This window comes from Labrys sp. Lb11 (assembly GCF_057554225.1).
The window spans coordinates 341,924-399,594 of the sequence record NZ_BAAJOT010000007.1; the positions used below are offsets into that span (position 1 = coordinate 341,924).

Annotated in this window: 50 protein-coding genes, 1 tRNA gene and 1 pseudogene (2 of these 52 running past the window's edge); 37 read left to right on the top strand and 15 right to left on the bottom strand. The window is 67.4% G+C overall.

The window, feature by feature from the left end; genetic code table 11:
* On the bottom strand, positions 1–776 hold the 5' portion of the coding sequence (locus AC27L4_RS26565) for a sugar-binding protein (protein ID WP_487145578.1). It extends 166 nt beyond the left edge of the window; the window shows 776 of its 942 coding nt (coding positions 1–776); its start codon is at positions 774–776; its stop codon lies off the left edge, out of view.
* A gap of 39 nt (positions 777–815) precedes the next feature.
* A complete protein-coding gene (locus AC27L4_RS26570; RefSeq protein WP_487145579.1) occupies positions 816–1,811 on the bottom strand; it encodes an ABC transporter permease in 996 nt (331 codons plus the stop codon).
* 836 nt (positions 1,812–2,647) lie between these two features.
* Between AC27L4_RS26570 and AC27L4_RS26575 the strand changes: the two genes are divergently transcribed.
* Both AC27L4_RS26575 and AC27L4_RS26580 read left to right on the top strand, forming a co-directional pair.
* The gene (locus AC27L4_RS26575; protein WP_487145580.1) at positions 2,648–3,649 is read left to right on the top strand and encodes a LacI family DNA-binding transcriptional regulator; all 1,002 of its coding nucleotides are present in this window, start codon (positions 2,648–2,650) and stop codon (positions 3,647–3,649) included.
* Between the two features lie 348 nt (positions 3,650–3,997).
* Positions 3,998–4,969: an ABC transporter transmembrane domain-containing protein gene (locus tag AC27L4_RS26580; RefSeq protein ID WP_487145581.1), complete on the top strand. Its 972-nt coding sequence runs from the start codon at positions 3,998–4,000 to the stop codon at positions 4,967–4,969.
* Between the two features lie 428 nt (positions 4,970–5,397).
* Here AC27L4_RS26580 and AC27L4_RS26585 read toward each other — a convergent pair whose 3' ends face one another.
* The 3 genes from AC27L4_RS26585 to AC27L4_RS26595 all read right to left on the bottom strand — a co-directional run bounded on the left by AC27L4_RS26585 (position 5,398) and on the right by AC27L4_RS26595 (position 8,488).
* The gene (locus AC27L4_RS26585; protein ID WP_487145582.1) at positions 5,398–6,195 is read right to left on the bottom strand and encodes an alpha/beta fold hydrolase; all 798 of its coding nucleotides are present in this window, start codon (positions 6,193–6,195) and stop codon (positions 5,398–5,400) included.
* Between the two features lie 157 nt (positions 6,196–6,352).
* Positions 6,353–7,648, bottom strand: coding sequence for an epoxide hydrolase family protein (locus AC27L4_RS26590; RefSeq protein WP_487145584.1), 1,296 nt, complete (start codon positions 7,646–7,648; stop codon positions 6,353–6,355).
* A 180-nt stretch (positions 7,649–7,828) separates the two neighbouring features.
* A complete protein-coding gene (locus tag AC27L4_RS26595) occupies positions 7,829–8,488 on the bottom strand; it encodes a VOC family protein (protein ID WP_487145585.1) in 660 nt (219 codons plus the stop codon).
* A 473-nt stretch (positions 8,489–8,961) separates the two neighbouring features.
* On the opposite strand from AC27L4_RS26595, the gene AC27L4_RS26600 reads away from it, so the two are divergent.
* The 6 genes from AC27L4_RS26600 (at position 8,962) to AC27L4_RS26625 (ending at position 16,626) form a co-directional block, all read left to right on the top strand.
* Positions 8,962–12,003: a PAS domain S-box protein gene (locus AC27L4_RS26600; protein WP_487145586.1), complete on the top strand. Its 3,042-nt coding sequence runs from the start codon at positions 8,962–8,964 to the stop codon at positions 12,001–12,003.
* Positions 12,000–12,374 carry a response regulator gene (locus AC27L4_RS26605; RefSeq protein WP_487145587.1) on the top strand — a complete coding sequence of 125 codons (375 nt, stop codon included), beginning with the start codon at positions 12,000–12,002 and terminating at the stop codon, positions 12,372–12,374. Before AC27L4_RS26600 ends, AC27L4_RS26605 begins: the two co-directional genes overlap by 4 nt.
* A gap of 95 nt (positions 12,375–12,469) precedes the next feature.
* Positions 12,470–13,126 carry a response regulator transcription factor gene (locus tag AC27L4_RS26610; RefSeq protein WP_487145588.1) on the top strand — a complete coding sequence of 219 codons (657 nt, stop codon included), beginning with the start codon at positions 12,470–12,472 and terminating at the stop codon, positions 13,124–13,126.
* A 210-nt stretch (positions 13,127–13,336) separates the two neighbouring features.
* On the top strand, positions 13,337–13,792 hold the full coding sequence (locus tag AC27L4_RS26615) for a (2Fe-2S)-binding protein (RefSeq protein WP_487145589.1): 456 nt from the start codon (positions 13,337–13,339) through the stop codon (positions 13,790–13,792).
* Positions 13,793–13,805: 13 nt separating this feature from the next.
* Entirely contained in the window at positions 13,806–16,007 is a 2,202-nt protein-coding gene (locus AC27L4_RS26620; RefSeq protein ID WP_487145590.1) for a xanthine dehydrogenase family protein molybdopterin-binding subunit, read from the top strand.
* 22 nt (positions 16,008–16,029) lie between these two features.
* Positions 16,030–16,626: a redoxin domain-containing protein gene (locus tag AC27L4_RS26625; protein WP_487145591.1), complete on the top strand. Its 597-nt coding sequence runs from the start codon at positions 16,030–16,032 to the stop codon at positions 16,624–16,626.
* A 132-nt stretch (positions 16,627–16,758) separates the two neighbouring features.
* On the opposite strand, the gene AC27L4_RS26630 is transcribed toward AC27L4_RS26625, so the two are convergent.
* Both AC27L4_RS26630 and AC27L4_RS26635 read right to left on the bottom strand, forming a co-directional pair.
* A complete protein-coding gene (locus AC27L4_RS26630; RefSeq protein ID WP_487145593.1) occupies positions 16,759–18,300 on the bottom strand; it encodes an FAD-dependent oxidoreductase in 1,542 nt (513 codons plus the stop codon).
* Positions 18,301–18,590: 290 nt separating this feature from the next.
* Positions 18,591–20,054 (bottom strand): FAD-binding oxidoreductase, encoded by a 1,464-nt coding sequence (locus tag AC27L4_RS26635; RefSeq protein WP_487145595.1) that lies wholly within the window; start codon positions 20,052–20,054, stop codon positions 18,591–18,593.
* A 13-nt stretch (positions 20,055–20,067) separates the two neighbouring features.
* Between AC27L4_RS26635 and AC27L4_RS26640 the strand changes: the two genes are divergently transcribed.
* Entirely contained in the window at positions 20,068–20,976 is a 909-nt protein-coding gene (locus AC27L4_RS26640; protein ID WP_487145596.1) for a LysR substrate-binding domain-containing protein, read from the top strand.
* A gap of 302 nt (positions 20,977–21,278) precedes the next feature.
* The gene (locus AC27L4_RS26645; RefSeq protein WP_487145597.1) at positions 21,279–21,548 is read left to right on the top strand and encodes an I78 family peptidase inhibitor; all 270 of its coding nucleotides are present in this window, start codon (positions 21,279–21,281) and stop codon (positions 21,546–21,548) included.
* 375 nt (positions 21,549–21,923) lie between these two features.
* On the opposite strand, the gene AC27L4_RS26650 is transcribed toward AC27L4_RS26645, so the two are convergent.
* Together AC27L4_RS26650 and AC27L4_RS26655 are read right to left on the bottom strand one after the other, a co-directional pair.
* On the bottom strand, positions 21,924–22,697 hold the full coding sequence (locus AC27L4_RS26650; RefSeq protein ID WP_487145598.1) for an SDR family NAD(P)-dependent oxidoreductase: 774 nt from the start codon (positions 22,695–22,697) through the stop codon (positions 21,924–21,926).
* A gap of 74 nt (positions 22,698–22,771) precedes the next feature.
* A complete protein-coding gene (locus AC27L4_RS26655) occupies positions 22,772–23,515 on the bottom strand; it encodes an outer membrane protein (protein ID WP_487145599.1) in 744 nt (247 codons plus the stop codon).
* A gap of 196 nt (positions 23,516–23,711) precedes the next feature.
* Between AC27L4_RS26655 and AC27L4_RS26660 the strand changes: the two genes are divergently transcribed.
* From AC27L4_RS26660 to AC27L4_RS26675, 4 genes and pseudogenes are all read left to right on the top strand, one after another.
* Positions 23,712–24,713, top strand: coding sequence for a GlxA family transcriptional regulator (locus AC27L4_RS26660; protein ID WP_487145600.1), 1,002 nt, complete (start codon positions 23,712–23,714; stop codon positions 24,711–24,713).
* A gap of 206 nt (positions 24,714–24,919) precedes the next feature.
* Complete coding sequence (locus AC27L4_RS26665; RefSeq protein ID WP_487145601.1) at positions 24,920–25,456, top strand: type II toxin-antitoxin system HicA family toxin; 537 nt, start codon at positions 24,920–24,922, stop codon at positions 25,454–25,456.
* Entirely contained in the window at positions 25,453–25,785 is a 333-nt protein-coding gene (locus AC27L4_RS26670; RefSeq protein WP_487145603.1) for a type II toxin-antitoxin system HicB family antitoxin, read from the top strand. The genes AC27L4_RS26665 and AC27L4_RS26670 overlap by 4 nt, the downstream gene beginning before the upstream one ends.
* 72 nt (positions 25,786–25,857) lie before the next feature.
* Positions 25,858–26,694: pseudogene (locus AC27L4_RS26675) on the top strand (recombinase zinc ribbon domain-containing protein); the annotation flags it as partial.
* Here AC27L4_RS26675 and AC27L4_RS26680 read toward each other — a convergent pair.
* Positions 26,665–26,754 (bottom strand) — tRNA-Ser (locus AC27L4_RS26680). The pseudogene AC27L4_RS26675 and the gene AC27L4_RS26680 overlap by 30 nt on opposite strands.
* Before the next feature lie 290 nt (positions 26,755–27,044).
* On the opposite strand from AC27L4_RS26680, the gene AC27L4_RS26685 reads away from it, so the two are divergent.
* Entirely contained in the window at positions 27,045–27,365 is a 321-nt protein-coding gene (locus AC27L4_RS26685; protein ID WP_487145604.1) for a PetM family of cytochrome b6f complex subunit 7, read from the top strand.
* Positions 27,366–27,442: 77 nt separating this feature from the next.
* Positions 27,443–28,099, top strand: a complete 657-nt coding sequence (gene msrA, locus AC27L4_RS26690) for a peptide-methionine (S)-S-oxide reductase MsrA (RefSeq protein WP_487145605.1) — start codon at positions 27,443–27,445, stop codon at positions 28,097–28,099.
* A 298-nt stretch (positions 28,100–28,397) separates the two neighbouring features.
* On the opposite strand, the gene AC27L4_RS26695 is transcribed toward msrA, so the two are convergent.
* Entirely contained in the window at positions 28,398–29,474 is a 1,077-nt protein-coding gene (locus AC27L4_RS26695) for an alkene reductase (protein ID WP_487145606.1), read from the bottom strand.
* 110 nt (positions 29,475–29,584) lie between these two features.
* On the opposite strand from AC27L4_RS26695, the gene AC27L4_RS26700 reads away from it, so the two are divergent.
* The 11 genes from AC27L4_RS26700 to AC27L4_RS26750 all read left to right on the top strand — a co-directional run bounded on the left by AC27L4_RS26700 (position 29,585) and on the right by AC27L4_RS26750 (position 43,403).
* A complete protein-coding gene (locus AC27L4_RS26700; protein WP_487145607.1) occupies positions 29,585–30,493 on the top strand; it encodes a LysR family transcriptional regulator in 909 nt (302 codons plus the stop codon).
* A 102-nt stretch (positions 30,494–30,595) separates the two neighbouring features.
* Positions 30,596–31,372 (top strand): molybdate ABC transporter substrate-binding protein, encoded by a 777-nt coding sequence (gene modA, locus AC27L4_RS26705; protein ID WP_487145608.1) that lies wholly within the window; start codon positions 30,596–30,598, stop codon positions 31,370–31,372.
* A 296-nt stretch (positions 31,373–31,668) separates the two neighbouring features.
* Positions 31,669–32,265 carry a TetR/AcrR family transcriptional regulator gene (locus AC27L4_RS26710; protein ID WP_487145609.1) on the top strand — a complete coding sequence of 199 codons (597 nt, stop codon included), beginning with the start codon at positions 31,669–31,671 and terminating at the stop codon, positions 32,263–32,265.
* Positions 32,262–33,686, top strand: a complete 1,425-nt coding sequence (locus AC27L4_RS26715) for a DHA2 family efflux MFS transporter permease subunit (RefSeq protein WP_487145611.1) — start codon at positions 32,262–32,264, stop codon at positions 33,684–33,686. Before AC27L4_RS26710 ends, AC27L4_RS26715 begins: the two co-directional genes overlap by 4 nt.
* 13 nt (positions 33,687–33,699) lie before the next feature.
* On the top strand, positions 33,700–34,965 hold the full coding sequence (locus AC27L4_RS26720; RefSeq protein WP_487145612.1) for an efflux RND transporter periplasmic adaptor subunit: 1,266 nt from the start codon (positions 33,700–33,702) through the stop codon (positions 34,963–34,965).
* A gap of 9 nt (positions 34,966–34,974) precedes the next feature.
* Positions 34,975–38,121 carry an efflux RND transporter permease subunit gene (locus tag AC27L4_RS26725; protein ID WP_487145613.1) on the top strand — a complete coding sequence of 1,049 codons (3,147 nt, stop codon included), beginning with the start codon at positions 34,975–34,977 and terminating at the stop codon, positions 38,119–38,121.
* Between the two features lie 112 nt (positions 38,122–38,233).
* Positions 38,234–38,620, top strand: coding sequence for a Fur family transcriptional regulator (locus AC27L4_RS26730; RefSeq protein WP_487145677.1), 387 nt, complete (start codon positions 38,234–38,236; stop codon positions 38,618–38,620).
* A 3-nt stretch (positions 38,621–38,623) separates the two neighbouring features.
* Positions 38,624–39,388 (top strand): lyso-ornithine lipid O-acyltransferase, encoded by a 765-nt coding sequence (gene olsA, locus AC27L4_RS26735; RefSeq protein ID WP_487145614.1) that lies wholly within the window; start codon positions 38,624–38,626, stop codon positions 39,386–39,388.
* 129 nt (positions 39,389–39,517) lie between these two features.
* Positions 39,518–40,426: a sulfate adenylyltransferase subunit CysD gene (cysD, locus tag AC27L4_RS26740; protein ID WP_487145615.1), complete on the top strand. Its 909-nt coding sequence runs from the start codon at positions 39,518–39,520 to the stop codon at positions 40,424–40,426.
* A 193-nt stretch (positions 40,427–40,619) separates the two neighbouring features.
* A complete protein-coding gene (gene cysN, locus AC27L4_RS26745) occupies positions 40,620–42,524 on the top strand; it encodes a sulfate adenylyltransferase subunit CysN (RefSeq protein ID WP_487145616.1) in 1,905 nt (634 codons plus the stop codon).
* 468 nt (positions 42,525–42,992) lie between these two features.
* Positions 42,993–43,403 carry a DUF805 domain-containing protein gene (locus AC27L4_RS26750; protein ID WP_487145617.1) on the top strand — a complete coding sequence of 137 codons (411 nt, stop codon included), beginning with the start codon at positions 42,993–42,995 and terminating at the stop codon, positions 43,401–43,403.
* Between the two features lie 12 nt (positions 43,404–43,415).
* Here AC27L4_RS26750 and ubiB read toward each other — a convergent pair whose 3' ends face one another.
* Positions 43,416–44,981, bottom strand: coding sequence for a 2-polyprenylphenol 6-hydroxylase (gene ubiB, locus AC27L4_RS26755; RefSeq protein ID WP_487145618.1), 1,566 nt, complete (start codon positions 44,979–44,981; stop codon positions 43,416–43,418).
* A 290-nt stretch (positions 44,982–45,271) separates the two neighbouring features.
* On the opposite strand from ubiB, the gene AC27L4_RS26760 reads away from it, so the two are divergent.
* The 8 genes from AC27L4_RS26760 to trpS all read left to right on the top strand — a co-directional run bounded on the left by AC27L4_RS26760 (position 45,272) and on the right by trpS (position 54,392).
* Positions 45,272–46,405: a transporter substrate-binding domain-containing protein gene (locus AC27L4_RS26760; protein WP_487145619.1), complete on the top strand. Its 1,134-nt coding sequence runs from the start codon at positions 45,272–45,274 to the stop codon at positions 46,403–46,405.
* The gene (locus AC27L4_RS26765) at positions 46,402–46,983 is read left to right on the top strand and encodes an ANTAR domain-containing response regulator (protein ID WP_487145620.1); all 582 of its coding nucleotides are present in this window, start codon (positions 46,402–46,404) and stop codon (positions 46,981–46,983) included. Before AC27L4_RS26760 ends, AC27L4_RS26765 begins: the two co-directional genes overlap by 4 nt.
* On the top strand, positions 46,983–47,831 hold the full coding sequence (locus AC27L4_RS26770) for an ABC transporter permease (protein ID WP_487145621.1): 849 nt from the start codon (positions 46,983–46,985) through the stop codon (positions 47,829–47,831). The genes AC27L4_RS26765 and AC27L4_RS26770 overlap by 1 nt, the downstream gene beginning before the upstream one ends.
* Positions 47,831–48,751, top strand: coding sequence for an ABC transporter permease (locus AC27L4_RS26775; RefSeq protein ID WP_487145622.1), 921 nt, complete (start codon positions 47,831–47,833; stop codon positions 48,749–48,751). The genes AC27L4_RS26770 and AC27L4_RS26775 overlap by 1 nt, the downstream gene beginning before the upstream one ends.
* A 26-nt stretch (positions 48,752–48,777) precedes the next feature.
* On the top strand, positions 48,778–50,406 hold the full coding sequence (locus tag AC27L4_RS26780; protein ID WP_487145623.1) for an ABC transporter substrate-binding protein: 1,629 nt from the start codon (positions 48,778–48,780) through the stop codon (positions 50,404–50,406).
* A 106-nt stretch (positions 50,407–50,512) separates the two neighbouring features.
* Positions 50,513–51,457, top strand: coding sequence for an acetamidase/formamidase family protein (locus AC27L4_RS26785; RefSeq protein ID WP_487145624.1), 945 nt, complete (start codon positions 50,513–50,515; stop codon positions 51,455–51,457).
* Positions 51,454–53,130, top strand: a complete 1,677-nt coding sequence (locus AC27L4_RS26790; protein ID WP_487145625.1) for an ABC transporter ATP-binding protein — start codon at positions 51,454–51,456, stop codon at positions 53,128–53,130. The genes AC27L4_RS26785 and AC27L4_RS26790 overlap by 4 nt, the downstream gene beginning before the upstream one ends.
* A 230-nt stretch (positions 53,131–53,360) precedes the next feature.
* Entirely contained in the window at positions 53,361–54,392 is a 1,032-nt protein-coding gene (gene trpS, locus AC27L4_RS26795) for a tryptophan--tRNA ligase (RefSeq protein WP_487145626.1), read from the top strand.
* 111 nt (positions 54,393–54,503) lie between these two features.
* Here the strand turns inward: trpS and AC27L4_RS26800 are convergent, their stop codons facing one another.
* Positions 54,504–54,851 (bottom strand): hypothetical protein, encoded by a 348-nt coding sequence (locus tag AC27L4_RS26800; protein ID WP_487145627.1) that lies wholly within the window; start codon positions 54,849–54,851, stop codon positions 54,504–54,506.
* Positions 54,848–55,417 carry a winged helix-turn-helix transcriptional regulator gene (locus AC27L4_RS26805; RefSeq protein ID WP_487145628.1) on the bottom strand — a complete coding sequence of 190 codons (570 nt, stop codon included), beginning with the start codon at positions 55,415–55,417 and terminating at the stop codon, positions 54,848–54,850. Before AC27L4_RS26805 ends, AC27L4_RS26800 begins: the two co-directional genes overlap by 4 nt.
* A gap of 98 nt (positions 55,418–55,515) precedes the next feature.
* Here AC27L4_RS26805 and AC27L4_RS26810 point away from each other — a divergent pair, with 98 nt between their 5' ends.
* Together AC27L4_RS26810 and AC27L4_RS26815 are read left to right on the top strand one after the other, a co-directional pair.
* A complete protein-coding gene (locus AC27L4_RS26810) occupies positions 55,516–56,094 on the top strand; it encodes a dihydrofolate reductase family protein (protein ID WP_487145629.1) in 579 nt (192 codons plus the stop codon).
* A 10-nt stretch (positions 56,095–56,104) separates the two neighbouring features.
* On the top strand, positions 56,105–56,764 hold the full coding sequence (locus AC27L4_RS26815) for a glutathione S-transferase family protein (RefSeq protein WP_487145630.1): 660 nt from the start codon (positions 56,105–56,107) through the stop codon (positions 56,762–56,764).
* 363 nt (positions 56,765–57,127) lie between these two features.
* Here the strand turns inward: AC27L4_RS26815 and AC27L4_RS26820 are convergent, their stop codons facing one another.
* A protein-coding gene (locus AC27L4_RS26820) for a HutD/Ves family protein (protein ID WP_487145631.1) crosses the window boundary here: on the bottom strand, positions 57,128–57,671 show its 3' portion. It continues 23 nt past the right edge of the window; only the last 544 of its 567 coding nucleotides appear in the window; its start codon lies off the right edge, out of view — the gene reads right to left on this strand; it ends in the stop codon at positions 57,128–57,130.

The following is a 57,671-nucleotide window of genomic DNA, read 5'->3' on the forward strand; positions in this document are numbered from 1 at the left end:
TTCAGCAGCTTGATCTGCGTCGGCAGCGTATCGAACGACACCAGGACGAACTTGCCGGACTTGATGTCGTCATGCTTGCCCTTCAGCGCCCGCACATAGGCCTGCGGGGCGAACATCGGCCACCCGCCGGAGAAAAAGATGCCGTTGATATCGGGATTCTTCGCCAGGATATCCTGAATGATCTGCACGGCGGTCGAGGAGTCGTCGTTGCAGGCGAAGGGAGAGCCCGCGATTTCGGTGAACTTGTCGTTGAGCTTCGACTTGAAGCCCTTGATGCGGTCATTGAGGTTGGCGGCGGAAAGGCTGCCGGTCAGGACCGCATACTTGCCGCCGTTCGGCAGCGCCTTGACGAAAGCCTCGCCCGCGGAAACGCCGCCGGCCTCGTTGTTGGTGCCGATGAAGGCGATGCGCTTCGATTTCGGCGCATCCGAATCGAACGTCACGACCGGGATGTTCTTGTCCAGGGCCGCGGCGATGACATTGGCGATCGAGTCCGGATTGTTCGGCGCAATCGAGATGCCGGCGACCTTCTTGGTGATCAGGTCGCGCACGATGCGGCTCTGCTCGGCATCATCGAGCTGGGCCGGGCCGGTGAACAGGCACTTGGCGCCGATCTTGGCGGCGGCTTCCTGGCAACCCTTTTCGGCATCCGCATAGAAGGTCACGCCCAGCGCCTTCGGCACGAGGGCGAAGACCTTCTCGCCCGCGGTGGCCGCGCCGCCCAGGCCGACACTGACGACGGCAGCCGAGACGGCAGCCAGAAGCACTCGTTTCATCCGATCCTCCCAGAGTTGTTTTGTTGAAGCCAAGGACAGTCAGCGCCGCCACACGCCCTTGCGGAGCTGGTCGATGAAGACGGCGAGAACGATGACGGAACCGACGAACACACCCTGCCAATAGGCATCGGTGCCGAGGAGAACCAGGCCGTTGCGGAGGATCTCCAGGATGACGGCTCCGACGAAGACGCCGATGATGGTGCCCTCGCCGCCGCTGAGATTGGTGCCTCCGATGACAGCCGCGGCGATGACGCTCAGTTCCTTGCCGAGGCCCTGGTTCGAGATGGCGGAGGAAAGGTAGCTGACCTCGATGATGCCGGCGACGCCCGCAAGCACGGCCGAGATCACATAGACGCTGACCTTCAGCCGGTCGACGCCAAGTCCCGTGAGCCGGGCCGCACGCTCGTTGCCGCCCACCGCATAGAGCTGGCGGCCGTAGACGGTCTTGTTGAGCACCACCCATGCCACCGCGGTGAGCACGACGAAGATCAGGAACGGGTTGGGCAGGCCGAACGTGTCGCCGCCGCCGAGGGAGAAGAAGGCGTCGTCATAGGGCCGGAATTCGTCGATGGCCTTGCCGCGCGTCACGACGAGCGCAAGGGCGCGGGCGATGCTCATCGTCGCCAGCGTCGGCACGAAGGGCGGCATCTTGAGCTTGGTGACGCAGAACCCGTTGAACAACCCGAAGAGGGCGGCAATCAAAAGCGCGAGAAAGCACGACGGAACGACGCCCAGCCCCGCCGCCATGAATGCGGCCGAGCAGACCGCCGTCAGCCCCCAGACGCTGCCGACCGAGAGGTCGATGCCTCCCGTGATCATGACGAGCGTCTGGCCGAGCACGACGATGCCGACGAACGAGAAGTTGCGGGCGACATTGAGCAGGTTGTCGACGCTGGCGAAGTCGGGCTCCAGGATCGAGAGCGCCACGACCATCAGCGCGAGTGCTCCGATGATCCCGGTTTCGCGTGACCGCAAGAGGCGCGTGACGAAGCCGGGCCGAGACTGCATATGAGTGACGGTGTCAGAAGAACTCATCGGCAACATCCCTCGATTGAAACAACCTGCGCACCCGGACTCTCGAAGGAGCGGGTCCGAGCGGGCGCATTGCTGCGACGAAACCGCCCCCCTGGCGGGCAGGCGAACGCTCGGCGGCCGAACACTCTGAGCACTCCTCCCGGACGGCGATCTTGCGTCGCCAGCTCCAGGGCTAGTTCATTTTTTTGAACCATGCAAGCGCTTGCGCAGACAAGCAAGCGCTTGCATTGGCGAGCTGCGTCCGTTTGCCGGTTGCGACCCGGGGAGGCAGTTGCGGCGATCCGTCAGAAATCAGGTGCTGGACAGGTTGTTCAAATTGGACTGAACCTCCATCTGTGCGACAGGGTTTCTTCCTGGGCAGGATGCGGGGCTGAATCGTGCGTGGCGACGGCAAGCGGCCGGGTGCAATTTTCGACGGCGCCGGTTCCGATACGCAGGGCGGTCGCCAGCAAGTGCTTCGAACGGGCCTTCGTCCGAAGCGCGTTCTTGATACGGTAGGCCAGCGCCTTGTTCCTCGGGACATGAGCGCCGTGGTCCGGCAGCACCTTTGCAGCCGTGCCTCTCTACCTGATGCGTTTGCTACGGCCTGTGGCGGGGCGACATCGGGATGCCGGCAAGCTGCCCGTTCCGTCGGTCGCCGACGGATCGTCAATTCCGGCATTCCCGGGAACAGCCATTTTGATCCTCCGAGGGACTGCGGCGATCGGGATCGCCACCAATGACCATGGCGACGTCACTTTGCAGACGACTAGGGGAAACGACGTCGTCGCCACAATCGGGCCGGAGATTCCTTCAGAAAGCCGACGGGACACTCGCCAACTGATTGGGATGTGGGCATGGCAACGCTTGCAGATGTCGCGCGACGCGCAGGGGTCGCACCTTCGACCGTATCGAGGGTGCTGAATGAAACCTGCTTCGTCAGCGCAGAGACAAAGCAACGTGTCCTGAGCGCCGTTGCCGAACTTGGCTACACCCCCAACAGCCTGGCCCGTTCCCTCGCGCGCTCCAGCACGAATGCCGTCGGCTTGGTGATGTCGTCGACCCGAAATCGCTTCTTCGCGGATATCATCAATGCCATCGAGGAGGAGTGCGACCGGCTCGGCATGATGGTCCTGCTAGCCAATACGAACGACCAACCCGAACGGGAAGCGGACGTGATCGCAGCGCTGCACCAGCGGCGTGTCGACGGCATCATCATCACGCCGACATGCAATCCCGCCAGCATGGGCATGCACTATCTTGCCGACAAGGGCATTCCCGCCGTCATGGTCGATCGCCTGCCGCAGAGCGACTTCGATGGCGTCGGAGTGGAGAACCGCCTGTCTCTCGCGCGCATCGTGGCTCATCTGGTCGGACTTGGTCACCGCAGGATCGGGTTCTTGTCGGGACAGAGCGAGTTCACGACATCCAGGGAGCGGCGGCTGGGCTATATCGACGGACTTCTCGAAGCAGGCATCGCTCCGAACGATAATCTCATCTCCATCGGGAATGTCGATCTCGAAGTAGCCAAGCACGAAGCGGCCCGCATGATGCAGAACCGCGACGTAACGGCTTTCATCGGCGGCAACAACCTGACGACCATCGGCATTATGCTTGCGGCCAGGGAACTGGGACGTTCCGTTCCACGGGATCTCGCCCTGATCGGCTTCGATGACTTCGATTGGGCTGATGCCTTTCACCCTCGCCTCACCGTGATGGCGCAGCCTTGCCGGGAAATTGGCCGCATCGCGGCGTCCCTTCTGCTTGGACGCATTGCGCAACCACAAGCAGAGCGTCGGATCGTGCATCTCGAGCCACGATTCATCATTCGCGATTCATGCGGGGGCGCAATTCGATAGCATCGCGGCCGAGGCGGTTGAATGCCTCAGCGATATATCCGTGACTTGTCATCGTCGATTGGCTGGAAAGCGCGGCAATTCCAGTGCAGGCAAAGCCGCTGGCGACACAGGAACTGCAGACGGCGACGCTGTTTCCATGGTCCCTTCCCTCTGCGAGCAAAATGCTTTCGTTTGGATCAGCGATCGTGCCATCGACGAGAACCTGCTGACCGGCCTCCCTCGAGGCGCAGCCGCATCCGGGTTCGCCGCGGCACCGGGCGACAGCGATCGGGGGTGTTCGCAGCCATCCGGAGAGACATATGGTCCATCGGACGGGTGGCCGTCACCCGGTCGTATTCGGAGGCCCGCTTGCCCCGCACCCTTTTGCGCTTCATCTGGCGCGTGAGCGCCAGGCACCAGATCTGGCTCGTCGCCCTCTCGGCCATCGTCCTGCTGGTCGGCATCGCCCCCCTCGAAATCCAGCGGCGGATCGTCAACGACGCGTTCCGCGGCGGCGACTACCGGCCGATCCTGCTTCTCGTCGGAGCCTATTTCGCGGTCGCCTTCATGGAGGGATCGGTCAAGCTCGTGCTCAACATCTACAGGAACTGGGTCGGCGAGACCGCCGTGCGCTGGCTGCGGACCGCGGTCTTCGCAGCCGCCGGCCAGGTTTCCGCGTCCCACCGGGAGCCACGCACCGAGGGGGTCCAGCTCGCGATCGTCCTGGACGAGGCCGACCCGATCGGCGGATTCGTCGGCGCGAGCATTTCCGAGCCGGTGCTGCAGGCCGGCATGCTCGTCAGCGTCAGCGCCTATCTGCTCTATCTCCAGCCGCTGATGGCCCTGGTCATCGCCGCCGTGTTCCTGCCACAGATCGGCTTCGTGCCGAGGATCCAGGCCGCCATCAACCGGCGGATCCAGACGAGGGTCGGCCTCTATCGCGCGATGAGCACGGGCATCGTCGACGCCGGCGGGGCGCGGGATCCCGACGGGACGCAGCACGCGGGCATCCAGGCCATCTTCGCCACCAACATGGCGATCTACAAGCTCAAGTTCGCCATGAACTTCCTGATGAACCTGATGACCCATGGCGGCGTCGCGGCGATCCTGGCCCTGGGCGGCTACTTCATCGTGGTCGGCCAGACCGAGATCGGCACCGTGGTGGCGTTCCTGTCCGGCCTTTCCAAGATCAACGACCCGTGGGGGGATCTGGTGACGTGGTATCGCGACTTGCGGTCGACCCAGGTCAAGTACACCCTCGTCCGCGACGCCACGAACCTGGACGCGATCATCGGCGATGGGGACGGGATGCTCCAGCAACCGGGCGCAGCGCCGCCGTAGCGGCGTGGAGAGCTCCCCGAGCGGGTATCGTCCAGGATTTCGGATAGGCCCGACGGTCTCGATCGCCACAGCCGGCGATCCTGCACCGGCCGTCGTTTCACGGTTGCGGCTTCGCGTCCCGCCGTGCCGGCGCAGGCTTGATCCGCCGGCCCGCGAGGATATTGCCCGATGACGGCGGTCGAAGCGCGCGCAACGGAGCAGTCCGCCGTATGACCTGCCGCATGCCGTTGATGCAACAGGGCTTTCAAGCAAGAGGGGCGCACCTGGCGATTGTCGACGATTTCGACATCTTCCGGTCCTGCGGCCGTTCACACGAAGCAGATGCGCCGCTGGTCGCCGATGCGGATGGAATGCCGGGGAACATCACACCTGTCACGATCGACAACCGAGGCCGCGAAAGTGTGCGAAATCTTCGCGTCGGCGAGCCGTCATTTGACCGCTTGCGCAGCCTTCACGATGACGGCGGCGACTTCCTTCGGGTGCGACAGCATCGCGACATGGCTGGCTGCGATCACCGTCACGTCGGCCTTCATGGTCTTCGCGCCGTCCGCAAGCAGCTTGGGGTCTATCATCTGGTCGTTCTCGGTCACGATCGCCCAGGTCGGCTTCGATTTCCACGCGGCTTTCGTCACCTTCTCGTCGAAATTGGCGCCGCGCACCGGTCCTTGCGTGACCGCGATCAGGTTCGACTCCGCTTTCGAGACATCGGGAGCGAAGTATCGCGCTATGTCGTCGTGCGACAATGTCAGAAAGCCCGCCGCGTCGATCTGCGGATGGGCGAGGCCCGCCGGGGTCGGATAATTCTTGATCAGATCGGATGTCGCCTGGCCGTCCGCAGGGGAGAAGGCGGCGACATAGACCAGCGCCTTGACGCGATCGTCGTTGCCCGCTTCGGTGATGACGGTTCCCGCCCACGAATGGCCGACCAGGACGACTGGTCCCTTCTGCGCCGCGATTGCGCGCCGGGTCGCGGCGACGTCGTCGCCAAGCGAGGTCAGCGGGTTTTGCACCGCGACCACATTCAAGCCCTTGGCCTGAAGCAGCGGGATGACCTTGGCCCAGGACGAGCCGTCGGCGAACGCGCCGTGCACGAGCACGACTGTCGTTGGAGATTGTTGCGCCGACGCCGGCTCCGGCACGGTCGCGCCCCCCAGGAGCAGAACGGCTCCGAAGAAAGCGGTCTTGATCCGTTGTACCGTCGGATGAGCGGATGATATTCTCGTCATGTGGATTATTTCTCTCGTCTCGAGTTGCTCGCGATCCATTGCGCCGCAGTATCGGGCGGCCGACAACGAAGGTAAGTTCCATCGCACGTTGGTATCGACGACGCCTTGACCGGCTCCCGCCGGCAGCGCACGGGGGCGATGAACTCGCCCGGCGGCCTCAGATCTGCGGGCGCAGCGGTCGAAATGCCGTCCTGAGCTCGGCGGTAAAGGCTGCGGGCTGCTCCCAGGCGGCGAAGTGCCCGCCCTTGGGCGGCCTGTTGTAGTGGATGAGCTTCGGGTACGCTTGCTCCGCCCAGCTTTTCGGCGCCTGGTAGATCTCGTCCGGGAAGGCGCTCACCGCGACCGGGATCTTGATGCCCCTGGGGTCGAAGAAGCCTCCGGTCGGAAAGTGAGCATTGTCCCAGTAGAGGCGGGCCGACGAGACCGCAGTGTTCGTGAGCCAGTAAAGCATGACGTTGTCGAGGATATCGTCACGCGTCAGGCCTTCAGTCTCCCCGTCGAAGACGCGGGCGATAAGCCTGTAGCTGCGAATATCGTGGTCGAGCATCCAGGCTGCAAGTCCGACGGGTGAGTCCGCGATCGCATACAACGTCTGCGGGCGGTTGTTCATCTCGATCGCGTAGCCCAGCCCGTTCTTGTAGAAGTCGCCGAGCTGGTCCCAGGCGCGCGTCTCGTCCGGCGAGAGGCCGGCCGGCGCCGGGCCGCCGGCGGCGAGCGCCTTCGAGACGTCGGCCGGGACGGTTGCCGCCATGTTGGTGTGGATGCCGAGCAATCCCGGCGGCTCCTGCACAGCCATCAGCTCCGACACCGCGTTGCCCCAATCGCCGCCCTGCGCGACGTACTTGGTGTAGCCGAGGCGTTGCATCAGCACCGCCCATGCCTTGGCGATGCGGGCGGGCGTCCAGCCGGGCGCCGTCGGCTTGCCGGAGAAGCCGTAGCCGGGCAGTGACGGAATCACCACGTGGAACGCGTCCGATGCGGTTCCGCCATGTGCAGTCGGGTCGGTGAGTGGCTCGATGATTTTCAGCTGCTCGATGATGGAGCCGGGCCAGCCGTGCGTGACGATCAGCGGCAGAGCGTTCTCATGCGTCGAGCGGACGTGAATGAAGTGGATGTCCAGCCCGTCGATCTCGGTGACGAACTGCGGCAACGCCTTGAGCCGCGCCTCCATCTTTCCCCAGTCATAGTCCGTCGCCCAATATTTCGCGAGCTTCCGGACGGTTGCAAGCTGCACGCCCTGCGTATCGTCCCCGACGGTTTCCCCGTCCGGCCAGCGGGTGGCTGCGACGCGCCGGCTCAGATCGTCGAGATCGGCCCGAGGGAAGCTCGCGGCGTAGGGGCGGATCGCCTCGCCGCCCGCCGTGGCGCGCGACGTGCCCGGAAGCATGCTGACGACGCCGGCCGCGGCGGCGGCAACCACGACGTCGCGTCGCGTAAGCGATGTTGCTGACATGTTTTTCCTCCATATATGCGAAGTATTCGAACGCGAACCAAGAGATCGACTGTCAGAGATCGCAAATCCATTACACGTTGGTATCGTCAATACCTTTGTGTCGGTTTCGTCGGTGAGCAATCCGGTCATTCGTCCATCGGCGACGTCTCGCTGCCGATGGACGTTGTGACAAGCCGCCGGCTACTGCGGCAGTGGCTTGCCGGTCTGTTCCGCGACGATGTATTCGGCATACCAGGCCGGCCAGTCGGCATCATGCAGGCCGCCGTTGCGCTTCTCATGCTCACCATGCGCCGCCGCCGCGCGTTCGAGGGCGGCCTTGAGCTCGGCCGACGAGGTGAAAATCGCCTCGTCCGTGCCCACGCGTCCGGGCAACCGCGCGGTGATTTCCTGGAGAAGCCAGTTGTTGCCGTCCGGATCGCCGAAGGTGGCGAACGAATTGTAGCTGCGCCGCTCCGGGTCGACGCCGCCGACGGTCGGTCCGCCGACGGCGGTGCGGTGGAATATCTCGCTGACATCGGCGCCGCGAGCGATGAGCGCGGCACGGGCCGCCTCGATGTCGGTCACGACGAGATAGAGGCCCGGCGCCGAGCCCGGGGCGGCAGACGTCACGCCCTTGCCGAAGTGGATCGAACTGGGCGACCCCGGAGGCGTGAACTGTACGACCCGGAACGTGTCGCCGACGGCGAAATCGGCGTCGAGCCTCCAGCCCAAGCCGGCATAGAAGTGCTTCGCGCGCTCGACGTCCGAAACCGGGATGACGACGACCTCGAGCTTCAGGTCGACCCCGGGAGCGCTTGCCGGCTCGACTGCGGCTTCGCGGTTTGGTTGCAGCGTGTTCATGTCGATCTCCTTGAGTTCAGTGCCTCGCATTCGCCTTCGACGGCTCGATCGTCGAGCCGGCCGGCGATGCGTCACGAGCAGCGGCGTGGCGTCCTCGATACGCCCTGCGCGACGAGCGAATCCCCCGGGCGGTCGATGCGCGATGGGCGGAGCGAAGCGCCTCCGGGGGGCCGCGCGCGGCGTTCCGGGAAACAGGAGGAGAGCCGCCGCGGAATTGCCGTGGCGAGCAGTTCGCGCCGATTGGGTGACAATACGCTCGCTGACATGACATCTTTTCTGTCTTTTGACCCGATCGAGTACGGCTCAAATCGGCTGACAGCAGCGATAAATCTATTACACGATGGTATCGACAATACCTTCGTATCGCCATGACGGGAGAGGTCTTGGTCCAGAATCGACACCAAGGCACAATGGACGTCTGCGAGGCGCCGGCGCAGGGTCTGCCGGACGCGGGCAGAGGCGAAAGGATGGCAATGGAGATCGATTCCGGCCGCGTTTTCGATGCACTCCCGACAATGGCATGGACCGCGCGGACCGACGGCACCATCGATTGCGTCAACCGGCATTGGTCCGAATACACCGGCCTCGGCGCCGCGGATGGCCGGGCGTGGCGGGCCGTGGTCGCCCCGGACGACCTCCCCGACCTGCTCGAACGCTGGCGGACGATCCTGGCCTCCGGCGAACCCGGCGACATGGAGGCACGCATCCGTCGCCTTGACGGGCAGTATCGTCGGTTCCTCGTCCGATGCAGCCCGGTGCGCGACGATGCCGGACAGATCGTCAAATGGTGTGGCGTGGCCACGGATGTCGACGATCTCCGACGAGCCGGGGAGGCCCTGCAGCGACGCCAGCTCGATTTTCAACTGATGGTCGATAGCATTCCGATTCCTGTCGCCGTGACGACACCGTCCGGCGAGGTGGAAGGCCTCAACAAGCTCACGCTTGATTACTTCGGCAGGACATTCGAGGAGCTGAGGAGCTGGAAAGCCACCGATGTCGTTCATCCGGACGACCTCGAGCACACGGTCGCCGCGCAGCTCGATGCGCACCGACGCGGCGATGCCTACAATGTCGAGAGCCGCCACCGCCGTGCCGATGGTGCCTATCGCTGGCACAACGTCCTTGGCCTGCCGCTTCGCGATCCCCAGGGTGTCATTCTGCGTTGGCTCCACCTGCTGATCGACATCGATGACCGGAAGCTGGCCGAGGACGCGCTGCGTGAAAGCGAGCGCAATTCACGGCTGATCGAGCGCCAGTTGCGCCTGATCGTCGACACGATTCCGGGCCTGGTCGCAGTTTTCGGGCCCAACGGAGAAGTCGAAAGACTGAACCGGCAGTTCCTGGACTATCTCGGACAGACTCAGCGGGAATTCGCAAACTGGGCCGTCAACGGCACGGTCCATCCGGACGATCTTGTCCGCCACATGGATATTTTGAAGCGATCGCTCGACACCGGTCTGCCAATGGACTTCGAGACGCGGCTTCGGCGTTCCGACGGCGTCTATCGATGGTTCCAGATTCGAGGCGCCCCCGCCCGGGATATCGCCGGCAACATCGTTCGCTGGTATTGTCTGATGTCCGATATCGACGAGCGCAAGCACGCGGAGGAGGCTCTCGCGGGGAGCGAGCGCAAGCTGCAGATCACGATCGACACCATACCGGTGCTCGCATGGTCGGCGCGTCCGGACGGCACCGCCGAGTTCTTCAACAAGCACTATCTCGACTATGCAGGTTTTACGGCCGAGCAGGCCCAGGATTGGGGGTGGACGGCGGCTTTGCATCCTGACGACCTGAATGGTCTGGCAGTTGCGTGGCGAACGATCATGGCCTCGGGCAAGCCGGGTGAAACCGAAGCGCGGCTGCGTCGCCACGACGGCAGATATCGATGGTTCCTGTTCCGCGCCAATCCGCTGCGCGACGAGAACGGCGTGATCGTCAAATGGTATGGAGTGAACACCGACATAGAGGATCGCAGGCGCAGTGAAGAAAGCTTCCGCGCGACCGTGGAGACCTCACCCGAATGCGTGAAGGTACTCGCCGACGATGGTGCGGTGCTGCACACGAATGCTGCCGGGGCGGCAATGGCGGGAGTACCCTCGCCGGACGACATCGTCGGCCGCAGCTTCTTTGATTTCGTCGCCCCGGAGCATCGGGCGCGGTATCGCGAATTCCACGAAAAGGTCTGTGCCGGCCAGAAAGGTTTCCTGGAGTTCGACATCATCGGCGTGCAAGGCGCCCGGCGGCATATGGAGACCCACGCGGCGCCCATGCGCGACGGCAAGGGATCGATCGTGCAGCTGGGAGTGACACGCGACATCACGGAACGAAAACAGGCGGAGGAAAGACTGCGGCGCAGCGAGGCCTTCCTCGCGGAGGGGCAGCATCTCGCCCGAGTGGGCAACCTTTCCTGGGATGTCGCCGCCGGCGAGATCATCTGGTCAGAACCGCTCTATCGCATCTTCGGTTTCACGCCGGGCGAACGCGTCACGCTCGATCTGATCGCGACGCGAGTGCATCCCGAGGATGTACCTATGATGGTCGACATGACCGAACGGGCGCAGCGCGGGGAAAGCGAATTCGAATATCAACACCGGATCATCATGCCGGATCAGTCCGTCAAATACCTGCATCTGATTGCGCATCGGACGAGGCACCATACGGACCGGATCGAATACATCGGAGCGGTTCTCGATATCACCGAGCGTCGGCTGTCGGAGGAAGCGCTGAACAGGGCGCGGTCGGACCTTGCCAACGTTACGCGCGTGACGAGCCTGGCGGCGCTGACTGCGTCGATCGCACACGAAGTGAATCAGCCGCTATCCGGCATCATCACCAATGCCAGCACGTGCCTGCGCATGCTCGCGGCCGATCCGCCGCGGATCGACGTGGCGCAAGAAACCGCTCGCCGCACCATCCGCGACGGCAACCGCGCGGCCGACGTGATCTCGCGGCTGCGCGGGCTCTTCACCAATCGCGCAGCCACGATCGAGCCGGTCGACCTCAACGAGACCCTGCGGGAGGTGATCGCCTTGTCGGCCGGCGATCTCCAGCAAAGCAGGGTGGTGCTGCGCACCGAGCTTGCCGAGCGACTTCCGCCCGTCGGCGGCGACCGCGTGCAGCTCCAGCAGGTCATCATGAATCTGTTGCGCAATGCCGCGGATGCGATGGCCGATGTCGATGATCGCGCGCGATCGATATTGATCCGGACAGAGCCGGATGAGGAGAAGCATGTACGCCTCTCCGTGCGGGACGCCGGCGTCGGTTTCGGCCCCCAGGCTGCGGAGCGGATCTTCGAAGCGTTCTATACCACGAAGAGCAACGGCATGGGGATTGGGCTGTATGTCAGCCGCTCCATTATCGCGAACTGCAACGGACGCCTGTGGGCGCAGGCGAACGACGGTCCGGGAGCCACGTTCTCCTTTTCCATCCCCGAATATATCGAGGACGTCATTGCAACAACTCCCATCGGTGCGATGCAGGCGTCGACGCATGGCGGTGACGCGGAGAGTCCATGAGCATCAAGCAACCCCTCGTATCCGTTGTCGATGATGATGAATCGGTGCGCGAGTCACTCCCCGATCTGCTCAAGGCGTTCGACTACGGCGTCCAGGCCTTCTCCTCGGCCGAAGCGTTCCTGGTGTCGGACTGCGTCAGCAGGACCAACTGCCTGATTCTCGACGTCGCCATGCCCGGAATGACCGGGCCTGACCTGCAGCGGGAATTGAAGCGCCTGGGACGCGACATTCCGATCATCTTCATCACGGCGCTCAAGGACGACACGGTCAGGCATCGCCTGCTTCAGCAGGGTGCGGCGGAGTGCCTGTTCAAGCCGTTCAGCGAGGCTGCCCTCCAGGAAGCGCTGAACGCGGCGCTCCGTTCCAGCTGAGCGTCTTTCGCCTTGCCATGCTTGTCCCCGAGGGGATAATCGCGGCGTACTCGGACATGACGACTGCACCGGGCGGAGGGGCGGGGTCGACATCCATGTCGCACGATACACCGGTCGTTTTCGTCGTCGATGACGACGTTTCCATCCGTGAGTCGCTGGACTTGCTGATCCGCTCCTCCGGCTGGCAGCCGGAAACGTGCAAATCAGCCCAGGAGTTCCTGGACCGTCCCAGGTCGCTCGCCCCGAACTGCCTGATCCTGGACGTCAATCTGCCCGACCTGAACGGGCTCGACTTGCAGAAGCTCGTCTCCGTCGAACGGACCGACATGCCGATCATCTTCGTCACCGGCTACGGAGACGTGCCGATGACGGTGAAGGCGATGAAGGCCGGAGCCATCGAGTTCCTGACCAAGCCGTTCAGTGACGAGATGCTGCTGGGGGCGATCGAGCAGGCACTTGAACAAAGCAGGGCCGCGCTCGTCCTGGAGACGGAGATGCAGACGCTTCGACGGCGTCACGCGGCTCTCAGCCGCCGCGAGCAGGAGGTCATGGCGCTGGTCGTCACCGGGCTGCTGAACAAGCAGGTCGCCTTTGAGCTGGGCATCAGCGAGATCACCGTGAAAGCGCACCGTGGCCAGGTCATGCGCAAGATGGAGGCTGGCTCTCTCGCCGACCTGGTCAACATGGCAGCCAGGCTCGGAACCGCGCATGAGCCTCGTTCCCTCCCAAATCCGAGGCCAGCCGGTCATTGAACGGCGCCGGTCGGATCATCGCAGGCGTGCGGCAAACCGGTGACACGCCGGAGCGCCGCAAGCGCATCGAGAACGAAGTCGCTCCCACGCAAAGGTATCGGCGATACCATCGTACAATCGATCGTGGCCGGCTCCTCCTGCATCCTCGCGTTTCGCACCGTCACGAGCCGCTCTCGTCAAGTGCGCCGCGAACGACCACGGAGGATAGCCATGCCCTTCACAATTCGGGTCAACGGCCAGACGCATAGCGTCGATGTCGATGACGACACGCCGTTGCTCTGGGTCCTGCGCGATGTGCTCGGCATGACCGGCACGAAGTTCGGCTGCGGCATGGCACTGTGCGGCGCCTGCACGATACATCTCGACGGCGAGCCCGTTCGCTCGTGCATCACCACGATCGACAGCGTCGGCGCCTCCGAGATCACCACCATCGAGGCGATCGGCGCGACCCCGGCGGGCGCCAGGATCCAGCGGGCGTGGCTCGATCACGAGGTGCCGCAGTGCGGCTACTGCCAGTCCGGCCAGATCATGTCGGCCACGGCGCTGCTGGCCGGCAATCCGCATCCGACGGATTCGGACATCGACGATGCGATGTCGGGCAATATTTGCCGCTGCGGCACGTATGTGCGCATCCGCGAGGCCATCAAGCAGGCCGCGGCCGGCTGAAAGGGAGGCGATCATGCGCAAGGATCAGGACACACCTTCAGCCTCCCGAGAGGCGGCGACTTCGCAAGCCGCTCTTTCGCGCCGCCGTTTTCTCTGGACCGCCGCTGCAGCGAGCGGAGGCTTGATGCTCGGCTTCACCTGGCCGCCTGCAGGGAGCAGCGCCGGCGAAACGGCCCCCGGCGCGTTCGCGCCCAACGCATTCATCCAGATCGGAACAGACGGCCAGATCGTGCTGACCATGCCGTATGTCGAGATGGGACAGGGCACCTACACCTCGATTCCGATGCTGATTGCCGAGGAGCTGGAAGTCGACCTGAAGCAGGTGCGGCTGAGGCATGCCCCTGCCGATGACAAGCTCTATGCAAATCCCCTGCTCGGGACGCAGATCACGGGAGGCTCCACCGCCATCCGCGCCGCCTGGGAGCAGATGCGGCGCGCCGGCGCGACCGCGCGCGTCATGCTCGTCTCGGCCGCGGCAACGCGCTGGAACGTCGACCCCGGCTCCTGCAAGGCTCAAGCCGGCGAAGTGGTGCACGCCCAGACGGGACAGCGCCTCGCCTATGGCGAACTCGCCCGCGACGCGGCAAGCATGCCGGTCCCCGACGACGTCCCGCTGAAGCAGCCCGGAGACTTCAGGCTCATCGGCACGCCGGCGAAGCGCCTCGACCTGCCGGCGAAGGTGAACGGGACCGCGGTCTTCGGCATCGACGTCCGGCCGCAGGGGGTGAAGATCGCGACGCTGGCACAGTCGCCCGTCTTCGGCGGCCGCGTGAAGCGCGTGGACGATGCGGCGGCGTTGGCCGTCAAGGGCGTCCGTCAGATCGTCCGGCTCGACGACTGCATTGCCGTGGTGGCGGACCATATGGGCGCGGCCAGGAAGGGCCTCGCCGCGCTGGTCATCGAGTGGGACGGCGGGCCACACGCCGGCCTTGCCACCGAAGCGATCGCTGCCGAGCTCGATCAGGCAACGCTCAAGCCGGGGGCGGTCGCCCAGAACGTCGGCGATGTCGACCGTGCGATGGCGAGCGCGGCGACCAGGGTCGAAGCGACCTACCAGGTTCCGTTCCTCGCGCATGCCGCGATGGAGCCCATGAACTGTACCGTCCACGTCCGCAAGGATGACTGCGAAATCTGGGTCGGCAACCAGGCCATCAGCCGGGCGCAGGCCTTCGCCGCGAAGGCTGCGGGCCTGTCGGCGGAGCAGGTGGTCGTGCACAATCATCTCATCGGCGGCGGCTTCGGGCGCAGGCTCGAGGCCGACGGCGTCGCTCGCGCCGTCCAGATCGCCAGGCACGTCGACGGACCTGTCAAGGTCGTGTGGACGCGCGAGGAGGATATCCAGCACGACATGTACCGGCCCATGTTCGTCGACCGGCTTTCGGCCGGGCTCGACGCGAAGGGAGTGCCGGTCGCCTGGAACAATCGCTTTGCCGGATCTTCGATCATCGCCAGGTATTTTCCGTCCTATTTCAGGAACGGTCTCGACCCCGACACTACGGAGGGCGCGATCGATCTTGTCTATGACCTCCCCAATCTGCATGTCGAATACGTGCAGGTGGAGCCGCCGGGCATTCCGACCGCCTTCTGGCGTAGCGTCGGGCCGTCGCACAACGTCTTCGTAACGGAGAGCTTCATGGATGAGCTCGCTGCTGCGGCGAAGCAGGATCCGGTGGCCTACCGCATGGCCCTCCTCCATAAGGCGCCCCGCGCGAAGGCGGTGCTGGAACTTGCCGCGGCGAAGGCCGGATGGAGCGGGACGCTGCCGCCCCGCGCGGGCCGCGGCGTCTCGCTCCAGCACGTGTTCGGCACCTACATGGCGCAGGTCGCCGAAGTCGAAGTCTCCGACGATGGCGAAGTCCGGGTGAGGCGCGTCGTCTGCGCGCTCGACTGCGGCATCGCCGTCAATCCGAGCATCATCCAGGCGCAGGTCCAGAGCGCCATCATGTTCGGCATCACCGCGGCCCTTCACGGCGAGGTCACGGTGAAGGACGGCCGTGTGGAGCAGGCCAATTTCGACACATACGAAATCCTGCGCATCGACAAGGCGCCTTCCGTCGAGGTCCATATCGTCCCGAGCTCCGAGGCTCCCGGCGGAATGGGCGAACCCGGAACCTCGGCAATCGTGCCGGCGGTGGCCAATGCGATCTTCGCAGCGACCGGGAAACGCCTGCGCAAGATGCCGGTCGACCGCAGCCAGCTTCGACGGACGTCCTGAAACGGCAACAGCGAGCATCGACATGCGAACCGACATCGTTCCGGGATCGGCCTTCCCCGACTATGAGCTCTCCGACCATACCGCCAGGCGGCGGAAGCTGTCCGAATTGCAGGGGCCGGATCCGATGATCCTGGTCCTTGGCCGGGGCGGCTTCTGCCCCAAGGACCGCCGGCAGGCCGAAGGACTCGTCGAGCTGCATCGCGAGCTCGAGGTCGGCTATTGCCGACTGGTCACCATCACGACCGACAATCTCCTGGAGACGAACGAGTATCGCGCCGGCGTCGGCGCTCACTGGCCTTTTCTGTCAGACCCGCGACGCATCGTACAAAAGGACCTCGACATCGCCGAATATACCGATAGCACGCACAACCCCATGATCCCTCACGTCGTCGTGCTCGAGCCGGGCTTGATCGTCTACAAGATCTACGACGGCTACTGGTTTTTCGGGCGGCCGACCATGGAGGAATTGCGACAGGACATGCGTGCGGTGACCAGGAAATGTCGGCCGGACTGGGACATCACGACGCCGGAGCTCAAGGCGGCGTGGCGGGAGGGAAGGAAAGAGCTTTTCTATCCTTACGGCAAGACGCGCGTTCAAGCGTTGGGCGATCAGGAGTGAGCGCCGGACTGAGCGCCCTCGCAAGGGGCTGCGCAAGCAGCCGAAGCTCGGTGTCGTCGCGCCGTTCGTCTCTGCGTCGAAACGCCGTGCCGCAGGCAGGAGCGATTGGGGATCAACGACGAGACGGCATCTTCACCTGTCCTGTCGGGAAGCCGACGCAAGCCTGATCCGCCGGCCTGCGAGGTATTGCTCGATGGCCGCAGCCGAAGCGCGCCTTTCGGCAAAGGCGATGTAGGTATCCGGGCGAAGCAGATAGGCGGCGCCGCGCTCCAGCCCCGCCCTGCCGTATTCCGGCGTCCAGGCGAACACGTGCAGCGCGATGCCGCGCTCCCCGCACCACGGCCCGAGATCGTCGAGCACCTCGCCATAGACATGCAGCTGCCAGCCGACGCTGGAGAGGCTGTCGTAATTGTCGACGCCGCCGGCTCGCACCCAGGGCAGGCGGTCGCCGCCGTGAACCCGTCCGGCCCTGCCGTCGTTCAGGGCGCAGTCGCTGTAGCTGATCCGGGTCTGCGAGACGAGCCGGAACATGAACTCGCGCGCGCCTTCAAAGTGATAGGCGGCCGGGATGAAGACGGGCGCGATACGGGTGCGGACGAAATCGGCGAAAGGCCCGTCGGAGGTGACGAACGAGAATATCCTGTCGGTCGTATCGACCAGCTTGACCGCAAAGGCCCGCCGCTCGGCCTCGTAGCTGTCGAGCAGGCTGTCGGGCGCCTCGCCGCGGATCACAGCGGCCAGCTTCCAGGCCAGGTTGATCGCATCGCCGATACCGGTGTTCATGCCCTGGCCGCCGGCCGGGCTGTGAACATGGGCCGCGTCGCCGACCAGGAACACGCGTCCGTGCCGATAATGGTCGGTGACGCGGTGATGCACGCGGTAGGTCGAGAACCAGCTCACGTTCTCGATCTCGAGCTTCATGTTCGCGATGGCCGTATGGGCGACATCCTCGAAGGTCAGTTCCTTCCCGGCGGCTTCATCGAGAGCGCCGACGATGCCGATCAGCCGGGCCTTGCCGGTGGCGTCGTAGGACAGGCAGGCCATGAAGTCGGCCTTGTCGAGCGCCAGATGCGTCTCGCCATTGGCGGCCGCCCCCTTCAGCCGGACATCGGCGACATAGAACATCTTGTCATAGGTGCCGCCGGGATAGCCCGAGCCGATCTGGTGCCGGATCACCGAGCTCGCGCCGTCGCAGCCGGCGAGATAACGCGCCTCGACATGGGATTCGGCCCCCGACGCGTTGCGCAGCCGGGCGACGACATGGTCCCCCTTGTCGGCGAAATCGACGAATTCCGTGCCGCGCTCGACGGCGACGCCCAGTTCCCGGAGGCGATCGGCCAGCAGCCGTTCGTGCCGGTCCTGCGGAAAGACCAGCACGAACGGATAGGGCGTCATCTCCGCGCCGGCCTCGTTGAACGAGACCTGCGTTCTTTGCTGGCCGCCGACCCAGATGTTGATCTTGAAGTTCGTATAGCCGGCGGCAACGACCGCATCGGCGATGTCGAGCTGGCGATACAGTTCCAGCGTCCGGGCCTGCACCGCCATCGCACGCGAGGCGGTTCCCGGCCCGCTGTTCCTGTCGACGATGCGCACCTTCAGGCCCTGCTTCGTCAGCCAGAGGGCAAGCGCGAGGCCGGTCGGACCGGCGCCCACGATCAGGACATCGTGACGCACGGGAGGATCTCCTTGTTCCTCACCGCCGGAGCGCGGCAGCGCCATGCCGATTCAAAATCGCGTCGGCGTGCTGGGACGCCAGCCTCGCGAGATCGGGCGGCGCTCGGCCGGGTCGCGCCACATCCGCGCCCGACGAAAGGACCGATGGCCGCCGCCACGATTTCATGGGGGCGCTCGTCCCTGCGGCGGGATCGCTTCGGCTGCGGAGCCTGTGACCGTGACGGCGCCGTGCCCTGCATGAACCCGATAATGACCCGCGGGTCATAAAATGCAAGCCCGCCGCCGGCCGCTCAGGCCAGGGGACGGATGTTCTGGTTCATGCGGAAAAAATTCTTCGGGTCGTACTTGGCCTTGATCCGTTGCAGCCGGCGGAGGTTGGGCCCGTAGGCGCCGATGACCGAATCGCCCGCCTCGTCGTCGTCGAGATAGTTGACGTACCGGCCGGCGGCGAAGAAAGGCTGCATCCTTTCGTAGGTCTCGCGCGCCCAGGCGACGCAGCGGTCCGTCTCCGCCGGCTGCGTCCATTGCGCGAGCACGAGGAAGTTGTAGCCCTCCTCGCGGTGCGGGAAGGCCGTGTCGCCGACGCCGACCCGGGTCGCCGCTCCGTGAACATGTTCGAGGAGGAACTGGCCCATCGTCGTCGGGCAACGGCCGAAGCAATCGATCATGGTGTCGATCGCCGCGTCGCTCAACGCCGCGAGAAAATTCGACTTCCAGTAGTTGAGCGCCCCCTTGGGGTAGCCGGCGTCGAGCATGCTGTTGAGCCGGCAGTAGGGCATCGGGCCGACCGCATCCAGGAGGGGAGGACCGAACTGCTTCAGCGGCCGCATGGCCTCCTCGGCGTCGGCCGGCGAACCGCAATGACACGTGACCAGCGCCGCCACTTCCGCGCCGGACCCGTCGGGCGCATGCGTCAGCGTGGCAAACAGCGTGTGCTCGTCCGCGAGCATCCGCGTCCTGTCCCGATAGAACGCGAGCAGGTCACGCGCATGATCGATCGGATGGACGATGGGACCGGCCGTGACGGTCGGTCCGACCGGATGCAGCCGATATTCGAGGGAGGTGACGACGCCGAAGTTTCCGCCTCCGCCGCGAAGCGCCCAGAACAGGTCCGGCGCCTCGTCCTGGCCGGCCCGCAGGACCTCGCCGCTCGCGGTGACGAGGTCGACCGACCGGAGATTGTCGAGGGCCAGGCCGTATTTGCCCATCAGCCAGCCCAGGCCGCCGCCGAGCGTGAGACCGGCGATCCCGGTGCTGGAGACCACGCCGCCCGTCACCGCCAGGCCATGCAGCTGCGTCTCCCGATTGAGCTCGGCCCAGGTGACGCCGCCCTGCGCGCGCACGGTGCGGCTCCCGGGGTCCACATGAATGCCTTTCATCGGGCTCAGGTCGATCATGACGCCGCCGTCGATGGTCGCGCGGCCCGCCACGTTGTGACCGCCGCCGCGAACGGCGACTTCGAGCCCGAGCCTCCGGGCAACCTGGACGGCATCGACGACGTCCGCCACGCCGCGGCAGCGGGCGATCAATGCGGGTCGCTTGTCGACCAGGCCGTTATGGACCTTCCTGGCGTCTTCGTATCCCGCATCGGCAGGTGTCAGAAGCTGTCCCCCGAAGCTCGCGGCAAGCTCGGCCGCAGCGCCGTCAACGGATGGGATCGACATGGCGTTCCTCCTCGGCTCGAGGCAACTCATCCCATCTCGCCTCGGACAGAGCAAACGCGAAGAATTCCGCCGAAGATGAATCGTTTTCATCTACATTGCCGCCATGGAGAAGCTGCCGCCCCTCATCGAGCTGCGCGCCTTCGACGCCGCCGCCCGGCATCTGAGTTTCACGAAGGCCGCCGCGGAGCTCGGCGTGACGCCGACGGCGATCAGCCACCAGATCCGGTTGCTGGAGCGCTATTGCGGCCGCGCCCTGTTCCGCAGGCGGCCGCGTCCCCTGTCGCTCACCGATGCCGGAGCGAAGCTGTTCCCGGCCGTCCGCGCCGGGCTGGAGGCGTTTGCGACGGCCATTGCCGCGGTCAAGCGCGACGGCGACCTGCAGCCTCTCCGGGTGACGACCACCAATGCGTTCGCCAGCCGCTGGCTGGTGCCACGCTTGCCGGCCTGGAGGAAGCTGCATCCGGAGGTGCCGCTCGACATCATCGGGACCGACAGCGTTCTCGACCTGAGGGCCGGGGACAGCGATGTCGCCATTCGCTACGCCACGAGCCGGACGGCACCGACGGACGGCCTTGCCGAGGGGTTCCTGAGCGACACCTTCTGGCCGGTCTGCAGCCCTCGACTGCTGGCGTCCGGCCGTCTCAGGCAGCCTCTCGATCTCAAGGAGCATATTCTCGTGCACTCCTATTGGGGGCCGGGCGACCGCGACCCGCCCACATGGCAGAAATGGCTCGCCCTGGCCCGGGAAAAATGGCGGCCGGTGCCCGACTTCAAGGAGATGCAGCACCTGAGCTTCCGGGAAGAACTGCACGCCATCGAGGCGGTCGTCGCCGGCCAGGGAATCGGCATTTTCAGCGACGCGCTCGTGGCGCAGGACCTGGCTGCCGGAACGCTCGTGAGAGCATTCGACCTGGGGCTGCCCGGCTACGACTTCTACGTCGTCCGCAGCCGCAGCCATCCACGCGAAAAGGCCATAAGAGCATTCTGCAATTGGGTGCAGGCGGTTGGATAGCCGTCCCGGTATCGGCCCCCGCCGGCAACCGGCTCGACGGCGCGCCGGGAACACGGGCGGCTTGGCGCCGTGCCATCCGGCCCCTCCCCCGGTCCGCCATGACCGCCCGCACACGGACGTCCCGACATTCCCCGGAAGGGCGGGACGGACGGCGCCGCGACCTGGAACTTCGAGCTCGCGACTTTCGGGACGCGTTGCCTTATATGACGGAACCCGCATGCCGTAGCGATTCCATCGATCATTGTCCGCATTTCGAGGGAGGCACTGCTTTGAAGCCGAGATTGTTCGCCGCCGGAAGCCTGGTGATCGCCGCCCTGCCGCTTGCAGCCTGCCAGACCACCGCGTCGAGAGCGCAGGCGGACGCCGCGCCCGGCCTCTGCCGGCCCGGCGCCGCGGAGGCCCTCGTCGGGAAAAACCGCATCGGCGATGCGCAGGCGAAGCAGATGACGGGCGCATCCCTCGTGCGGCAGATCCGGCCGGGCGACGCCGTGACCATGGACTTCCGGCAGGAGCGCGTCACCATCGAGACCAGCCGGAAGACCGGCAGGATCGTGCGCGCATATTGCGGGTAGTCACGCGCAGCCCCGCATGACGACGGCGCGCAGGACGCTCGACGGCGAACGGCGGGGCCGTGACGGTCTCCTCGCGTGGAGATCGACGGCGGCGGGGCCGACGACGCCGCCCCCCTGCCACCCGCGTCATGCGTCTCAAAGGCGAAGGCGGCCTGACGCCGTCGTCCGCGGACAAGTGCTCCAGGCGCGACCCCGGCCGGAAGACGCGGCGTCGCGGCAAGTCCGGCATGGGCCTATCTCGTCCACAGGGTGGCTTCACAAAATAGAGGTGAAGCACTTAGTCCCGGACGCCGCCTGACGCGGTCGCCGGAGCGAGGATGCGCGTCTTCGGAGGCGACGGCGCCGCCTCCGAAGACGCGGCGGTCCGGCCTGCTCTCACGGCGGCGGCTGGCCCCACATGAGGCCGCCGTCCAAGACGATGTCGGCGCCTGTGATGAAGCCCGATGCCGCGCTCGCGAGGAAGAGCGCCGCTTCGGCCACGTCGGAACTCTCGCCGACGCGTCGGATGGATTGTCTGGCCATGAACAATTGTGCGATGCAGCCGGCGACCGCCTCCCTGCGCTCGGAGCTTGCCGCGATGCCTTTCGTATGGATCGGCGTTGCTATGAAGCCGGCCGATATCGAGTTCACCCGGATCCCGTCCTTTCCGAATTCGGCGGCCGCGCAGCGGGTCAGGTGCAGCAGGGCGGCCTTGCTGGCCGAATAGGCCACGGACTTCGCTCCCACGCGCTGGCCGGCCACGGAGCACATGTTGACGACGCTTCCGCCGCCGCGGGCGCGCATGGCCTTCGCGGTTTCGGCGATCAACCGCCACGGCGCCACGACGTGAAGCCTGAAAGAACCCTCCATCACCTGGATGGAGGTATTCTCCACGGTGTCGCACGTCTCCGAGCTCCCGGCATTGTTGACGAGCACGTCGATACGGTCAAAGGCGGCGAGCGCGGCGGCAACGACCCTTTCGGCGTGATCCGGGCGGGTGGCATCGATCCGAAGAAAGAGGCCGCCCGTCTCGGCCTCGACGGCCTTGCCGCGCTCATCGTCCCGCCCGGTAAAGAGCACCGCGCAGCCCTCCTCCCGGAACAGTTCGACGATGCGCCGCCCGATGCCACTCGTTCCGCCCGTCACGATCGCGGCCTTGCCCTCCAGCACCCCTCTAGCCACCGCCCACGCTTCCAACACGTATTGCCGACGAAGACCGGTCGCCGCGCATCGGGGCGCGCGCCTCAGAAGCGGTAATTGACGGCAGCGACGAAATTGTTCGAGTTCTCGCCATATTTCTCGAATCCACCGCCGAAGTCATACTCCTTCTTGCCAAGGCTCGTGAACATGTACTTCGCATCGACGGACCAATGGTCGGTAATGGCATACTCGGCCCCGATGCCGATCATATAGCCCCAGTGGTCGTTGCTCGGTGTGGCACCGGTGACGAACGAGCGCGTATCGACGTTCGCATACGCCACGCCGCCGGTCAGATAGGGCAGGAAACGGTCGATCGCATAGCCGGCGCGGATGCCGCCGATCGCCGCGAATTGCGGGGAGACCTTGAAGTCCGCCCCGAACCCCAGATGGATCGTCTTCTCGGGCCGCAGGAGCGGAATCCAGCCATACGCCCCGAGCACGATGTTGTTGGCGAATTGATAGTCGAAACCGCCCTGGATACCGAGCAGGGCTCCGCTCGGACCATCGGAAGATGTCGGGCACAGGCCCATGCACCCTTCCTGGGTCAGGTGGCTGTCATGATAACCGGCGAATGCGCCCGCATAAAAGCCGGTCCAGGACATCGCCGCATAAGGAATGGGAGCGGGCGGCGCTTCGGGCAGGTCGGCGGCGAAGCTTTTGCCCGCAGCCAGACAAGAAATAACCATTGCAACAACACCGAGACAACTACCACGCATCGCCCGTTCTCCAAGGTAGCGAATACAGAATACCAGGAAAACGAGGATCGACCGCTTCGACAGTCTGCGCATCCCCTCCCCTGGAGTGCTTCGCCATTAGATAGCAAATCGATATTGCGAGCCATCAGGACAGGCGATCATTATCGGCCAAAGATGAGTCAAGTCCGGCCAATCTCGAAATTGACTCAGCCGACCTCGCCCCCTCAAAATCACAGACCACGGTCCAGGAAACCGTGAAGTATGAACGCCGAGACAGGTCGAGCAGGCAATGAACTTTTCTGCTTCAATGAGCCCTCAACGCCACGTCGTGGTTCTTGTCTATCCGGACGTCATGGCGATGGATGTCTGCGGGCCCATGGAGGTATTTGCCATGGCGAATTTCCTGACCAACAAAGAACTGTACCGATTATCGATCGCCGCTGTGACAGTCGAGCCCGTCAGGACTTCATTGGAGTTCTCCATTGTCCCCAACTACGCTCTTTCCGACTTGAAGGACCCCATCGATACCCTCCTGATTGCCGGAGGAAACGGCCAGGCCGCCGCTTCACGCGATCGGTCGCTGACGGATTGGCTGCGGGCGGCCGCGCCGCGTGCCCGGCGGCACGGCTCGATCTGCACCGGCGCCTTTCCGCTCGCGGCGGCAGGCCTTCTCGATGGAAAGCGCGCCACCACCCATTGGGCCGTCGCGCCCTTGCTCGCGCGAGAGTTCCCGTCGGCGACGGTCGATACCGACAGCATTTTCGTGCGTGACGGCCGCACCTATACGTCCGCCGGCATCTCAGCGGGAATCGATCTCGCTCTTGCCCTGATTGAAGAAGACTGCGGGCAGACGCTTGCGTTGAACGTGGCTCGCAACATGGTCGTGTTTCTGAAGCGTGCCGGCGGGCAATCGCAGTTCAGCACGCACCTGCAGGCGCAGTTCAGCTCGACTCCGTCCATTCGGAAAGCACAGGACTGGGCCTTGGCGCACCTCTGCGAGGACCTCACCGCGGGGGCCCTCGCATCGCGCGTCGGGATGAGCGAGCGAAATTTCCGACGCCTGTTTGCCGAAACCCTTCATGAAACTCCGCGTGACTATGTCGAGCGCATTCGTCTCGACGCGGCCAGGCGGCAAATGGAGACTACCGACATTCCCACGCAGGCTGTCGCCAAGCAATGCGGCTTCGGTACGATCCTCAGCATGAGGCGCGCTTTCATTCGCCACCTTGGAGTGACGCCGCAACGATATCGCGCGAGTTTTCGAAACGGCAGCAATGCGAACGTCGGTTAGTCGCACTATGGCGCATGTGTTCGCCTCGTAACTTGCCAGATGCCGATTGTGACATGATCGCCGCAGCGGCGGCGAGCGGGGGACCGAAGCGCCTGAGGGACACCAAGCCCGTGGGTGAGCCGGGGTCTTCGCCCGCCGTTCCATCGCCCCCGAACAGTCGCTTGGGCCGCCTGAGGCGAAGCCCGCTCGCGCAAGGACGGGATCGGATGGGCGCTCGGTTTGTCGGCATCGACGTTTCCAAGGATCGTCTGGATGGGCCGGGCTATCCTTGGCCGTTTCCCGGCAGGCCGCCCAAGCACGACCTCAGCACATGGACCGTGACCGACGACTGGCCCGATCCCGTTCCGGTCACGGAAGCCGAGATCGAGGTGTTCGAGCAATGGTTCGGCGACCTGTTCGATGAAGTGTTCGGCCCCGACGCCCGAGTGGCAATGTCGGGGTCGAAATCGAATTTGAAGATGGTACTAATTAATGATACTGTATGCTCCATGAAAAAGCGTCACAGAGCCACGCTGGAACTGATCTTCGCCCGCCCGGTCAACGGCTCGATCCGCTGGGCCGACATCGAGGCGCTGTTTGTAGCTCTCGGGGCGGAAGTCAGCGAGCGGGAAGGTTCACGGATAGGCGTGTTCCTGTTCGGCGAAGTGCGCGTCTTTCATCGCCCGCATCCTTCGCCGGATACGGACAAAGGTGCGGTTGCCAGCATCCGTAAATGGCTGGACGAACACGGAGTAAGGCCATGAACAATGTCGTTGAAATCAATGGCGAGAAGGCGGTCATCGCTTTCGATCCCGAGATTCAGATGCTGCGCGGCGAGTTTGTCGGCCTGAATGGCGGGGCCGACTTCTATGCCGAAAGCGTCCACGATCTGATCGAGGAAGGCCGCAAGTCGCTGGCCGTCTATCTCGAAATGTGCCGGGAAAAGGGCATCGAGCCGCGCCGGAAGTTCTCCGGCAAGTTCAATGTTCGCCTCACCCCTGACGACCATGCTGCAGCAGTCATTGCCGCAGCAGCAGCGGGCAAGAGCCTGAATGAATGGATCGTCGGGACCATCAGGGAGGCTGCTCAATAGCGGCCATGCTGCGCGTGGGCGTGCATGAGGCCAAACCGTTCGGTCCCGCCGGTTTAAAAGGAGACACTATGTATGACCATTTCCACCGTGCCGCTGCGCGCCGCCCTTTATCTGCGCGTCTCGACGGTGCGGCAGGCCGAGCATGATGTTTCCATCCCCGACCAGAAGCGGCAGGGCGAAGCCTGTTGCGAGGCACGCGGCCTGCACCTGGTCGAGACCTTCATCGAACCCGGCGCATCGGCGACCATCCGCACCGGCAAGGGCGGGCGCTATCGCTACTACTCCTGTTCGATGAAGGCCCGGCAGGGGCCGACCGCCTGCGAAGGCATGGCGGTGCCGATGGACAGCTGGACGATCTGGTCGCCGACCACCTTGAGAAGCAGCTTCTCCAGCCCGAGCGGCTGGAAACGGTCCTTGCCGCCGCGCTTGACCTTAGGGAAGAACATGCCGAGCGCCGCCGCGAGCATATCGCCGAACTGAACAAGCGCGCCGTCGAATCGGAACTGCGCCTCAAGCGCCTCTACGACGCCATCGAGGCGGGTGTGGCCGATCTGGACGACCCGGCGTTGGAAGACCGCATCGACGGCCTCAAGGCGATCCGCGATCAGGCCAAGGCCGACGCCGAACGGGCGCAGGCTATGCTCCAGAACTCAGGGCAAAAGGCGGTGACGCCGCAGATGCTGCGCAAGTTCGCCGCGACCGCCCGCCAGCGTATTCGGCTCGAAGGCGGCGGCTACCGCCGCGACCACCTGCGCGCACTCGTCCAGCGCGTCGAGGTCGCAGACGGCGAGGTTCGGATCATGGGATCGAAAGACCCGGCTGCTTCAGGCGCTCACCGCGAAAAACGGCGTAAACTCGGTGCCCACTCAAGGACTGAAATGGCGGACAGGGCGGGATTCGAACCCGCGATACGGTTCCCCGTATACACACTTTCCAGGCGTGCGCCTTCAACCACTCGGCCACCTGTCCGGCGCGGTGCTTATGGCGAGGGCGAACGGTTTTGTAAACCGCTTCGTGCCGGCTGCGCGCGGAAATATGACGATCGTCGCCGGCAGGCCCGGCCGACGAGGACATCGGCCGGCTTGGGCACGGGCGGCGCGGCCCACGGGCGGCGCGGCCCACGGGCGGGTTGTCTCGAACCGGCTTGCGCTTGTACGTCCGAGCAGCTTTGATCTTGCATTGAAAAATGCCAAATCAATCGTGGCGGGAGCCACGAGAAGCTGCTTAGTCTGGCGGCGATCGATCGGAAGTTCGGCGTCATGCGGTTCCTCGCGCGTTTCCTCGGCCTGCTGTTCGCGGCGGGCGCCTTCGTCGCCTTCGTCATCGACGGCGCCAGATCCATCGCCGACGGTGCCCTGCATGCCCAGAGCATCGGCGGCGCCTGGGCTTATCTCGGCGAGGCCCGTCTCGCCTCGGTCCAGGAAGCGGCGCAGGCGACCTTCAGCCCGCTCTTGTGGAACGCCGTCGCCGCCCCGCTGCTGGCGCTGCCGCTGTTCCTGGCGCTGCTGCTGCTGGCCGCGCTCTTGCTGTGGCTCGGCCGCCGGCCGCGCTCGCGCATCGGCTACGTCGTCCGCGGATGACGCGATGGTGAACCGCCCGCACCTTGCGCCGGCCGGTCCCCGATCGCCACATAGCGCCGTCAGGAGAGGAGTGTGACATGTTCTCGTTCCGCAAGAAGACCGCCCTGCCCACCGCCGACGAGGCCCTGCCCGGCCGCGCCACGCCGATCGCCACCGCCGAGCGCCATTTCGTCAACGGCCAGCCGCTGAAAGGTCCCTACCCCGAGGGGGCGGAGACGGCGCTGTTCGGCCTCGGCTGCTTCTGGGGGGCGGAACGCAAGTTCTGGCAGAGCCCGGGCGTGCTGGTCACGGCGGTCGGCTATGCCGGCGGCCTGACGCCGAACCCGACCTATGAGGAGACCTGCACCGGCCTCACCGGCCACAACGAGGTGGTGCAGGTGGTGTTCGATCCCAGGCAGGTCAGCTTCGAGCAGCTGGTCCGGCTGTTCTTCGAATCGCACGACCCGACCCAGGGCATGCGCCAGGGCAACGACATCGGCACGCAGTACCGTTCGGGCATCTATGTCATGGACGAGGCGCAGCGCGCCGTCGCCACCCGCGTCCGCGACAGCTACGCCCGGGCGCTCGCCGCCAAGGGCTACGGCCCGATCACCACCGAGATCGTCGACGCCCCGCCCTTCTACTTCGCCGAGGACTACCACCAGCAATATCTCGCCAGGAATCCCGGCGGCTATTGCGGGCTCGGGGGCACCGGCGTGTCCTGCCCGGTCGGGGTGCCGGTCGCGGCCGAATAGACCGTCCGGCTCGGGGATCGGCGGCGGCAGGCAGGGCTCCGCCGCGGGTCCCGGCGTCGTGGTTCCAACCGGAATTGGCGTCGACCCGCCTTCGCGGCCCGCTGGCGGCCGTGGCGGGTCAGGTCGACCCATGGTTCCGCCGCCCGCACGCGCGAGGCGGCCCTGCGCCGTGGCCGGCCTGCCGCGGAAACGCGAAGGGGCAGGTCGGGAAGACGGGCCGGTGCGCGCTCGCGAACCGGGACCCCGTCCGTATGCGCCTTGCCCTCCCGCGCCGACCGGGCGGCCGCCGTGCCGCGATCTACCGCGCTTCCGCAGGCCGCGGCGGCACCAGGCGCGGATAGTCCGTGTAGCCGGCGGCGCCGTCGGCGTAGAACGTATCCTTGTCCGGCCTGTTCAGCGGCAGCCCCCGTTCCAGCCGTTCGGCGAGATCGGGAGTCGCGATGTAATCCCGGCCGAAAGCCAGGGCATCGGCCAATCCGGCGGCCAGGAAACGCTCGCCATCCGCCTTGGTCATGCGTTCGTTCGCGATGACCGGCCCGCCGAAGCGCCGCTTGATCTCGCCGAGAAGGCTGTCGCCCGCTTCGATTTCACGGACGAAGATGAAGGCCACCTCGCGCTTCCTCAGTTCGTCAGCGACATACCCGAAGATCGCCTTTGGATCGCTGTCGCCCATGTCGTGCTCTTCGCCTCGGGGCCTGAGATGAACGCCGACCCGGCCGGCCCCCCAGACCGCGCTGACCGCATCCACGATCTCCATGAGAAAGCGGGCACGATTTTCGACCGAACCGCCATAGCGGTCGGTCCGAAGGTTCGTCTTGTCCTGCAGGAACTGGTCGATCAGGTAGCCGTTGGCGGCGTGAAGTTCGACGCCGTCGAATCCCGCCCTCCTGGCATTCTCGGCGCCGCGCCGGAAGTCATCGACAATGCCGGCCACCTCTTCGGTCTCGAGCGGACGCGGCACCCGGTAAGGGCGCTTCGGCCTCAGGGAGGAGACGTGCCCCGCAGCCTGGACCGCGCTCGGCGCGACGGGCAGCTCGCCGTCGAGAAGCTCGGGATCGGAGATGCGGCCGACATGCCAGAGCTGGAGGAATATGCGCCCGGCGACGTCATGCACCGCCTTGGTGACGAGCCTCCAGCCCTCGACTTGCGCGTTGTTCCAGATGCCCGGCGTGCCCCGGTAGCCGACGCCCTGCGGCGACACGGATGTCGCCTCGCTGAGGATCAGGCCGGCTCCGGCCCGCTGCTGATAATATTCGGCCATCAGGGAATTGGGCACCCGGTCGCGCCCCGAGCGCTTGCGGGTGAGCGGAGCCATGACGATACGGTTGGGAAGCTCGAGCGAGCCGATCTTGAGAGGCTGGAAAAGGGACGACACGTGCAACTCCTGTCAAATGTCGGCCGGACCGTAATCTTGCGCCGCATCATGGACAATCCCGCGTCCGATCGCCATTTTGTAGACTTCAACTCTTCAATGGCAGGTGCGTCTTGGCCTCTCCCGTCCATCTTTCCGGAATCGAGGTCTTCCTCCGGTCCGTGAAATCAGGCTCGTTCACGGCCGCCGCGCGGGACCTCGGGGTGACGAAATCCGCGGTCGCCAAATCGGTCGCCCAGCTGGAGGAGCGGCTCGATGTGAAGCTCTTGCACCGGACGACCCGCCGGCTGATGCTCACGGCCGAAGGCGCAGCCTTCTTCGAGCAATGCAATGCCGCCGTCGAACAGATCCGCGATGCCGAAATCGCGGCGCGATCGCGTGCCGGCAGCCTGCGTGGTATTCTGCGGGTCGACATGCCCGCGGCCTTCGGCCGGGCGGTGGCGCTTCCCGTCCTGCTCGATATCCTGCGCCGGCATCCCGATCTTCGACTGTCCGCGTCTTTCTCCGACCGCCTCATCGATCCGATCGAGGACGGCGTCGATCTCTGTATCAGGTTCGGCAATCCTCCGGATCGTCTGGACGTCGCCGCCCGGAAACTGGGAGAGCAGTCCCTCCTCGTGTGCGCGGCCCCGTCTTATATCGATCGCGCCGGCGCGCCCGTCACGGTGCCCCAGCTCAGGGATCATGCCTGCATCGTCGGAAGCCGCGAGGGGCGGCATGCCCGGTGGCACTTCCGCGACGACCAGGGGCGGCCGATGGAATTCGACCCGCCCGCCACCCATCTGTGCGGCGACGGCGACGCGGTCATCAAAATGGCCCTGTCGGGCTTCGGCTTCTGCCAGATGCCGGAATCCCTGGTTCGGGGCCATGTCGCGACGGGCGGCCTCGTGCCGGTGTTGAGCGGGGCTTCCAGCGGGACCACGCCGGTTTGCGTCATCTGGCCGCTTCGCCGCCAGATGCTGCCCAGAGTGCGGCTCGTTGTCGATGAGCTCGCGGCGCGCGCCGAACGGGGCGAGTTCTGATCGCGGGATCGGTCGCTTGCGGTGACTCACCTCCGGTTGATTGTTGCCGCCCCCCGTTATATCCGTAAAGACATAACCATCTCGAAACCGGATCCAGGCCCTATGCCCTTCTCGTTTGCCAGCCGTGCCCTGCTCGCCGTCGCCCTCCTGGCCGGCGTCGCCACCGCGTCCCGCGCCGAGGAGGCGCCGCTCACCATCTTCGCGGCGGCCAGCCTCAAGGGTCCGCTCGACGCGGCCGCGGCCAAGTGCAAGGCCGAGGGCGACAAGGCGCCCGCGATCTCCTACGCCGCCTCCTCGGTTCTGATGAAGCAGATCGAGGCCGGCGCGCCCGCCGACCTCTTCGCCTCCGCCGACCTCGACTGGATGGACTACGGCGCCAAGAAGCACCTGATCAAGGAGGACACCCGCCGCAACCTCCTCGGCAACGCCCTGGTGCTGATCGCCCCGGCCGATTCCGACGCCACGATCGACTTGAAGCCGGGCGTCGACCTTGCCGGCGCCGTCGGCGACGGGCGGATCGCCACCGGCGAGGTCAAGAGCGTGCCGGCCGGCAAGTATGCCAAGGCCTCGCTGGAGAAGCTCGGCATCTGGCAGGCTGTCGAGCCCAGGCTGGCCCAGGCCGAGAACGTGCGCGCCGCGCTGGCGCTGGTCGCCCGCGGCGAGGCCAGGTTCGGCATCGTCTATGCGTCCGACGCCAAGTCGGATCCCAAGGTGAAGGTGATCGCCACCTTCCCGCAGGACAGCCACGCCCCGATCATCTATCCCTTCGCGGTCACCGCCGCCTCGAAGAACCCGCAGGCCGCCGCCTTCCTCGCCTGCCTGGCGAGCCCGGCCGTCCGCGCGATCTTCGCCGAAGCCGGGTTCACCGAGCCGAAATAGCACGCCGACCTCCCGGCGCGCGGGCCCCGTCCGTCGCGCCGACCGCCAGTCCTTCCCTCGGCGCGCCGGCCCCTGGCCGGCGCGCCGATCCGCGTTTCGGGAGGCCGGAGCGGGCCGCCGCGCTGAACTTTACATTGCCGCAACACTCATCACACATTTGTGCAACATCATGCCGGCAGCCTGTCGCATGATGCTCGGCATACCGCACAATTCCACCACAGTTCCCGGTCAAACGAAACTCGCGGGTTCCATTCGAAACCCGCGGTTACGATCTTCCGCGACAGCCGGAGCCCGCCATGGCGCAGATCCACGACATCGAACCCAAGGAGGAGCGCTGGCGGGACCTGCGCCGCGCCAGCCTGCTGGACGCGGCCGGCCGCGTCTTCGCCCGGCTGGGCTACGACTCCGCCTCGGTCGAGGACATCGCCTTCGAAGCCGGCATCGGCAAGCCGACGATCTATCGCTATTTCGAGAGCAAGGAGGCGCTGTTCGCCGCCGCCCTGGCCCGGCCGCTCGACGATCTCGAGGCGCGCCTGGACGCGGTGCTGCTCGTCCCAGGCTCCCTGCGCGAGCGCCTCACCCGCCTGGTCGGCGAGATGGTGCCCACCTTCCGCGACCACGTCATCCCGATGAGCGATCTCGACCGCAGCCTGACCTGGAAGCAGCAGGTCTTCCGCCCGCATCGCGGCCGCATCGAACAACGCATCGCCGAGCTGATCGCGGAAGGCCAGGCCCGGGGCGAGGCGCGCGGCGTCGACCCGGCCGTGGCGGCGCGCTTCCTGGTCGGGCTGGTGCGCAGCGGCGCCGCCTCGACGCTGACCGACGAGGACGGCATCACCGCCGCCGTGGTCGAGTTCGCCTTCTCCGGCCTGGCTCCGGAGGCCGCGGCGTGACCCTGGCCGTCACTCCCGCCAGCCTGTTGCCGCAGGGGCGCCTGCTGCCGGTGATCATCGCCACGGGCCTGTTCATGGAGAACCTCGATGCGACGGTGCTCTCCACGGCGCTGCCGACCATCGCCCGCGACTTCGGCACCAGCCCGGTGCAGCTCAAGCTCGCCCTGACCAGCTACCTCCTGGCGCTCGCCATCTTCATCCCCGCCTCCGGCTGGATGGCCGACCGCTTCGGGGCACGCACCGTGTTCCGCGCCGCCATCGTCGTGTTCTGCGCCGGCTCGATCGGCTGCGGCCTGTCCAACGGCCTGGCCGAACTCGTCGCCGCCCGCGTGCTGCAGGGCATGGGCGGGGCGATGATGGTGCCGGTCGGCCGCCTGATCATCCTCAAGACCACGCCCAAGCACGACCTGGTCAACGCCATGGCCTGGCTGACCATCCCCGCCCTGCTCGGCCCCGTCACCGGGCCGCCGCTCGGCGGCTTCATCACCACCTATTTCAGCTGGCGCTGGATCTTCTGGATCAACATCCCGATCGCCCTGATCGGCATCGTGCTCGCCACCATCTTCGTGCCGAACGTGCGCGAGGACGAACGCCGGCCCTTCGATCTGATCGGCTTCATCCTGGTCGGCCCGGGCCTCGCCGCCCTGCTGACCGGGGCGACGCTGGCCGGCCTCGGCCTGGTCGAACCGGGCACGACGGGCCTGGTCGCCGCCGCCGGCGCGCTGCTGCTCGTGCTGTTCGTGCGCCATGCCCTGCGCTGCGAGGCGCCGATCATCGAGCTGAAGCTGCTGCGCTTCCCCACTTTCCGCTCGGCTGTCCTCGGCGGCTTCCTGTTTCGCGTCGGCGTCGGCGCCACGCCCTTCCTGCTGCCGCTGCTGTTCCAGCTCGGCTTCGGCTTCACGCCGTTCGAATCCGGCATGCTGACGCTGTCCACCGGCCTCGGCGCCATGGCGATGAAGACGCTCGCCTCCACGGTGCTGCGCCGCTTCGGCTTCCGCGGCGTGCTGGTGATCAACGCGCCGCTGTCGGCGGCCTTCATCGCCGCGCCGGCCCTGTTCCACGCCGGCATGCCCGTGGTTCTGATCGCCGCGACGCTGCTCGCCGGCGGCTTCCTGCGCTCGCTGCAGTTCACCAGCATCAACGTCTCGGCCGTCGCCGAGGTGCCCGACCATCTGATGGGCCGGGTGACCAGCTTCACCTCGGTGCTGCAGGAACTCTCCGGTTCCGTGGGCGTTTCGGTGGCGGCGCTGGGTCTGGAAGCCTCGCAGCACCTGACGGGCTCGCAGGCGTTGACGGCGCCGATGTTCCCGCCGGTCTTCCTGATGGTCGGCGGCATCGCCGCCCTCTCCACCCTGATGTTCCTGCGCATGCCGCGCAATGCGGGGAGCGACATGCTCGCCCCCGCCCCGACCCGACTTTGACGGTGACGACGCTATGAAACGCCTCGCTGCATGGCTCCTCGTGCTCGCTGCCGTCGCCGGCCTCGCCTGGTGGCAGCGCGCGACCGTGGTGCCCGCCATGGTCAGGCTGGTGCCCGCCTCCGCCAAGGTGCTGGCCGCCGTCCCCGGCCTGGCTGAGCTCGCCGCGCCCGCCGACGCCGGCAGGTCCGCCGACGCCGCCAAGCCCGACGCGGCGCCCAAGCCGGGCGGCCGCGGCGGCGCCGCGCCCGTGCCGGTGGTGCTGGCCAAGGCCGAGACCAAGGCCGTGCCGGTGACCATCGACGCGGTCGGCACCGTCCAGGCCGTCGCCTCGATCGCCCTGCGCCCCCGCCTCGACAGCCAGATCGCCACGGTCGACGTCGCCGAGGGCGCCCGGGTGAAGGCCGGCGACCCGCTGTTCACGCTCGACGACCGGGCCATCCGGGCCCAGCTCGCCCAGATCGAGGCCCAGATCGCCAAGGACCAGGCGCAGATCGAGCAGGCCCAGAACGACCTGCGCCGCGCCCAGGACCTGCTCAAGACCAACGCCGGCAGCGTCGTCACCCGCGACACCGCGGCGACCGCGCTCAAGACCGTCCAGGCCCAGCTCGCCATCGACGAAGCCGCGCGCGACGCCGCCAACACCCAGCTCAGCTACACCGTCATCACCGCGCCGGTCGCCGGCCGCATCGGCTCGATCCCGATGAAGCCCGGCGCCATCGTCCGCGCCGCCGACTCGGCTCCGCTCGCCACGCTCAACCAGATGGACCCGGTCCAGGTCGCCTTCGCCATCCCGCAGACGCGCCTGGCGGAGCTGCGCGAGGCGCTGGCCGAGGGCGATGTCCGCGTCGACGTCACCCAGGGCAAGACGACGGTCTCCGGCTCGGTCGCCTTCATCGAGAACACCATCGACGTCACCACCGGCACGGTCGGCGTCAAGGCCAAGGTGCCGAACGGCGACGACGTCCTCTGGCCGGGCGCCTATGTGCGGGTCGAGGTGGTGATCGCGCCCAAGGGCGACGTGCTGACGGTGCCGACCACGGCCTTGCAGCTCGGCCAGCAGGGCCCCTACGTCTTCGCCGTCCAGGACGGCAAGACCGCCCGGCTCCGGCCGGTGTCGATCACGCGCAGCTCGGGCCAGGACACCATCGTCACCTCGGGCCTGTCGCCGGGCGATGCCGTGGTGATCGACGGCCAGCTCCGGCTGGTCGACGGCGCCCCGATCGTCGCCAGGCAACCGGCCGCCGACACCGCCGCCAACCCCACCGCGCCGAAGAGCTGAGAGGCCGCCATGCTGTCCGAGCTCTGCATCCGCCGCCCCGTGATGACCATCCTCCTGATGGTCGCCTTCGTCGCCGCGGGATGGTTCGGCTTCCGCCAGCTGCCGGTGGCGGCGGTGCCGCGCGTCGACTTCCCCACCATCCAGGTCAGCGCCTCGCTGCCCGGGGCCAGCCCCGAGACCATGGCCTCCTCCGTGGCGGCAATCCTGGAGAAGCAGTTCTCCTCGATCGCCGACATCACCCAGATGACGTCGACCTCGACGCTCGGCTCGACCTCGATCGTCCTGCAGTTCGACCTCAACCGCAACATCGACGGCGCCGCCCTCGACGTGCAGTCGGCGATCTCGACGGCGCAGCGCCAGCTGCCGACCGACATGACCACGCCGCCGAGCTTCCGCAAGGTCAATCCGGCGGACCAGCCGATCCTGTTCATGGCGCTGACATCCCAGACCGCGCGCCTGTCGGATGTCGACCGCTACGCCCAGTCCAACATCCTGCCGCGGCTCTCGACCCTGCCCGGCGTGGCGCAGGTGTCGATCTACGGCAGCCAGCAATATGCGGTGCGGGTGGAGGCCGATCTCGACCAGTTGACGGCGCGCGGCCTGACCCTCGCCGACATGCAGACGGCCATCGCCGCCGCCAATTCCAACCAGCCCGTCGGCTCGATGACCAGCGGCAGCCGCACCGCCATCCTCGACGCCACCGGACCGATCCGCTACGCCGCCGGCTACATGCCGGTGGTGGTGTCCTGGCAGAACGGTGCGCCGGTGCGCATCTCCGACGTCGCCAACGCGATCGACAGCGTCCAGAACGACCAGACGGCCAGTTGGGTGAACGGCACGCGCGGCATCATGCTGGCCATCCAGCGCCAGCCCGACGCCAACACGGTGGCGGTCGTCGACGCGGTCAAGGCCTCCCTGCCCTCGATCCAGGCCAGCCTGCCGCCGGGCGTCTCGGTCAAGATCCTCAACGACCGCTCGTCCTCGATCCGCAGCGCCGTCGAGGATGTCGAGTTTACCCTCGGCCTGTCGATCCTCCTGGTCATCATCGTCATCTACTTCTTCCTGCGCAGCGCCCGCGCCACGCTGATCCCGGCCATCGCCCTGCCGATCTCGCTGATCGGCACCTTCGCCGGCATGTGGGTGCTCGGCCTGTCGATCGACAACATCTCGCTGCTCGCCCTGACGCTGTGCGTCGGCTTCGTGGTCGACGACGCCATCGTCATGCTGGAGAACATCGTGCGCCACGTCGAGAACGGCGAGACGCCGTTCCAGGCCGCGCTCAAGGGCTCGCGCGAGGTCGGCTTCACCATCCTGTCGATGACGCTGTCGCTGGTAGCGGTGTTCCTGCCGGTGATCTTCATGGGCGGCGTGGTCGGGCGGATGTTCTCCGAGTTCGGCTACGTCATCGCACTCGCCATCCTGATCTCCTGCGTCGTGTCGCTGACCCTGACGCCGATGATGTGCGCGCGCGTCGTCAAGGAGCATGACGAGACCCGCCGCCCGCCGCTGGTGCTGCGCCTGTTCGAGACCGGCTTCAACGCCCTGACCCGGTTCTACACCTGGACGCTGCGCGCCGCGGTCAACGCGCCGGCGATCATGCTCACCGTCACCCTCGCCACCTTCGTCGTCACGGTCTACCTGTTCAACGCCATCCCCAAGGGCTTCTTCCCGCAGGAGGACACCGGCCTCGTCACCGGCTCGACCCTCGGCCCCGACGACGTCTCGTTCGAGGCGATGGCGGTGCGCCAGCAGGCGGTGGCCGACCTCATCCGCCAGGATCCGGACGTGGTCTCGGTGCTCTCGACCGCCGGCGGCGCCGGCACCAACCAGGTCAATGCCGGCCGCCTGTTCATCCAGCTGCGCGACAAGCCCGAGCGCACCGCCACCGTCACCGAGGTGATCGGCCGGCTGCGCCGCGCCGCGGCCGGCGTGCCGGGCATCCAGGCCTATTTCCAGCCGGTGCAATCGATCAACATCGGCGGCGTGCAGTCGCGCAGCCAGTACCAGTTCGCCCTGCAGTCCTCGGACGTCGACGAGCTGCGCTCCTATGCCCAGAAGGTCGAGGCGCGCATGCGCACCGTGCCCGGCGTGCTCGACGTCAACTCGGACCTGCAGATCAAGGCGCGCAACGCCGTGGTCGAGATCGACCGCGACGCCGCCGCCCGGCTCGGCCTGACGGTGAGCCAGATCCGCGACACGCTCTACGCCGCCTACGGCACCCGCCAGGTCTCGACCATCTATGCGCCGGAAAACACCTACCAGGTGATCCTGGAGGCGGCCAAGGCGTTCGGCACCGACCAGGAGATGCTGCGCAAGATCAACATCCGCACGGCCAACAACACGCTGGTGCCGCTCGACAGCGTCGCCCGCGTCGTGCAGAAGCCGACCGCGGTGTCGCTGTCGCACATCGCCCAGCTGCCGTCGGTGACCATCTCCTTCAACCTGGCCCCGGGCGTGTCGCTGAGCCAGGCGGTGGAGCGCATCAACGCCGCGGCCGCCGAGCTCGGCCTGCCCGCCACCATCACCACCAGCTTCCAGGGCACGGCGCAGCAGTTCCAGGCTTCGACCGCCAACACGCCGCTGCTGCTGTTCGCCGCCGTGCTGGTCGTCTACATCCTGCTCGGCATCCTCTACGAGAGCTTCATCCACCCGCTGACCATCCTGTCCGGCCTGCCCTCGGCCGGCATCGGCGCGCTCCTGACGCTGGAGCTGTTCGGCATGGAGCTGTCTGTCATCGCCATGATCGGCCTGATCATGCTGATCGGCATCGTCAAGAAGAACGCCATCATGATGGTCGACTTCGCGGTGGAGCGGCGCACCGCCGGCGCCAGCGCCAAGGAGGCGATCGTCGAGGCGGCGACGCTGCGCTTCCGTCCGATCATGATGACGACGCTGGCCGCCATCCTCGGCGCCCTGCCGATCGCGCTGGGCGCCGGCGCCGGCGCCGAGTTGCGCCAGCCGCTGGGCATCGCCGTCGTCGGCGGCCTGATGATGTCGCAGCTCCTGACGCTCTACATCACGCCGGTGGTCTACATCGCCCTCGACCGCGTGTCCGACTGGTTCCGGCGCGACAAGGCGCCGCCGCATCGCACGCGCGACCTGCCCGAGCCGGAGATGCACGAGGCCAAGCCGCCGGAGCTCGCCGCCGCCGAATAGGCACATGGACGAAGGCGCACCATGTGCCTATAACGCCGGCTTGCACGGACAGGATCGGAACGTGACGCAGGACGGCAAGCTCGACATCGAGGAGATCTGCATCGCCAAGGGCATGCGGATGACGGAACAGCGGCGGGTGATCGCCCGCGTCGTCGCGGCGGCGGACGACCATCCCGACGTCGAGGAGCTCTACCGCCGCGCCTCGGCGATCGACTCCAACATCTCGATCTCGACCGTCTACCGCACCGTGAAGCTGTTCGAGGACGCCGGCATCATCGAGCGCCACGATTTCCGCGACGGCCGCTCGCGCTACGAGCCGGCGCCGGAGGAGCATCACGACCATCTGATCGACCTGCGCAGCGGCCGCGTCATCGAGTTCCGCTCCGAAGAGATCGAGGAGATGCAGCGCCTGATCGCCGAGAAGCTCGGCTACCGGCTGGTCGACCATCGGCTGGAGCTCTACGGGGTGCCGCTGACCGACGAGGGCGGCAAGCCCTAGCCCATGCCCCCGAAGGCGGCTCTGCGCATCCTGGCCGTGGCCCTGCTGGCCCTGCCGCTGCTGCCGCTGCAGATCGCCGCGGTGCGGTGGGGCTGGCCGCTGCGCCGCAGCCTGCCGGTGCTGTTCCACCGCCTCCTGCTGCGCATCATCGGCGTCAGGGTCAAGGTCCGCGGCGCGCCGGCGACGCGGCGGCCGCTGCTGATCGTCGCCAACCATGTCTCCTGGCTCGACATCCCCGTGCTGGGCTCGCTGCAGCCGCTCTCCTTCGTCGCCAAGAGCGAGGTCGGCGGCTGGCCGGTGATCGGGCTGTTCGCCCGGCTGCAGCGCAGCGTTTTCATCGAGCGCGAACGCCGCCACAAGACCGGCGAGGCCACGGCCGCCATCGGCGCCCGGCTGAACGCCGGCGACGCCATGGTGCTGTTCGGCGAGGGCACGACCGGCGACGGCGTGCGCATCCTGCCCTTCCGCTCGGCGCTGATCGGCGCGGCCCATGCGGCGATGCAGGCGGCCAGGGCGCCGGTTCTGGTACAGCCCCTCGCCATCCGATACGCCCGCCGCCACGGCCTGCCGCTCGGCCGCGCCGCCATGCCGGCCCTGGCCTGGATCGGCGACATGGACCTTGCGCCGCACCTGGTGGCCGTGCTCGCCGGCGGCCCGATCGACGTCGTCATTTCCTGGGGCGAGCCCGTTTCCTGCGACGAGGGCACCGACCGCAAGGCCCTGGCCCGCCGGCTGGAGGCCGACACGCGGCGGATGATGCGGGACTGATCCGGCGCCGGCGCGGCGCCGGGTCTTTCCGCCGCAGATTTCACAGGCGAGAATACCTTGCGCGGAGGTTTCCCACATTATAAATGGCAATCACGAAGGCGATGGCATTTCGCCTGTGAAAAGAGCCCAATGACACGCACGCTCTCTCCCCACCTCAAGCGGCTCGAAGCCGAGTCGATTGCCATCATCCGCGAAGTCGCGGCCGAGTTCTCCAACCCGGTGATGCTCTATTCCATCGGCAAGGATTCCGGCGTGATGCTGCATCTCGCCCTGAAGGCCTTCTATCCGGCCACGCTGCCCTTCCCGCTGCTCCATGTCGACACGACCTGGAAGTTCCGGGACATGATCGCCTTTCGCGACGAGATGGCCGAGCGCTTCGGGCTGAACCTGATCGTGCACGTCAACCAGGACGGCATCGAGCGCGGCATCAGCCCGATCGCCTCGGGCTCGGCCCTGCACACCCAGGTGATGAAGACGGAGGGCCTGCGCCAGGCGCTCGACAAATACCGGTTCGACGCCGCCTTCGGCGGGGCGCGGCGCGACGAGGAGAAGAGCCGCGCCAAGGAGCGCATCTTCTCCTTCCGCACCGCCAACCATGCCTGGGACCCGCGCAACCAGCGCCCGGAGCTCTGGTCCCTCTACAACACCCGCATCCGGCAGGGTGAATCGATCCGGGTGTTCCCGCTGTCGAACTGGACCGAGCTCGACATCTGGCAATACATCCTGGAGGAGAACATCCCGCTGGTGCCGCTCTATCTCGCCAAGGAGCGGCCGGTGGTGTTCCGGTCCGGCACCATGCTGATGGTCGACGACGAGCGCTTTCCGCTCGAGCCGGGCGAGCGGCCCGAGATGCGCATGGTCCGCTTCCGCACGCTCGGCTGCTACCCCCTGTCGGGCGCGATCGATTCGACCGCCGCCACCGTCGAGGACATCGTCCGCGAGATGCTCACCGCCCGCACCTCCGAGCGCCAGGGCCGGCTGATCGACAGCGACGAGGCCGCCTCGATGGAGAAGAAGAAGCGCGAGGGCTATTTCTGATGACCGCAACCAAAAACCCCTCTCCCGTGCGGGAGAGGGGCAGGGGTGAGGGGTTGCCCTTTTCAGCAAGCTGCCGAGACGATCGGCTCGGCGGTCGGCTCCCCGTCACGGCACCGTTCAGACCCTCACCCCTGCCCCTCTCCCGGCCGGGAGAGGGGTTTTCCGCGTTGGCTCCAGACCCGGCGACCGCCCCATGACCGTCCATCCCTCCCTCGCCGAGATGCTCAAGCCCCGCGAAAAGGGACTGCTGCGCTTCCTCACCTGCGGCTCGGTGGACGACGGCAAGTCGACCCTGATCGGCCGGCTGCTCTATGATTCCAAGCTGATCTTCGAGGATCAACTGGCGACGCTGGAGAAGGATTCCAGGCGCCACGGCACCACGGGCGAGGACATCGACTTCGCCCTCCTGGTCGACGGCCTGGAGGCCGAGCGCGAGCAGGGCATCACCATCGACGTCGCCTACCGCTTCTTCTCCACCGCCCGGCGCTCCTTCATCGTCGCCGACACGCCCGGCCACGAGCAGTACACCCGCAACATGGCGACCGGCGCTTCCACCGCCGACCTCGCCGTGCTGATGATCGACGCGCGCAAGGGCGTGCTGGTGCAGACCAAGCGCCACGCCACCATCTGCTCGCTGCTCGGCATCCGCCATATCGTCGTCGCCGTGAACAAGATCGACCTGGTCGGCCACGACCGGACGGTGTTCGAGCGCATCGTCGCCGACTTCACCACCTTCGCGGCGAGCCTGGGCTTCTCCTCGATCCAGCCGATCCCGATGTCGGCGCGCTACGGCGAGAACGTCTCGGCCCGCTCCGGCAACATGAGCTGGTATCAAGGCCCCAGTCTGATCGAGCACCTGGAGACCGTCGACATCGAGAGCGACGCGGTGAAGAAGCCGTTCCGCCTCGCGGTGCAATGGGTCAACCGGCCGAACCTCGACTTCCGCGGCTTTGCCGGCACGGTCGCCTCCGGCTCGATCCGCCCGGGCGACGCGGTCACCGTCGCCGCCTCCGGCAAATCCTCCACCGTGATGCGCATCGTCACTGCCGACGGCGACCTTGAGGAGGCCCGGGCCGGCGAGGCCGTCACCCTGACCCTCGCCGACGAGATCGACGCGGCGCGCGGCGACCTCTTCGTCCGTCCGGCCGAGCGGCCCGACGTCGCCGACCAGTTCGCGGCGCACCTGATCTGGATGTCGGAGGAGGCGCTGCTGCCAGGCCGCTCCTACATGATGCGCATCGGCACCAAGTTCGTGCCGGCCGCCGTCACCGGCATCACCCACAAGATCGACGTCAACACTCAGGAGAAGCTGGCGGCCAGGACCCTGGCGCTCAACGAGATCGGCGTGGTCAACGTCGCCGCCGGCGCGCCGGTCGCCTTCGACCCCTATCGCGACAACCGCGAGACCGGCGCCTTCATCCTGATCGACCGCACCACCAACCAGACCGCCGCGGCCGGGATGATCGATTCCGCCCTGCGCCGCGCCACCAACGTGCACCGCCAGGCGCAGGCCGTCGACAAGGCCGCCCGCGCCCGGCTCAAGCACCAGCAGCCGGTGGTGCTGTGGTTCACCGGCCTGTCCGGCTCGGGCAAGTCGACCATCGCCAACATCGTCGAGAAGCGCCTCGCCGACGGCGGCCACCACACCATGCTGCTCGACGGCGACAACATGCGCCACGGCCTCAACAAGGACCTCGGCTTCACCGACGCCGACCGGGTGGAGAACATCCGCCGCGTCGGCGAGGTGGCCAAGCTGTTCGTCGAGAGCGGCGCCATCGTGCTGTGCTCGTTCATCTCGCCCTTCGAGGCCGAACGCGCCCTGGTGCGCAGCCTGGTCGAGGGCCACGAGTTCATCGAGGTGTTCGTCGACACGCCCCTGGAGGACTGCATCGCCCGAGATCCCAAGGGCCTCTACGCCAGGGCGCTCGCCGGCCAGATCCGGAACTTCACCGGCGTCGACAGCCCCTATGAGCGCCCCGGCAACGCCGAGCTGGTCATCCGCACCCGGGAGACCGACTCCGCGGCCGCTGCCGAGCAGGTGATCAAGCTGCTCCGCGCCAGGGGGCACCTGGAGGGCGAGCTCGAAACGGGCCTGTAAAGGCCCGTCCGCGAACGGGTCTCGGCTGCTCCCGGGGTACGCCATCTCGGCCGCTGTGGGGCCGTTCGCGAACACGTGAATCAACGTGAGCGTCATGGCCGGACTTGATCCGGCCATCTCGACGAGATCGCATGCGATCTCGTAAGGGAACGTGACGATTGCAGGGCTGCCGCCACCCGATCCTCTGTCGTTGGTGTCCGCGTGGATGGCCGGATCAAGTCCGGCCATGACGGCTGAAAGGGCATCGCCTTTCCCCGGAGCGACGTGGTCCGGCGCTATCTTAGCGCCTATGGGGTCAAGCCCGGCCATGACGGTTGGGACGGAGCGCTCTACGAGTAACGAAGCACTTGTTCGCGAACGGCCCCTAAGGCGACCATCATGACGCGGGATCACTGACAGATGATACTTGCATTACCCACCAATCGCCTTACCATGACCGCAAGGTAATGTTGGCTTGCGGTTATAGACATGACATTGAAAGAGAATCTGTTCAGCTTCCGTGGGCGGATCACCCGCAAGGAGTACTGGGTGCGCACACTGGCGCTTTGCGCCATAGCTATGATGACAGTCCTCGTAACCAATATCTTGATAGCCAGGGTAGCCGGAGGGGGCGTGGCGGCCGTAGCCTTTCTCGTGTGCTTCCTCCCGATATACTGGATGATGCTGGCAGTGAGCGTCAAACGCTGCCACGATCGCGGCAAGTCTGGCTGGTGGATGCTGCTCTGGATGATCCTGAGCGTCGTCCCCTATGTCGGCCTCCTGGTCGGCCTGTGGTGGATCGCCGAGCTCGGCTTCCTCGACGGCACGCAGGGCCCGAACCGCTTCGGCCCCTCGCCCAAGGGGCTCGGCGCAGACCGGATCGCCGACGCCTTCGCCTGAGGACCCGCCGGTTCAGGCGAGCTTCCAGGCCAGCACGACCATCATGGCGGCGATCAGCCACAGCGCCGCGTTGCCCCAGCGCGCGCGGCGCGCTTCCGCCCGCCCGATCGCCTCGACGCTTTCGGGCGCCAGGGCGAAGCCGCGCTCGCTGGCCTCGTCGAGGCGTTCGGCCAGGGTCTCGGCCCGGGCGAGCAGCGCCGGCAGGCCGGAGACGGCCTTGGCCGCCTGCAGCGTGCCGGTGCCGAGGTCGCCGAGCTTGCCGAGCGGCCCGAGATTGCGCTCGATCCACTCGCGCACCACCGGCTCGGCCGTCGACCACATGTCGAGCTTGGGATCAAGGGTGCGGGCGACGCCCTCCACCACCACCATGGTCTTCTGCAGCAGGATCAGCTCCGGCCGGGTCCGCATCTCGAACAGCTCCGTGACCTCGAACAGCAGGGTCAGGAGCTTGGCCATCGAGATCTCGTCGGCCCGCTTCTGGTGGATCGGCTCGCCGATGGCGCGGATCGCCTGGGCGAAGTCGTCGACCGAATAGCTGCCCGGCACGTAGCCGGCCTCGAAATGCACCTCGGCGACGCGCCTGTAGTTGCGCGTGATGAAGCCGTGCAGGATCTCGGCCAGGAAGCGGCGCTCCTTCAGCCCGGCCCGGCCCATGATGCCGAAGTCCACGGCGACGAGCTGGCCCGCCGCGTCGACCATCAGGTTGCCCTGGTGCATGTCGGCGTGGAAGAAGCCGTCGCGGATGGCGTGGCGCAGGAAGGACTGGATGACGACGCGCCCGAGATCCTTGAGGTCGAAGCCGGCAGCCATGAGCCCGGCGACATCGGAGAGCGGCGTGCCGTCGATCCATTCCAGCGTCAGGACATTGCGGGCCGTGCGGTGCCAGTCCGGCGCCGGAATGCGGAAATCCGGATCGCGGGCGATGTTCTCGGCCATCTCCGACAGCGCCGCCGCCTCCAGCCGAAAATCCATCTCGAAGGCGATGGTGCGCGCCAGCGTGTCGACCACCTCGACCGGCCGCAGCCGGCGCGCGCGGGGGTCGAGCCGCTCGAGCGTCCGGGCGGCGAAGTAGAAGGTCGAGAGGTCGCGGTGGAAGCGCCGGGCGACGCCGGGCCGCAGCACCTTGACCGCGACGATGCGCGCGCCGGCGTCGTCGCGGATGGTCGCCTTGTGGACCTGGGCCACCGAGGCGGCGGCCACCGGCTCCGACAGGTCGGCGAAGAAGGCGTCGAGCGGCCCGTCCAGCGCCCTCTCGATCTCCGCCACCGCGAAGCTGCGCGGAAACGGCGCCATGCGGTCCTGCAGGGCCTCCAGGTCGCGGGCGACGGCATAGCCGACGACGTCGGGACGCGTCGCCAGGAACTGGCCGAGCTTCACCCAGGACGGCCCGAGCCGGGTCAGCGCCGCCGCCAGCCCCTTGCCGCCGGAGACGCCGCGCCGCTCGACCAGGCGGCCGAGACGGACGGCCAGTTGCGCCGGGGCGGGCAGCTCCGCCACATCGGCCAGGCCGAGCGCGCCTTCGCGGGCCAGCATCCAGCCGGCGCGCGCGAGACGGAGAAGATCAAACAGGGATGCCAAGGCGCCTCGGGCGGACTGAGAATGAAAGCTGGCGGTCGATAGCACGGAGGACGCGCAGGGCAAACCGTGCGGCGCGCGGGACTGCCTCCGGCCGCCCGGCCGCCGCCCCGATGCGGCCGCAGAAAGCCGTTGCGGACCGGCGGCCCCGCATGCTCTATTCGTGCCCCGAACCGGGCATGATCGGTGCCCGTCGTTCCTGACATCGGCCAGAGGGCCAATGGGCAACAGCGCCCCGCGATGCACCGTCTCCGGACGGCGCGGCATCGTGGGGTTTTTCGTATTGGAACCCTATGAACGCCGCGCGCCTCGGCATCCTCTATTCGACCCAGGGCCCCTACGGCGCCATCGGGCGCGACTGTCGGGACGGCGCCCTGTTCGCCGTCGAGCAGCTGGCCGAGGCGGGGCTGGCGGTCGAGCCGGTGTTTGCCGACCCGCAAGGCGAGCCCGGCCGCTACATCGAGCTGGCCCGCTCGCTGCTGCGCGAAGGCAGGTGCCGGCATGTCATCGGCACCATCACCTCGGCGGCGCGCAAGGACGTGCTGCCGCTGGTCGAGAAGCACGACGCCCTGCTCTGGTACATGTGTCCCTACGAGGGCTTCGAGGCCAACCAGAACGTCATCTACACCGGCGCCTGCCCCAACCAGCACCTGCTGCCGCTGTTCGAGCATCTGATCCCGCGCCATGGCGGCCGCGCCTATCTCATCGGCGCCAACTATGTCTGGGGCTGGGAGATGAACCGCCTGGCGCGCGAGCTGCTGGATGCCGCCGGCGGCGAGGTCCTCGGCGAGCGCTACCTGCCCCTGGAGGAGACCGACGTGGCCCGCCTCGTCGCCGACGTGGAACGCCGGCGGCCTGACTTCATCCTCAACAACCTGATCGGCCCGGCGAGCTACGCCTTCCTCGCCGCCATGCGCGGGCTCGCCGGCCGGGATCCCGCCTTCCGCCCCGAGCTCTGTCCGATCGTCAGCTGCGACCTCACCGAATGCGAGCTCGGCGAGATCGGCGCCGGCATCGCCACCGGCCACCTGGCGACGGCCTGCTATTTCGACAGCCTCGACACGTCCGAGAACAAGACCTTCAAGGCCTCGGTCGCCCGCCGCTGGGGCACGCAGCGCCGCATTTCCAGCTTCTTCGCCGGCGCCTATACCGCCATCCGGCTCTGCGCGCTGGCGATCGAGCAAGCCGGCGCCGATGAGCCGGCCGAGGTCCGCGCCGCCGTGACCCGCTCGCCCCACCGCACGGTGATGGGGCCCATGCAGATCGACCCGCGCACCAACCATGCGGCCCTGCCGTTCCATCTCGGCCGGATCAACGAGGCGGGCGGCTTCGACATCGTCGCCTCCCGCCCGGCCCTGCCGGCCGACCCCTATCTCACCGGCAGCCGCCCCGCGCGCCCGGCGCCGCATCTGCGGGTGGTGTCATGAGCATCACCCCGAGCTTCGCCGGCTGGCGCGCCGCGGTCCTGCATCGCCCGGACGAGGGCGTCGAGCGGCTCGTGCGCCAGCTCGCCGTGCTCGGCATCGAGGCGGAGGTGCGCTGGGCCCCGCTCGACGCGCTGGCCCTGATCGATCTGGTCCTGGTCGACGCCGACCAGGGTTGGAACGGGCTGCTGCCCTGGCGCCGGGGCGACGCGCCGGTGCCTGTCCTCGCCCTGCTGGGCTCCGAGGCGCCCGGCCGCATCGCCTGGGCCATCGACCAGGGCGCCGGCGCCATCGTCGCCAAGCCGATCGTCGCCGCGGCGGTCTATCCGGCGCTGGTGATGGCGGCCGGCATCCACGCCGAGCGCCAGGCGGCGCGCGAGCGCGTCGCCGGCCTGGAGGAGCGCCTCAAGCTTCGCCCCCTGGTGCACGGGGCGGTGCGGGCGATCATGGCAGCCCGGGGCTTGAGCGAGGACGACGCCTATCGCAGCCTGCGCCGGGACGCCATGCGCCGGCGCATCGCGGTCGAGCAGGTCGCCGCCGGCATCGTCACCGGCCAGATGCCCCTGCCGGAGGCCGGCTGATGGCCTTTCTCCTCGGCCTCGCCCGCCGGCCGTCCCTGGCGTTCGGCCTCGCCGTCGTCGGGCTCGTCGTGCTGGCGGCGGTGTTCGCCCCCCTCCTCGCCCCCTATGCGCCGGATGCGCAGATGTTCGACGGCCTGTCGCTGGAGGGCGCGCCGCTGCCGCCTTCGGCCCAGTTCCCGCTCGGCACCGACACGCTCGGCCGCGACCTGCTCTCGCGCCTGCTCTACGGCGCCCGCACCTCGCTGGTCATCGGCCTGGCCGCCAACGGCACGGCGGTGCTGATCGGCCTCGCCGTCGGCATCCTCGCCGGCTATCTCTCCGGCCTCCCCGGCAGCCTGCTGATGCGCTTCACCGACCTGATGATGGCGTTCCCGGCGCTGCTGCTGGCCATCGTGCTGGCGGCGCTGCTCAAGCCGAGCCTGTGGATCGTGGCGCTGGTCATCGCCCTGGTGAACTGGGTGCAGGTGGCGCGCATCGTCTACACCGAGACCCGCGGCCTGGCGGAGCGCGACTTCATCCTGGCCGAGCGCGCCCTCGGGGCCGGCCATGGCCGCATCCTTCTGCGCCACATCGCGCCGCACCTGGTGCCGACCGCGATCGTCTGGGGCACGCTCGGCATCGCCACGACGGTGCTGCTGGAAGCGACGCTGTCGTTCCTGGGCATCGGCGTGCAGCCGCCGCAGCCCTCCTGGGGCAACATCATCTTCGAGAACCAGAGCTACTTCCAGTCGGCGCCCTGGCTGGTGTTCGTGCCCGGCGCGGTGATCCTCCTGACGGCGCTGTCCTTCAACCTGGTCGGGGACGCGCTGCGCGACCTGCTCGACCCGACGCAGCGCGGGAGGGGCTGATGCTCGCCGTGCTGGCCCGCCGCATCGTCCAGTCGGCCCTGATCCTGCTCGGGGTGGCGGCGATCACCTTCCTGCTGCTCTATGCGCTGCCGGCCGACCCAGCCGTGATGATCGCCGGGCGCAGCGCCACGCCGCAGACCGTCGCCAATGTCCGCCACCAGCTCGGGCTCGACCAGCCGCTCCCGGCGCAGTTCTGGCGCTATCTCGCCGGCCTCGCCGAGGGTGATCTCGGCCGCTCCTACACCCAGCGCACGGAGGTCGCGACGCTGATCGCGGCGCGGCTGCCCGCGACGCTGTTGCTGATGGCGGCGGGCATCGCGGTGGAGGTGAGCCTCGGCCTCACCTTCGGGGTGATTGCCGCGGTCCGGCGCAACGGCTTCGTCGACCGGGCGGTGATGATGCTGTCCTTCGTCGGCGTCTCGGCGCCGCAATTCGTGGTGGCGCTGCTGCTGCTCTACGTCTTCGCCGCCACGCTCGGCTGGTTCCCGATGAGCGGCTTCGGCACGGCCGCCCACGTGGTGCTGCCGGCCCTGACCCTCGGCGTGCTCGGCGCCGGCTGGTATGCGCGCATGGTGCGCTCGGCGATGATCGAGGTCCTGGCGCAGGACTATGTCCGCACCGCCAGGGCCAAGGGCCTGTCGGCGCCGCGCGTGGTGCTGCGCCACGCCCTGCCCAACGCGCTGCTGCCCGTGATCGCCATGATCGGCATCGACATCGGCCAGTTCATGAGCGGCGTGGTGGTGGTCGAGGCCGTCTATGGCTGGCCCGGCATCGGCCAGCTCGCCTGGCAGGCGATCCAGCAGGTCGACATCCCCATCATCATGGGCGTGACGCTGGTCTCGGCGCTCGCCATCGTCATCGGCAATCTCGTCGCCGATCTCGTCGCCCCCCTCGTCGATCCGCGCATCCGAACGCGGTGAATCTCCATCCTGAGGAGCAACCGGACATGTTGAACACCTGGAAGCGATTGCTGGTTTCCACCGCCCTCGCCGCAGCGATCGCCGGCGCGGCCCCCGCCCTGGCCGACGAGACGCCGGCGCCGGGCGCCGCCATCATCGTCACCTACAAGGACGACATCGCCACCCTCGACCCGGCGATCGGCTACGACTGGCAGAACTGGTCGATGATCAATGCGCTGTTCTCGCGCCTGGTCGACTACAAGCCCGGCACCGCCGAGCTCGCCCCTGCCCTCGCCCAGTCCTACGAGGTCTCGGCCGACGGCAAGACCTATACCTTCAAGCTCCTTGCCGGCGTGAAGTTCACCAACGGCCGCGAGGTCACGGCGGCCGATGTCAAATATTCGATCGAGCGCGCGGTCAACCCCAAGACCCAGGGGCCGGGCGCCGGCTTCTTCGCCGCCATCGTCGGTGCCGACAAGATGCTGGGCGGCACCTCGCAGACCATGGACGGCATCACCGTGGTCGACGACCATACCGTGCGCTTCGAGCTGTCGCAGCCGGACGCGACCTTCCTCAACGTGCTGGCGCTCAACTTCGCCTCGATCGTGCCCAGGGAGGTGACCGAGGCCGAAGGCGCCGATTTCGGCAAGAAGCCGGTCGGCTCCGGCGCCTTCGTGCTGAAGGAATGGGTGATCGGCCAGCGGCTCGTCTTCGCCCGCAATCCCGAGTACTTCGTCAGGGACCGGCCGAAGATCGACCAGTTCACCGTCGAGGTCGGCCAGGAGCCCCTGGTGGCGCTGCTGCGCCTGCAGAAGGGCGAGGCCGACATCGCCGGTGACGGCATCCCGCCGGCCAAGTTCCTGGAAATGAAGAACTCGCCCGATTTCGCCGGCATGGTCGTCGACCGGCCGCAGATGCAGACCGGCTACGTCACGCTCAACACCCAGGTGAAGCCGCTCGACAATCCCAAGGTCCGCCAGGCCCTGAACATGGCGGTCAACAAGGAGCGGATCGTGCGCATCGTCAACGGCCGTGCCACGCCCGCCACCCAGATCCTGCCGCCGCTGATGGCCGGCTACGACAAGGCCTATGCCGGCTATGCCTACGACCCGGCCAAGGCCAAGGCGCTGCTGGCGGAGGCCGGCGTGCCCGACGGCTTCGCCACCGAGCTCTACACCTCCAACACCGATCCGCAGCCGCGCATCGCCCAGGCGATCCAGCAGGATCTGGCGGCCGTGGGCGTCAAGGCCGAGATCAAGGCGCTGGCCAACCCCAACGTCATCGCCGCCGGCGGCACCCAGGGCCAGGCGCCGATGATCTGGTCCGGCGGCATGGCCTGGATCGCCGACTTCCCCGATCCGTCCAACTTCTACGGGCCGATCCTGTCCTGCGGCAGCGCCGTGCCCGGCGGCTGGAACTGGGCCTGGTACTGCAACAAGGAGATCGAGCCGCGCGCCGTCGCCGCCAACGCCATGCCGGTCCCGGCCAAGGCGGCAGAGCGCATCGACGCCTGGCGCCAGATCTTCACCGACATCCAGGCCAAGGACGCGCCCTGGATCCCGATCTTCAACGAGCGCCGCGTCGTCGCCCGCTCCAAGCGCATGGGCGGCCCGGACGAGATCTACATCGATCCGACCCGGGTCATCAATTACGAGGCGATCTACGTCAAGCAGTGAGAGCGGCTTGCCGTCGCGCGCTCTCCCGGCCGGGGGAGCGCGCGACGTGCCGATCCGCCCCGGTCCGCCCCTTGCATTCGCCCCCCATCACACCAGGAGCCGCCGCATGTGCGTGGCCTGTGACCACACCATCCATCGCGCCAAGCACCATTTCGGCTGGAGCCGTGACTTCGAGCCCGCCCTGGTCGCCAAGGCCGGCGCCACCATCCATTTCGAATGCGCCGACGCCTCGGCCGGCCAGCTCGGCGCCGGCTCGACGGTGGAGGATGTGCGCACGCTCGACTTCGGCCGGGTCAACCCGGTCACCGGCCCCGTCTATGTCGAGGGCGCCGAACCCGGCGACGCGCTCAAGGTGACCATCCGCAACTTCACCCCCTCGGGCATCGGCTGGACCGCCAACATCCCCGGATTCGGCCTGCTCGCCGACCAGTTCGCCGAGCCGGCGCTGCATGTCTGGCACTACGACCCCTCGGCGGCGGTGCCCGCGCTCTACGGCCCGGGCGGCAAGGTGCCGCTCAAGCCCTTCGCCGGCACGATCGGCGTGGCGCCGGCCGAGCCGGGTGTGCACTCCATCGTGCCGCCGCGGCAGGTCGGCGGCAACCTCGACATCCGCGACATCGCCGCCGGCGTCACGCTCTACCTGCCGGTCGAGGTGCCGGGGGCGCTGTTCTCGATCGGCGACACCCACGCCGCCCAGGGCGACGGCGAGATCTGCGGCACCGCGATCGAGAGCCGGATGGACGTCGAGGCGACGCTCGAGCTGGTCAAGGATGCGCGGCTGCAGAGCCCGCGCTTCACCACGCCCGGCCCGGTCGCCCGCCATCTCGACGCCGCCGGCTATGAGGTCACCACCGGCATCGGCCCGGATCTGATGACCGCCGCGCGCGAGGCGGTGATGCGCATGGTCGACCTGATCGCCGCCGAGCACGGCCTCGCACCGGTCGACGCCTACATGCTGTGCTCGGTCTGCGCCGATCTGCGCATCAGCGAGATCGTCGACATGCCGAACTGGACGGTGTCGTTCTACTTCCCGAGGATCGTGTTCGCGTGAGCGCGGCCGCTGCCGTGCCGATCCTCTCGGTCGAGGATCTCTCGATCGACGCCCGCACCCCGGCCGGGCTGCGCCGGGTGCTGGACGGGGTGAGCTTCGCGCTCGCCCCCGGCGAGACCCTGTGCCTGGCCGGCGAGTCCGGCTCGGGCAAGTCGGTCACCTCGCTGGCGATCATGCGGCTGCTGCCGCGGACGGCGCTCAGGATCACCGGCGGCAGCATCCGCCTCGCCGGGCGCGAGCTGACGACGCTCTCCGAGCGGGCGATGCAGCAGGTGCGCGGCGGCGAGGTCGCGATGATCTTCGAGGAGCCGATGACCTCGCTCAACCCGGTGATGACCGTCGGCGCCCAGCTCGTCGAGGCGATCCGGGCGCACCAGGGCATCGACGCGGGCACGGCCCGCCGGCGCGCCCGCGACATGCTCGACGCCGTGCACGTCTCCGAGCCGGCGCGGCGCCTGGCCCAGCACCCGCACGAGCTTTCCGGCGGCATGCGCCAGCGCGTCATGATCGCCATGGCGCTGTCCTGCCGGCCGAAGGTGCTGATCGCCGACGAGCCGACCACGGCGCTCGACGTCACCGTGCAGGCGCAGATCCTCAGGCTGATGCGCGAGCTCAAGGGCGAGTTCGGCACCTCGATCATCCTGATCACCCACGATATGGGCGTCGTGGCCGAGATGGCCGACCGCGTCGCCGTCCTGCAGGCGGGGCGCATCGTCGAGCAGGCCGGCGTCGACGACATCTTCCTGAGGCCGCGCCAGGCCTATACCCGCGACCTCCTGGCCGCGGTGCCGCGGCTCGGCGCCCGCGCCGGCCTCGCCGGGCCGCCGCGGGTGACGGCCCTGCCGGCGCGCGAGCCGCCGGCGCCGGCCGAGCCGGTGCTGGTGGTGAAGAACCTGCGCGTCGACTACGACAGGACCGGCGGCTGGCTCCGCCGGGCGGCGACCGCTCCCCCGGCGGTGGCGGACGTGTCGTTCGAGCTTCGCCGCGGGCAGACGCTGGGCCTGGTCGGCGAGAGCGGTTCGGGCAAGTCGACCACCGGCAAGGCGGCGCTCGGCCTCATCCCCTTCTCCGGCGAGGTCGTGCTCGACGGCACCGCCATCCGTGGCTTGTCGCCGCGGGCGATGCGGCCGATCCGCCGCTCCGCCCAGATGATCTTCCAGGATCCCTATGCCTCGCTCGACCCGCGCATGCCCGTGGGCGCCGCCATCGCCGAGCCGCTGGCGATCCACGGCATCGGCCGGCCGGCCGAGCATCGCGACCGGGTCGCCGAGTTGCTGCGCCGCGTCGGCCTGACGCCCGACCACGCCGCGCGCTATCCGCACGAATTCTCCGGCGGCCAGCGCCAGCGCATCTGCATCGCCCGGGCACTGGCCCTGGAGCCCAAGCTGATCGTCGCCGACGAGAGCGTCGCGGCGCTCGACGTCTCGGTGCGGGCCCGGGTGCTCGACCTGATGCTGGAGCTGCAGGAGACGCTGGATCTGGCCTACCTCTTCATCTCGCACGACATGGCGGTAATCGAGCGCATGAGCCACCACGTGGCGGTGATGCGGGCCGGGCGCATCGTCGAGGCGGGCACGCGCCGCGCCGTGTTCGAGCATCCGGCGGAGCCCTACACGCGCGACCTGATGGCCGCCGTGCCGATCCCCGATCCGAGCCTGCGACGCGCCGGCTGAGGCGAAGAATCCGGCCGCCGCCCCTTGCCTCGGCCGGCCCGGCATGACATGGCAGGGCCATGACCGACGTCGTCCGCTCCAGCCGAACCCTCTGGCGGCGCTCCTTCTGAGGAGCGGCCCCGTCGTCATGTCCTGACCTCGACCATGGCCGCCGCGTATCGGCAGGCCTGGTCTCATCCTTCTTCGTGCGATCCCTTCCGGCGCGGCGGCTCCAGCCCTGGAGAACGCCCGTGTCCCCTGAAAATTCCACCGAAACCGATCCGCGCCCGGTCATCCTCACCGGCGACCGCACCACCGGCCCGCTGCATCTGGGCCATTACGTCGGCTCCCTGAAGAACCGCGTCGCGCTGCAGCACAACCACCGGCAATACCTGCTGCTCGCCGACACGCAGGCCCTGACCGACAACGCCCGCGATCCCGGCAAGGCCGGCCGCAACGTGCTGGAGGTTGCCCTCGACTACCTGGCGGTCGGTATCGATCCGGAGCGGAGCACGCTCTGCGTCCAGTCCGGCCTGCCGGCCCTGGCCGAGCTGACGCTGCTCTACCTCAACTTCGTCACCGTCGCCCGGCTCGAGCGCAACCCGACCATCAAGGACGAGATCCTGGCGCGCGGCTTCGGCCGCGACATCCCCGCCGGCTTCCTGTGCTACCCCGTCTCCCAGGCCGCCGACATCACCGGCTTCCGTGCCGGCGTCGTGCCCGTGGGCGAAGACCAGGCGCCGCTGATCGAGCAGACCAACGAGATCGTCCGCCGCCTCAACCACCAGGCCGGCCGCGCCGTGCTGCCGGAAGCGCGGGCGCTGATCCCGGCGGTCGGCCGCTTGCCCGGCGTCGACGGCAAGGCCAAGATGAGCAAGTCGTCGGGCAATGCCATCCCGCTCTCGGCGAGCCCGGATGAGATCCGCGACGCCGTCCGCCGCATGTACACCGATCCCGGCCATGTTCGGGCTGCCGATCCCGGCCGGGTCGAGGGCAATGTCGTCTTCACCTATCTCGACGCCTTCGACGAGGACCACGCCGCCATCGCGGACCTCAAGGCACGCTACCGCCACGGCGGCCTCGGCGACATGGCGGTGAAGCGCCGGCTGGAAGAGGTGCTGCAGGCCTTGCTCGCGCCGATCCGCGAACGGCGCCGGCACTTCGCCGCCGACCCGGCTTCCGTCATCGCCATCCTGCGCCGCGGCACGCAGGCGGCGCGGGAACGGACCCAGGCGACGCTCGACGATGTGCGCGATGCGCTCGGGCTCAGGGTGCTGGCATGAAAGCCTGGCCGAAAGTCTGCCGTTGAGGATCGGCCAGGGACTTCGTCGATCCGGAAGGGGACGATTGCAGCCGATATCGGGAACATCGGCTGCAATCGACGGCATCAGGCCTCAAGGGCAATGCTCGACCAAATCCGTGCGTCCGTCCATGGTGATGCGGAGTTTCCTGCCGACTTCGACCATCTCGATGTGCCCGGCACTTTCAACGCCATCCAATATGCATCGCAGGTTGGAGCGGAGCGCTTTGCCGACCTTTCTCCAGCCCACTATCTTGCAATCGAGATCCGCGATCTTGAGCCGGTCGTCATCGTGAAACGTGAACGTGATCCCGGACAGATGCGTGCATGTCTGCGCCCAGATTCCCTCAAATCGCTGATCGGCGAAGGCAGCCTCTGCATGGAGCGAACCCGCCAGGACACAGGCGGAACACGCCAGCCTCCACCTGTGGAGCCGCTTCATCGGTTTCCGTCTCCGCGCATAGGGCCCGGCTGGACCCGGGGCGAAGACGTCTTTGCGCTCGCTCCTGCTGCTTCGGCCGCCTTGCGCGCCATGACCGCTTCATACGCCGCCTGAAGCTGGGCGAGGACCGAGGGGCCGCTGGGCGGCGCGTCGAGGTGGAGGCTGCGCAGCTCCGCCATGAACGCCTCCCACAGCGGCGGCCCGCCCTCTTCCAGGAGCTGGGCGCGGATCGACAGTTCCTCCGAGACCTCGGTATGGCGACGGCCCCAGGCTCCCATCTGCGCCAGCAGCGGCACGAGCTGAATGGCGGGCTCGGCCAGGCTGTAGATCGCCTTCTGTCGATGGCTCGGATCGTCGCGCCGGGTGAGCAGCCCCGACTCGACCAGCCGCTTCAGCCGGTCGGCCAGGATGTTGGACGCGATCCCCTCCTCCGAGCGGTTCAGCAGCTCGCGATAATGGCGGCGGTTCCCGAACATGATGTCGCGGATGACGATCAGGCTCCAGCGATCGCCCAGCATCTCCAGGGTCAGGTTGATCGGGCAGCCCGACCGGTGGGAACCTTCCATCGCAAAAAACTCCAACAAGAGTGCTTGCAAAATAGGACCGGAATCGGTAGAGAGCAACTACTTGTGATTTGAAAGCAGTTGCAATCCAAGGAGGAACCATGGCCAAGCTGATCCTGTCGATGTTCACCAGCCTCGACGGCTACATCGAGAAGCCGAACGGCACCTTCGTGCCGCCGGCCTGGTCCGACGATGTCGAGCGCAACTGGTCCGGCTACGCCCTGGCGCGGGCCGGCCATCTGCTCTACGGGCGCACCAATTTCCTGTTCAACAAGGCCTTCTGGAGCGCAGCCGAGACCGACCCGGCGAGCCCCGCCGCCGGCATCGCCTTTGCCGGCACAATGAACCGCCTGCCCAAGACCGTGTTCTCCACCACGCTTTCCGGCGATCCCGGCTGGAACGGCACGCTGGTGAGCCGGGACCTGCCCGGCGCCATCGGCCGGCTGAAGCGGGAGGCGGCGGGCGACCTCTATTTGTTCGGCGGCGCGGGCCTGGCCAACAGCCTCGTCGGCCTCGACCTCGTCGACGAGTACAGGTTGATGGTGACGCCCGAGCTGTTCGGCGACGGCAAGCGCCTGTTCGAGCCCGGACGCCCGGGCTTCGGCCTCAGCCTGCTGGAGGCGCGGCCTCTCGACACCGGCGCCGTCATCCTGCACTACCGTCGTGACCGGGACGCGTGAGGAGGCCGACATGACCATCAAGCTCTACGCCCACCCCTTCTCCTCCTACTGCCAGAAGGCGCTGATCGCGTTCTACGAGAACGACATTCCCTTCGAGTTCCTGATGCTCGCGCCCGATCATCCCGAGGTGCTGTCCGAGTTCGCGGCGCTCTGGCCGATCCGGCGCTTTCCCGTGATGGTCGACGACGGCCGCGCCGTGATGGAGGCGAGCATCATCATCGAGCATCTCGGCGTGCATCATCCCGGCCGGGTGCGGCTGATCCCCGAGGATCCCGGCGCCGCGCTCGAGGTGCGCACCATGGACCGCTTCTTCGACAACTACGTCTCGACGCCGCAGCAGAAGATCGTGTTCGACGCCATCCGTCCCGCCGAGGCCCGCGACGCCTATGGCGTCGCCGAGGCGCGGACGATGCTCGACACCGCCTATCGCTGGCTCGACGGCCACATGCAGGGGCGCGAATGGGCGGCGGGCGAGGCCTTCAGCCTGGCCGATTGCGCCGCGGCGCCGGCGCTGTTCTATGCCGACTGGACCCACCCGATATCGGCGGAGTTCGGCAACGTCCACGCCTATCGCCGGCGCCTGCTCGCCCGGCCGTCCTTCGCCCGGGCGGTGGACGGGGGCCGGCCCTACCGCCCGCTCTTCCCGCTCGGCGCGCCGGACAGGGACTGAGAGCTGGCCGGCTCCAGGCGCGACGTCGACCGATCCCTTCCCCTTGCGGGGAAGGGTAAGGGATGGGGGTCGTGGACATGGGGCTCGTCCTATCCTGCACAACCCCCACTCTTTATCCCTCCCCGCAAGGGGGAGGGAAGACGCAGGCGTCGCGCCAAGTCCGTCATGGAGCCGTCTCGCCCACAGGGTGGTTGCACGAAACTGGCTCGCCTCGCCGTGCGAGAGTCCAGTTCCCGGCAGGCGCCTCGGGAATGTCGGTCCGGTCGTCCGGGAGGGTCGTGAGCTTTGCCAGTTGCTCGAGGCGTTCGGCACCAAGCTCCGTCCTGCCCATCCCGCCTCCCACTATGGCTGGCCACCTTCCGGTCACCGACGATACGCCCTGAGGTCGATCCGAGCCAGGACACCCCAGCCGGCGAGTTCGACCCGCCCCGGCTCGGGCAGGATCAGGAGGTCGCCCTCGCCGATCCGATGATGCTCGGCGCCGCAGTCCGCCGTCCAGTCGCCGGCGAGCGCCAGCAGCAGCACCCGTTCGGCGACGTCGAAGGCGGCGGCGGCGTCGAGGATCGTCACCGTCGCCGCCACCCGGCCCCGTGCCGTCATGACGTTGAGGTCGCGCGAGGGGCCGCGCACATTCTCGGCCCGCGTGTCCCAGTCGCCGGAGAAGGCGACGGGCGCCAGCATCTCCAGCGGCGCGACCCGACCGTGGCCGCCGAAATCAAGGTCGAAGCCGGGGCCGTGGGTCAGGGTCAGAGTCCGGTCGATGCCGGGAAAGTGCGAGAAGACGCCGCCCTCGACCACGTCGGCCTGCGAGACGCGCCACAGCATCGCGCCGGAGGCGTCGTCCTCGCGGGCGAGCTCGACGGTGACGCCCTTGCCGTTGCGCCAGGGCATCGCCGTGTAGTCGCCC

Coding starts and splice junctions, on each gene's coding strand:
- AC27L4_RS26570 (WP_487145579.1), bottom strand. CDS start 1,811: ATGAGTTCTTCTGACACCGTCACTCATATGCAGTCTCGGCCCGGCTTC.
- AC27L4_RS26575 (WP_487145580.1), top strand. CDS start 2,648: ATGGCAACGCTTGCAGATGTCGCGCGACGCGCAGGGGTCGCACCTTCG.
- AC27L4_RS26585 (WP_487145582.1), bottom strand. CDS start 6,195: ATGACGAGAATATCATCCGCTCATCCGACGGTACAACGGATCAAGACC.
- AC27L4_RS26590 (WP_487145584.1), bottom strand. CDS start 7,648: ATGTCAGCAACATCGCTTACGCGACGCGACGTCGTGGTTGCCGCCGCC.
- AC27L4_RS26595 (WP_487145585.1), bottom strand. CDS start 8,488: ATGAACACGCTGCAACCAAACCGCGAAGCCGCAGTCGAGCCGGCAAGC.
- AC27L4_RS26600 (WP_487145586.1), top strand. CDS start 8,962: ATGGAGATCGATTCCGGCCGCGTTTTCGATGCACTCCCGACAATGGCA.
- AC27L4_RS26605 (WP_487145587.1), top strand. CDS start 12,000: ATGAGCATCAAGCAACCCCTCGTATCCGTTGTCGATGATGATGAATCG.
- AC27L4_RS26610 (WP_487145588.1), top strand. CDS start 12,470: ATGTCGCACGATACACCGGTCGTTTTCGTCGTCGATGACGACGTTTCC.
- AC27L4_RS26615 (WP_487145589.1), top strand. CDS start 13,337: ATGCCCTTCACAATTCGGGTCAACGGCCAGACGCATAGCGTCGATGTC.
- AC27L4_RS26620 (WP_487145590.1), top strand. CDS start 13,806: ATGCGCAAGGATCAGGACACACCTTCAGCCTCCCGAGAGGCGGCGACT.
- AC27L4_RS26625 (WP_487145591.1), top strand. CDS start 16,030: ATGCGAACCGACATCGTTCCGGGATCGGCCTTCCCCGACTATGAGCTC.
- AC27L4_RS26635 (WP_487145595.1), bottom strand. CDS start 20,054: ATGAAAACGATTCATCTTCGGCGGAATTCTTCGCGTTTGCTCTGTCCG.
- AC27L4_RS26640 (WP_487145596.1), top strand. CDS start 20,068: ATGGAGAAGCTGCCGCCCCTCATCGAGCTGCGCGCCTTCGACGCCGCC.
- AC27L4_RS26655 (WP_487145599.1), bottom strand. CDS start 23,515: ATGCGCAGACTGTCGAAGCGGTCGATCCTCGTTTTCCTGGTATTCTGT.
- AC27L4_RS26660 (WP_487145600.1), top strand. CDS start 23,712: ATGAACTTTTCTGCTTCAATGAGCCCTCAACGCCACGTCGTGGTTCTT.
- AC27L4_RS26665 (WP_487145601.1), top strand. CDS start 24,920: ATGGGCGCTCGGTTTGTCGGCATCGACGTTTCCAAGGATCGTCTGGAT.
- AC27L4_RS26670 (WP_487145603.1), top strand. CDS start 25,453: ATGAACAATGTCGTTGAAATCAATGGCGAGAAGGCGGTCATCGCTTTC.
- AC27L4_RS26685 (WP_487145604.1), top strand. CDS start 27,045: ATGCGGTTCCTCGCGCGTTTCCTCGGCCTGCTGTTCGCGGCGGGCGCC.
- msrA (WP_487145605.1), top strand. CDS start 27,443: ATGTTCTCGTTCCGCAAGAAGACCGCCCTGCCCACCGCCGACGAGGCC.
- modA (WP_487145608.1), top strand. CDS start 30,596: ATGCCCTTCTCGTTTGCCAGCCGTGCCCTGCTCGCCGTCGCCCTCCTG.
- AC27L4_RS26710 (WP_487145609.1), top strand. CDS start 31,669: ATGGCGCAGATCCACGACATCGAACCCAAGGAGGAGCGCTGGCGGGAC.
- AC27L4_RS26720 (WP_487145612.1), top strand. CDS start 33,700: ATGAAACGCCTCGCTGCATGGCTCCTCGTGCTCGCTGCCGTCGCCGGC.
- AC27L4_RS26725 (WP_487145613.1), top strand. CDS start 34,975: ATGCTGTCCGAGCTCTGCATCCGCCGCCCCGTGATGACCATCCTCCTG.
- AC27L4_RS26730 (WP_487145677.1), top strand. CDS start 38,234: ATGCGGATGACGGAACAGCGGCGGGTGATCGCCCGCGTCGTCGCGGCG.
- olsA (WP_487145614.1), top strand. CDS start 38,624: ATGCCCCCGAAGGCGGCTCTGCGCATCCTGGCCGTGGCCCTGCTGGCC.
- cysD (WP_487145615.1), top strand. CDS start 39,518: ATGACACGCACGCTCTCTCCCCACCTCAAGCGGCTCGAAGCCGAGTCG.
- cysN (WP_487145616.1), top strand. CDS start 40,620: ATGACCGTCCATCCCTCCCTCGCCGAGATGCTCAAGCCCCGCGAAAAG.
- AC27L4_RS26750 (WP_487145617.1), top strand. CDS start 42,993: ATGACATTGAAAGAGAATCTGTTCAGCTTCCGTGGGCGGATCACCCGC.
- AC27L4_RS26760 (WP_487145619.1), top strand. CDS start 45,272: ATGAACGCCGCGCGCCTCGGCATCCTCTATTCGACCCAGGGCCCCTAC.
- AC27L4_RS26765 (WP_487145620.1), top strand. CDS start 46,402: ATGAGCATCACCCCGAGCTTCGCCGGCTGGCGCGCCGCGGTCCTGCAT.
- AC27L4_RS26770 (WP_487145621.1), top strand. CDS start 46,983: ATGGCCTTTCTCCTCGGCCTCGCCCGCCGGCCGTCCCTGGCGTTCGGC.
- AC27L4_RS26775 (WP_487145622.1), top strand. CDS start 47,831: ATGCTCGCCGTGCTGGCCCGCCGCATCGTCCAGTCGGCCCTGATCCTG.
- AC27L4_RS26780 (WP_487145623.1), top strand. CDS start 48,778: ATGTTGAACACCTGGAAGCGATTGCTGGTTTCCACCGCCCTCGCCGCA.
- AC27L4_RS26785 (WP_487145624.1), top strand. CDS start 50,513: ATGTGCGTGGCCTGTGACCACACCATCCATCGCGCCAAGCACCATTTC.
- AC27L4_RS26800 (WP_487145627.1), bottom strand. CDS start 54,851: ATGAAGCGGCTCCACAGGTGGAGGCTGGCGTGTTCCGCCTGTGTCCTG.
- AC27L4_RS26805 (WP_487145628.1), bottom strand. CDS start 55,417: ATGGAAGGTTCCCACCGGTCGGGCTGCCCGATCAACCTGACCCTGGAG.
- AC27L4_RS26810 (WP_487145629.1), top strand. CDS start 55,516: ATGGCCAAGCTGATCCTGTCGATGTTCACCAGCCTCGACGGCTACATC.
- AC27L4_RS26815 (WP_487145630.1), top strand. CDS start 56,105: ATGACCATCAAGCTCTACGCCCACCCCTTCTCCTCCTACTGCCAGAAG.